This is a genomic window from Phaeobacter sp. SYSU ZJ3003 (assembly GCF_041300735.1).
GTDB lineage: Bacteria > Pseudomonadota > Alphaproteobacteria > Rhodobacterales > Rhodobacteraceae > Phycobacter > Phycobacter gallaeciensis_A.
This window is the reverse complement of record NZ_PXNU01000001.1, coordinates 282,099-322,564: the sequence shown is the minus strand read 5'-3', so window position 1 is coordinate 322,564 and position 40,466 is coordinate 282,099. Positions and strand designations below refer to the sequence as shown.

34 protein-coding genes (1 of these 34 only partly in view) are annotated in these 40,466 nt (G+C 62.2%); 15 read left to right on the top strand and 19 right to left on the bottom strand.

The window, feature by feature from the left end; genetic code table 11:
• Window positions 1–171: 171 nt before the first annotated feature.
• The 4 genes from lpxC to C6W91_RS01485 all read left to right on the top strand — a co-directional run bounded on the left by lpxC (window position 172) and on the right by C6W91_RS01485 (window position 5,701).
• Window positions 172–1,137, top strand: coding sequence for a UDP-3-O-acyl-N-acetylglucosamine deacetylase (gene lpxC / locus C6W91_RS01500; RefSeq protein ID WP_274831779.1), 966 nt, complete (start codon window positions 172–174; stop codon window positions 1,135–1,137).
• 250 nt (window positions 1,138–1,387) lie between these two features.
• A complete protein-coding gene (locus C6W91_RS01495) occupies window positions 1,388–2,236 on the top strand; it encodes an outer membrane protein assembly factor BamD (protein WP_065273058.1) in 849 nt (282 codons plus the stop codon).
• A gap of 24 nt (window positions 2,237–2,260) precedes the next feature.
• Complete coding sequence (gene recN / locus C6W91_RS01490; protein ID WP_274836698.1) at window positions 2,261–3,907, top strand: DNA repair protein RecN; 1,647 nt, start codon at window positions 2,261–2,263, stop codon at window positions 3,905–3,907.
• Between the two features lie 87 nt (window positions 3,908–3,994).
• Window positions 3,995–5,701 (top strand): chloride channel protein, encoded by a 1,707-nt coding sequence (locus tag C6W91_RS01485; RefSeq protein WP_274833481.1) that lies wholly within the window; start codon window positions 3,995–3,997, stop codon window positions 5,699–5,701.
• A gap of 25 nt (window positions 5,702–5,726) precedes the next feature.
• On the opposite strand, the gene C6W91_RS01480 is transcribed toward C6W91_RS01485, so the two are convergent.
• Window positions 5,727–6,638: a LysR family transcriptional regulator gene (locus C6W91_RS01480; RefSeq protein WP_274836699.1), complete on the bottom strand. Its 912-nt coding sequence runs from the start codon at window positions 6,636–6,638 to the stop codon at window positions 5,727–5,729.
• A gap of 91 nt (window positions 6,639–6,729) precedes the next feature.
• Here C6W91_RS01480 and C6W91_RS01475 point away from each other — a divergent pair, with 91 nt between their 5' ends.
• On the top strand, window positions 6,730–6,921 hold the full coding sequence (locus tag C6W91_RS01475; RefSeq protein WP_065273789.1) for a hypothetical protein: 192 nt from the start codon (window positions 6,730–6,732) through the stop codon (window positions 6,919–6,921).
• A gap of 332 nt (window positions 6,922–7,253) precedes the next feature.
• Here C6W91_RS01475 and C6W91_RS01470 read toward each other — a convergent pair whose 3' ends face one another.
• The 7 genes from C6W91_RS01470 to C6W91_RS01440 form a co-directional block, all read right to left on the bottom strand.
• Window positions 7,254–7,595, bottom strand: a complete 342-nt coding sequence (locus tag C6W91_RS01470; protein ID WP_274836700.1) for a DUF427 domain-containing protein — start codon at window positions 7,593–7,595, stop codon at window positions 7,254–7,256.
• Between the two features lie 62 nt (window positions 7,596–7,657).
• The gene (locus tag C6W91_RS01465) at window positions 7,658–9,448 is read right to left on the bottom strand and encodes an aminopeptidase P family protein (protein ID WP_274836701.1); all 1,791 of its coding nucleotides are present in this window, start codon (window positions 9,446–9,448) and stop codon (window positions 7,658–7,660) included.
• Window positions 9,449–9,523: 75 nt separating this feature from the next.
• Window positions 9,524–10,174 carry a 2-hydroxychromene-2-carboxylate isomerase gene (locus tag C6W91_RS01460; protein WP_274833486.1) on the bottom strand — a complete coding sequence of 217 codons (651 nt, stop codon included), beginning with the start codon at window positions 10,172–10,174 and terminating at the stop codon, window positions 9,524–9,526.
• A 12-nt stretch (window positions 10,175–10,186) separates the two neighbouring features.
• Complete coding sequence (gene cobT, locus C6W91_RS01455) at window positions 10,187–12,064, bottom strand: cobaltochelatase subunit CobT (RefSeq protein ID WP_065273065.1); 1,878 nt, start codon at window positions 12,062–12,064, stop codon at window positions 10,187–10,189.
• Window positions 12,061–12,762 carry an aspartate/glutamate racemase family protein gene (locus C6W91_RS01450; protein WP_274833488.1) on the bottom strand — a complete coding sequence of 234 codons (702 nt, stop codon included), beginning with the start codon at window positions 12,760–12,762 and terminating at the stop codon, window positions 12,061–12,063. The genes cobT and C6W91_RS01450 overlap by 4 nt, the downstream gene beginning before the upstream one ends.
• A 19-nt stretch (window positions 12,763–12,781) precedes the next feature.
• The gene (gene cobS / locus C6W91_RS01445) at window positions 12,782–13,762 is read right to left on the bottom strand and encodes a cobaltochelatase subunit CobS (protein WP_065273067.1); all 981 of its coding nucleotides are present in this window, start codon (window positions 13,760–13,762) and stop codon (window positions 12,782–12,784) included.
• A 274-nt stretch (window positions 13,763–14,036) separates the two neighbouring features.
• Window positions 14,037–14,660, bottom strand: coding sequence for a J domain-containing protein (locus C6W91_RS01440; protein ID WP_274868133.1), 624 nt, complete (start codon window positions 14,658–14,660; stop codon window positions 14,037–14,039).
• A 106-nt stretch (window positions 14,661–14,766) separates the two neighbouring features.
• On the opposite strand from C6W91_RS01440, the gene C6W91_RS01435 reads away from it, so the two are divergent.
• Entirely contained in the window at window positions 14,767–15,021 is a 255-nt protein-coding gene (locus tag C6W91_RS01435) for a BolA family transcriptional regulator (protein ID WP_274828888.1), read from the top strand.
• A gap of 36 nt (window positions 15,022–15,057) precedes the next feature.
• Here C6W91_RS01435 and C6W91_RS01430 read toward each other — a convergent pair whose 3' ends face one another.
• Both C6W91_RS01430 and pepT read right to left on the bottom strand, forming a co-directional pair.
• Window positions 15,058–15,561 (bottom strand): DUF4177 domain-containing protein, encoded by a 504-nt coding sequence (locus tag C6W91_RS01430; RefSeq protein ID WP_274868130.1) that lies wholly within the window; start codon window positions 15,559–15,561, stop codon window positions 15,058–15,060.
• 135 nt (window positions 15,562–15,696) lie between these two features.
• Window positions 15,697–16,935, bottom strand: coding sequence for a peptidase T (gene pepT / locus C6W91_RS01425; protein WP_274868128.1), 1,239 nt, complete (start codon window positions 16,933–16,935; stop codon window positions 15,697–15,699).
• 285 nt (window positions 16,936–17,220) lie between these two features.
• Here pepT and C6W91_RS01420 point away from each other — a divergent pair, with 285 nt between their 5' ends.
• Entirely contained in the window at window positions 17,221–17,673 is a 453-nt protein-coding gene (locus tag C6W91_RS01420) for a hypothetical protein (protein ID WP_274868127.1), read from the top strand.
• A 180-nt stretch (window positions 17,674–17,853) separates the two neighbouring features.
• Here the strand turns inward: C6W91_RS01420 and gatB are convergent, their stop codons facing one another.
• Window positions 17,854–19,362 carry an Asp-tRNA(Asn)/Glu-tRNA(Gln) amidotransferase subunit GatB gene (gene gatB / locus C6W91_RS01415; protein WP_274868126.1) on the bottom strand — a complete coding sequence of 503 codons (1,509 nt, stop codon included), beginning with the start codon at window positions 19,360–19,362 and terminating at the stop codon, window positions 17,854–17,856.
• A gap of 365 nt (window positions 19,363–19,727) precedes the next feature.
• Between gatB and C6W91_RS01410 the strand changes: the two genes are divergently transcribed.
• Entirely contained in the window at window positions 19,728–21,482 is a 1,755-nt protein-coding gene (locus C6W91_RS01410) for a calcium-binding protein (RefSeq protein ID WP_274868125.1), read from the top strand.
• Window positions 21,483–21,609: 127 nt separating this feature from the next.
• On the top strand, window positions 21,610–23,976 hold the full coding sequence (locus C6W91_RS01405) for a Tex family protein (RefSeq protein ID WP_274868124.1): 2,367 nt from the start codon (window positions 21,610–21,612) through the stop codon (window positions 23,974–23,976).
• Between the two features lie 90 nt (window positions 23,977–24,066).
• On the opposite strand, the gene C6W91_RS01400 is transcribed toward C6W91_RS01405, so the two are convergent.
• The 3 genes from C6W91_RS01400 to pepN all read right to left on the bottom strand — a co-directional run bounded on the left by C6W91_RS01400 (window position 24,067) and on the right by pepN (window position 28,553).
• Complete coding sequence (locus tag C6W91_RS01400; RefSeq protein ID WP_274868122.1) at window positions 24,067–25,365, bottom strand: hypothetical protein; 1,299 nt, start codon at window positions 25,363–25,365, stop codon at window positions 24,067–24,069.
• 160 nt (window positions 25,366–25,525) lie between these two features.
• Window positions 25,526–25,972 carry a hypothetical protein gene (locus C6W91_RS01395; RefSeq protein WP_370570404.1) on the bottom strand — a complete coding sequence of 149 codons (447 nt, stop codon included), beginning with the start codon at window positions 25,970–25,972 and terminating at the stop codon, window positions 25,526–25,528.
• A gap of 16 nt (window positions 25,973–25,988) precedes the next feature.
• Window positions 25,989–28,553 (bottom strand): aminopeptidase N, encoded by a 2,565-nt coding sequence (pepN, locus tag C6W91_RS01390; RefSeq protein WP_274868119.1) that lies wholly within the window; start codon window positions 28,551–28,553, stop codon window positions 25,989–25,991.
• Between the two features lie 184 nt (window positions 28,554–28,737).
• On the opposite strand from pepN, the gene C6W91_RS01385 reads away from it, so the two are divergent.
• From C6W91_RS01385 to C6W91_RS01365, 5 genes are all read left to right on the top strand, one after another.
• Window positions 28,738–30,246, top strand: a complete 1,509-nt coding sequence (locus C6W91_RS01385; protein ID WP_370570403.1) for an FAD-binding domain-containing protein — start codon at window positions 28,738–28,740, stop codon at window positions 30,244–30,246.
• Complete coding sequence (locus C6W91_RS01380) at window positions 30,246–30,410, top strand: DUF2256 domain-containing protein (RefSeq protein WP_274868117.1); 165 nt, start codon at window positions 30,246–30,248, stop codon at window positions 30,408–30,410. The genes C6W91_RS01385 and C6W91_RS01380 overlap by 1 nt, the downstream gene beginning before the upstream one ends.
• A gap of 117 nt (window positions 30,411–30,527) precedes the next feature.
• Window positions 30,528–32,651, top strand: coding sequence for a malate synthase G (locus C6W91_RS01375; protein WP_370570405.1), 2,124 nt, complete (start codon window positions 30,528–30,530; stop codon window positions 32,649–32,651).
• Window positions 32,652–32,727: 76 nt separating this feature from the next.
• Complete coding sequence (locus C6W91_RS01370; protein WP_065273079.1) at window positions 32,728–33,153, top strand: heme-binding protein; 426 nt, start codon at window positions 32,728–32,730, stop codon at window positions 33,151–33,153.
• 218 nt (window positions 33,154–33,371) lie between these two features.
• Window positions 33,372–34,151, top strand: a complete 780-nt coding sequence (locus C6W91_RS01365; RefSeq protein WP_274868115.1) for a gamma-glutamyl-gamma-aminobutyrate hydrolase family protein — start codon at window positions 33,372–33,374, stop codon at window positions 34,149–34,151.
• A gap of 52 nt (window positions 34,152–34,203) precedes the next feature.
• On the opposite strand, the gene C6W91_RS01360 is transcribed toward C6W91_RS01365, so the two are convergent.
• From C6W91_RS01360 to C6W91_RS01350, 3 genes are all read right to left on the bottom strand, one after another.
• Window positions 34,204–34,656 (bottom strand): GFA family protein, encoded by a 453-nt coding sequence (locus C6W91_RS01360; protein WP_274868113.1) that lies wholly within the window; start codon window positions 34,654–34,656, stop codon window positions 34,204–34,206.
• Window positions 34,657–34,825: 169 nt separating this feature from the next.
• A complete protein-coding gene (locus C6W91_RS01355; protein WP_274868111.1) occupies window positions 34,826–37,066 on the bottom strand; it encodes a xanthine dehydrogenase family protein molybdopterin-binding subunit in 2,241 nt (746 codons plus the stop codon).
• A 3-nt stretch (window positions 37,067–37,069) separates the two neighbouring features.
• Window positions 37,070–37,534, bottom strand: coding sequence for a (2Fe-2S)-binding protein (locus tag C6W91_RS01350; protein WP_274868109.1), 465 nt, complete (start codon window positions 37,532–37,534; stop codon window positions 37,070–37,072).
• A 97-nt stretch (window positions 37,535–37,631) separates the two neighbouring features.
• Between C6W91_RS01350 and C6W91_RS01345 the strand changes: the two genes are divergently transcribed.
• On the top strand, window positions 37,632–38,219 hold the full coding sequence (locus C6W91_RS01345; RefSeq protein ID WP_274868107.1) for a TetR/AcrR family transcriptional regulator: 588 nt from the start codon (window positions 37,632–37,634) through the stop codon (window positions 38,217–38,219).
• 205 nt (window positions 38,220–38,424) lie between these two features.
• Here the strand turns inward: C6W91_RS01345 and kynA are convergent, their stop codons facing one another.
• Together kynA and kynU are read right to left on the bottom strand one after the other, a co-directional pair.
• Window positions 38,425–39,273, bottom strand: a complete 849-nt coding sequence (gene kynA / locus C6W91_RS01340; protein WP_274831800.1) for a tryptophan 2,3-dioxygenase — start codon at window positions 39,271–39,273, stop codon at window positions 38,425–38,427.
• Between the two features lie 148 nt (window positions 39,274–39,421).
• On the bottom strand, window positions 39,422–40,466 hold the 3' portion of the coding sequence (kynU, locus tag C6W91_RS01335) for a kynureninase (protein WP_370570402.1). Its footprint extends 149 nt past the window's final position; 1,045 of the gene's 1,194 nt are visible here — the last part of the coding sequence; its start codon lies off the right edge, out of view; the stop codon is at window positions 39,422–39,424.

Sequence of the window (40,466 nt, the reverse complement as noted above, 5' to 3'; positions counted from 1 at the left end):
GACGAGGAATGCTACAACTTCTTCAAGGCCGCAGGATACAAAACCGATTAAACGCGACACGCTCTAGGCAGTGTTTTGCCTATTCGTTACAGGGATGTTTCAATCCGTTACAAAGATTGAGTTGAGCCCGCGTGCCCGTTTCCTTACCTATCATCGGCAACACGGCCCCAGATGGCCGGACCCAGAAGAAAGAGGCACAAGGTGCAGAATACCCTGAAAGCATCGGTGACATTTGAAGGCGCAGGCCTGCATTCCGGCCAGCCTGCGCGGATGGTTCTGAAACCGGCTGCGGCGGATCATGGCATCCGTTTCAAACGGACCGATATCGCTTTGGGCAATTCTGTCATCCCGGCCCGCTGGGACTATGTGGAGCGCACCGCGCTGTGCACCCGTCTGGTCAACGCCGCCGGTGTGTCGGTATCTACCGTTGAGCACGTGATGGCCGCACTGGCTGGTTGTGGTGTGCACAACGCCCTGATTGAAATCGATGGACCCGAAGTGCCGATCCTTGATGGCTCCTCGGCGCTGTTTGTGCGCGGGATCATGCAGAAAGGCGTGCGTCGCCTGTCTGCTCCGGTGCAGGTTCTGCAGGTTCTGAAGGAGGTCAGCGTCGAAAAAGATGGCGCAAAGGCGACCATTCTGCCCTGCGACCGGCTGATGATCGAATTCCACATTGATTTCGCTGAACAGGCGATTGGACGTCAGAGCAAGACGCTGGACCTGCGCAATGGAGCCTTTGCCCGCGAGCTGTGCGACAGCCGTACATTCTGCCGCCGCGCTGATGTCGAGGCGATGCAGGCCAATGGCCTGGCTCTTGGCGGTGTGCCGGGCGAGAACGCTGTTGTTTTCGATGGTGAAGAGGTTGAAAGCGGCGAAGGTCTGCGCCATTCGGATGAGCCGGTCCGTCACAAGATGCTGGACGCGCTGGGTGACCTGGCGCTGGCCGGTGCGCCGCTGATGGGGCGCTATATCGGCGAGCGTGCTGGTCATGCCTTGACCAACACCCTGCTGCGGGCGCTGTTCGCAACCCCCGGCGCGGTGCGTCTGGTAGAGTGTGATGCGGCTATGGTGGCCCGCCTGCCGGGGCAGGGGCTGGTTTGGGGGGAAATCCCCGCAGCCATCCGCAAGGTCGCCTGATCCCTGCAGGGATCAGCGCAATCATCAGGACACCGATGGAAGACGGACAGGGGCACTTAGGTGCCCTTTTTCATTTGTACCTGTGGTCCGGCACCCACCGCTGGGGCGCCGCAGGCTTGACCCGGGCCGACAATCTCTGCCAAGTGAGGGCGAAGTGGGTTAAAGGCGTTTTGCACGCCAATTGAATGTGCTAGACCGGGCATAACCGGGGTGGACACCCGCGAGTCAAATGCGGTGAGGTAAGGCAAAGATGATCGGCATCAGGGCAGGAGCCAAATGGATCGGTGCGGTTGTTCTGATGGCTGCATTGTCGGGCTGCGGCGGCGACGGTGGCGCGGCCGAAAAGGCAGGCGCGCTGGACGGCTATACCCCCAAACAGATCTTTGAACGCGGCGAGTTCGAACTGGAACGCCGCCGGTCCAAGGACGCGGCCTTTTACTTCTCCGAGATCGAGCGCCTCTATCCCTATTCTGAATGGGCGAAACAAGCGCTGATCATGCAGGCCTTTTCCTATCACCGTGCCAAGGATTACGAAAACAGCCGCGCCGCCGCTCAGCGGTTCATCGATTTCTACCCGACCGACGAAGACGCCGCCTATGCGCAATACCTGCTGGCGCTGAGCTTTTATGACCAGATCGACGAAGTCGGCCGCGATCAGGGGCTGACCTTCCAGGCGCTGCAGGCTTTGCGCACCGTAATCGAGGTTTACCCCGACAGCGAATATGCCAACTCGGCAATCCTGAAATTCGATCTGGCTTTCGACCATCTGGCGGGCAAGGAAATGGAAATCGGGCGCTACTACCTGCGCCACAAACACTACACGTCGGCGATCAACCGCTTCCGTGTGGTGGTGGAGGATTTCCAGACCACCAGTCACACCCCCGAGGCGCTGCACCGTCTGGTCGAGGCCTATCTGTCGCTGGGTCTGGTGGATGAGGCGCAGACCGCCGGCGCGATCCTGGGGCACAACTATCAATCGACAGAGTGGTACCAGGACAGCTATAAACTGCTGACGTCGCAGGGTCTGAAGATGCGTGACCGGGGGAACAACTGGCTGAGCCAGATCTATCGCCAGTCGATCAAGGGCCAGTGGCTGTAACAGCGTTTGCAACGGAGCAAAGTAATGCTGCGCGCGCTTGATATCCGCGATATTCTGATCATCGACCATCTGGAGCTGAACTTTCAGGCCGGCCTCAACGTGCTGACCGGCGAAACCGGCGCTGGTAAATCGATCCTGCTCGATTCCCTTGGCTTTGTACTGGGCTGGCGCGGACGCGCCGAACTGGTGCGGCAGGGCGCCTCGCAGGGCGAGGTGGTCGCGGAATTCGAACTGCCCGAGGGCCATCCGGCCCATGCGGTTCTGGAAGAGGCAGGCCTGCCAGCCGGGCATGAACTGATCCTGCGCCGCGTTAATACCGCTGAGGGCCGCAAGACGGCTTGGGTGAACGATCGGCGCTGCTCGGGTGAGGTGCTGCGCGCGTTGTCGGAAACCTTGGTGGAACTGCACGGCCAACACGATGATCGGGGTCTTTTGAACCCAAAGGGGCACCGCAGCCTGCTGGATGCCTTTGCCGGGGTGCCGGATCTGCTGTCACAGACCCGCGCGGCCTGGACGACGGCCGCCAAGGCCCGCAAGACGGTTGAGGCCACCCGCGCAGCACTGGATGCGGTGCGCGCCGAAGAGGAATTCCTGCGTCACGCGGTTGAGGAACTGGACAAGCTGAGCCCGGAGCCAGGCGAGGACGAGACGCTGGATGCGCGCCGCCGCCAGATGCAGGGGGCAGAGCGGGTCCGGGGCGATATCGCCCGTGCTCATGCGCTGCTGAGCGAGGGGGCCGATCCGTCGCTGGGCGAGGCGCAGCGCTGGCTGGAAGGTGTTGAGGGCGCCGAGGAGATCGGGCTGACAGAGCCGCTGGCGGCGCTCAGCCGGGCGATGATTGAACTGGGCGATGCGCAAGATGGCGTCGAACGAGTTCTGTCTGCTCTCGATTTCAATCCCGGCGATCTGGAAGATTGCGAAGAGCGACTGTTTGCGATCCGTGCCTTGGCGCGCAAGCATGACGTTCTGCCCGATGATCTGGCCGCCTATGCCGATACCCTGCGCGAAAAACTGGCGGCACTGGATGCAGGCGATAAGGATCTGGCCGATCAGGAGGCCGCCCTGCGCGACGCTGAGGCGGCTTATGTAGCGGCTGCAGAGACGCTGAGTGCGGCGCGCCGCGACAGCGCGCTGGCGCTGGACACAGCGGTGATGGCTGAACTGGCGCCCCTCAAGATGGAGCGCGCGGTTTTTGAAACCCGGATCACCGCAGGCGCCCCGGGCCCGGAGGGCCACGACGATGTTGCCTTTACCGTGGCGACCAATCCCGGTGCCCCGGCGGGTCCGCTCAATAAGATCGCTTCGGGCGGGGAACTGAGCCGCTTCCTGCTGGCCCTGAAGGTCTGCTTGCGCGGTGAGGATCGCGACAAGACGCTGATCTTTGACGAGATCGACCGCGGGGTCGGTGGTGCCACCGCTGATGCGGTGGGGCGGCGCCTGAAATCCCTTGCCTCGGGCGGGCAGGTGCTGGTCGTCACCCATTCGCCGCAGGTCGCCGCCCAGGGCGCGCATCACTGGCGGGTGCAGAAACGCGTCACCGATGGCATGACCCTGTCCGAGGTGGTGCCGCTGAGCGAGACGGAACGGGTGGATGAAATCGCCCGGATGGTGTCGGGCGATACCATCACCAAAGAAGCGCGCGCCGCCGCCGGAGCCTTGCTGACCGGCTGACGCACGGGTCACGGTCCTGTGTGCTCAGTGTTGGTGGTTTGGCAATTTTTCTCTGCTTTGAGGGGGGCAGGAAACTGAAGGCGAACAATGAAGCATAATTCCCGGACCGGGGCAAAGGTGCTGGCGATGCAGGGTCTTGCATGGCTGCGCGATGTCTGGCGTATTCTTTTGCATCGCGGGCCAAGCCAGTTTCAATTCTGGATGATCGCCTTGCTGATCGGTATCTCGGCCGGTTTTGCGGCCTTGCTGTTCCGAAAGGGGATTACCGCCCTTCAGGCTTGGATCTATGGCGCCGAGGATATTCATTTTCTGCACAGTTTCGCGCAGGATCTGCCGTGGTACATGCTGCTGGTGATCCCCACCGTGGGTGGGCTGGTCGTCGGAATCATCCTGCACAATTTCACCCCCGATGGGCGGGTGCGTTCGGTTGCCGATGTGATCGAAGGGGCGGCAATGCGCAATGGCCGCGTCGAAATCCGCGCCGGGCTTGGGTCGGCCATGGCGTCCTTCCTGACGCTGTCGACCGGCGGATCGGCGGGGCGCGAAGGGCCAGTGGTGCACCTTGCAGGCGTCATTTCCAGCTGGGTCAGCGACCGGATCAAGGCCGATGGCATCACCGGGCGCGATCTTTTGGGCTGTGCGGTGGCAGCGGCAGTTTCTGCGAGCTTCAACGCGCCTATCGCCGGTGCGCTGTTCGCGCTTGAGGTTGTGTTGCGGCATTTTGCTGTGCATGCCTTTGCGCCCATCGCCATCGCCTCGGTCGCGGGCACGGTGATCAACCGGTTGGAATATGGCGATGTTACGGAATTCACGCTGACCACGCCGGGCGCCTTGCAGTTCTATGTCGAGCTACCTGCCTTTTTGATGCTCGGGTTGATTTGTGGACTGGTCGCCGTGGTGCTCATGCGCTCGATTTTTTGGGCAGATCGAGTGGGAACCGATATCCAGACAGCTCTATCGATCCCGCGCTGGCTGCGCCCGGCGGTCTCTGGCTTTCTTCTGGGGGCGATTGCGATCTGGTTTCCGCATATCATCGGGGTTGGCTATGAGACGACGGTGCTGGCGCTTACTGGTGGGTTGGTGCTGTCGCAGGCCATCCTGTTCACCGTGGTGAAAACCGCTGCCGTGGCCATCACCATGGGCGGGCGCATGGGGGGCGGGGTGTTTTCACCGTCGCTGATGATCGGAGCGATGACCGGCCTGTCCTTTGGGCTGATCGCGACATCGGTCCTGCCGGAAGTGTCAGGGACGCATACGCTTTATGCCTTTGCGGGCATGGGGGCGGTCGCGGCTGCCGTTCTAGGGGCGCCGATCTCGACCACGCTGATCGTATTCGAGCTGACCGGAGACTGGCAAATCGGCCTTGCGGTCATGGTTTCGGTCTCCCTGTCGACGGCGCTGGCCTCGCGGCTGGTGGACCGGTCGTTCTTCCTGACCCAGCTGGAGCGGCGCAATCTGCATTGCGCGGCCGGGCCGCAGGCCTATCTGCTGGCGCTGTTGCAGGTGGGTGGGTTGATGCGGCCGCTGGGGGATCCGCGCTGCGCCACGCCAGAGGACTGCGCTCCGCTGATTGATCAAGGACTGATGCTGCGCCCCGATCAGTCGCTGGAGGCGGTGCTGCCGGTGTTCGACCGGGCGGATGTGCCGTTCTTGCCGGTGGTTGCTCCGGATGACGTGCCCGCGCCGAGCGATGCTGAGCAGCAGGGCCGCCTTCTTGGGGTGCTCTACCACGTGGATGCGCTGAAGGCCTATAACCGCGCCCTAGTGGCAACGGCTGCAGAGGAACACAGCTAAGACCCGGGGGCGGTTCTGGTGTGCCTCAGCTGGCGGGCTGTTTCAGGGTTTCGGTGAGAATCTCACGTAGCCATGCCAATCTGGATGATCCATCGAACCGGCGATGCCAGACCAGATCAAATTCTGCATCCGGAACGCTCAGCGGTAGCGGAGAACTGCTGAACCCCCGGAACGCAGAATTTATTAGCATGGCCGGCAGGGTGGCAACCGTGTCGGTGCCACGGATCACCTCGGCCAGCAGCCAGACATTCGGCACGCTGACGGCAATGTCGCGTGACAGGTTGAGAGCCTCCAGCGCGCTCTGCACGGTGCTTTTGTAGGGGCCGCCGAAATCCAGCGTGGCATGGCTGGCGCCAGAGTAGTCGTAGACGTCCTTTATCGGTCCGCGCACCTCAGGATCGTAAAAGACCCGGAAGCCCTCGGAGAAAAGATGCGCATGGCACAGGGTCGCGGGATAGACTTCGGGGCGGGGGGCAATGGCAAAATCGGCAATCCCACGCTCCAGCAGGTTTTCGGCATTCGCGCTGGGGCCAAGCTCGCGGAACACCATGCGTTTTCTGGGAACTTCCTGCCAGATGCGCGTACAGGTTCGGTTGACCTCGGGGACAAGAACGCCGCCGTTTGTGGCGATCACAAACGGATCGGGGTCATTGGCGGGGACGTATTCCCCATGGTCCACCAGCGCATCCATCTGGGCCAACAGGCGTCGAACCTTGGGCACCAGGCGTTCCGCGCGTGGGCTGGGAACGATGCCGCGCCCGGCCTGCACGAACAACTTGTCGCCTATGATGCAGCGCAGTTTTTCCAGGTTATGACTGACGGTGGATTGGCTGATGTTCAGCTGCTCAGCCGCCTTGCTGACGGACATTTCATCGTAAACTGTTAAAAAGACCCGAAGCAGGCGACCACTCAACTGAGATGTATCTACGTCACGCATTTATTAATTTTTTCTTTCGCTGGATTGGATGAACCGCTTTTTTAAGTAAAGTTAACGGCAACGGGCGTAAATGGGGTGCGGAAGGGAAAATATGCGTACTTATAAATTCGACCCGAAAGAGGTCGAAGTACAAAACAAAACGAGCGAGCAGGACAAAGAACAGGCGGCCCTCGAAGCGTTGGTCAACTACGCAATCGAATGCGCCAGAGACGCAAATGTCTTTGGGTCGGGGGAAGCTCTGGAACAGGCAAAACGGCATTTGGTCCGTTCTGTACTGTTGTAGGGCTGATCTGCTTTCAGGCGGATGGGCCACTTTGAAATCCTGATATCGGGGCGGTCCTGATGGGCCGCTTTGACCGGCCGCGGGCGCCGGAATAGGTGCCGACCGTGATCTAGCTTCGAGCCCCTCATTGGCAAGGGCACGGAAGTATAGGCGGTCCAAAATTTTGTATAATTGTTAATGATACGCGCAGGTCGCGCGGTACCGCTGTCGGTCAGTTTAAATTTAATGATTGCTATCGGTTCTTAGTGGCTTTGAAAACGGCACAGCGCCGGTAAAACGCTGTGCCGCCTAGAAGCTGTGCCGTAAAAGGCGGCCCTGCTGACCCGGCAGATTCAAATCTGTTCGATCTTCACCGAGTCACTGGGATAAAACGCCAAATAGCCTTTTATTTCGCCCACGTCACTGATTGGGTCCTCATAGCTCCAGACAGCGTCTTCGGTCACCGAGGATTTGTTTACGATGGAAAAATAGGAGGCATCGCCCTTGTGCGGGCAATGCGTCGTCTTGCTGCTCGGATCGAGAAAGGCCATGGCGATGTCTTCGCGTGGGAAATAGATGACCGGCGCATGACCCTCTTCGCTCAGCTCTAGTGCGCGGCTGGTTTCGCCCAGAACGGCCCCGCCCGAGCGCACCACCCAGGTGCCATCTGCCTTGCGAATTCGGATCTTGCTCATGTTATTTTCCCCATCTCGTCATTGGTATGCATGTCTTGCCCCGGCAATGTAACAGCCGGGTATCAGATCGCCGCAGTCGCCACGTCCAGCCAGGCCTGTGCGGCAGGGCTGATCATTGGGCGGATTTTCTGGGCGACCTGCGCATGATAAGCATTCAGCCAGTCGCGTTCTTCCCTTGATAGCATATCTGCGTCAATCAGCCGCCGGTCGATCGGGACAAAGGTCAGGGTGCGCCAGTCCAGCATGTCCCGCTCTGCGTCGCCGCCGGGCAGGGCAGGGGCCTTTTGCGCGACGATCAGGTTCTCGATCCGGATGCCAAAGGCACCTTCGCGGTAATACCCCGGTTCATTGGACAGGATCATACCTGGCTGCAGCGGTACCGCAGAGGCACGGCTGAGGCGCTGCGGGCCTTCGTGTACGCTGAGGTAGGCGCCGACGCCATGGCCCAGACCATGATTGAAATCCTGCCCGGCCAGCCACAGCGGCATCCGCCCGATGGCCTCGATGTCGCGCCCGGCCAGTCCCTGTGGCCAGCGCAGGCGCGAGATTGCGATCATGCCCTGCAGCACGCGGGTAAAGGCGGCGCGTTCCTCGGCTCCCGGGGCGCCAATAGCAATGGTGCGTGTGATGTCGGTGGTACCATCCAGATACTGCCCGCCGCTGTCCAGAACCAGCAGATCGCCGTCCTGCAGTACCGTGTCGGTCTCGACCGTGACTCGGTAGTGGATCACGGCGCCATTGGCCCCGGTGCCCGAAATGGTGTCAAAACTGATATCGCGGAGCTTGTCGTCGCGGCGGCGCAGCGTTTCCAGCTGCTTGACCACGTCGATTTCTGTGATGCTACCCGGCGGCTGGTCGTCGAGCCAGGCCAGCAGTTCCACCACGGCGGCGCCATCGCGCAGGTGGGCGGCGGCGCTGCCTTCGATCTCTGCCGCGTTCTTGCAGGCCTTGGGCAGGGCGCAGGGGTCGCCTGTCGGCTGAAGACGGGCGCCCAGAGTCTCGGCAACGATCTGCGGCAGGCTGTCCCGGTCCACCGCCACGGCGCCATTGAGCGCGCCCACGGCATTCAGGAAACCGGCAGGTGGATGCACGGTTACGCCTGCGCCCAGGTGATCCGCCAGCCCCTCCAGTTTCGACGGCTCCATGAACAGGTCCACACGCGCATCACTGTGCAGGATGGCAAAGCCATGGGCGACCGGATTGCGTGGAATGTCCGATCCGCGGATGTTCAGCAGCCACATGATGCTGTCGGGTAGGGTGATCAGGGCGGCCTCTTGTCCGGCCTCGCGCAGGTCCTTGGCCAGCCGTCCGCATTTGTCGGCGGCGCTTTCCCCGGCGTACGCCTCGGGGTGGGCGATGACGGGCTCTGCGGGCGGTGCAGGCTGGTCCTCCCAGATGCGGTCCACCAGGTTTTCACAATCGACAAGCATGATGCCGCTGCCGTCCAGCTGTCTGCGTAGGTCGGCGATCTGGCCGGTGGCGTGCAGCCATGGATCAAACCCGACGCGACCGCCATCCGGCAGCTGTTTCTTCAGCCAGTCGTGCAGCTGGACCTCGGGCCAGGGCACTGGGGTATAGACATCAGCGACCTGCTGTTTCACCTGCGTGCGGTAGCGTCCGTCGATGAAGACACCCGCGACATGGGCCATGGCCGCGCAAAACCCTGCAGAGCCGGTAAAGCCGGTCAGCCAGGCAAGCCGGTCGTCCCGCGGGGCGACGTATTCACCCTGATGCGCATCGGCGCGGGGGACAAGGAAGCCATCCAGCGCCTCCCGATCCAGCTCTGCGCGCAGTGCCTGCAGCCGGGGCGGCCCCTGATCCGGGCGGGCGGTGACGTCGAATGACTGAAACATGGGGAGCCTCCTGCGTTGGCGGGTGTCAACCGCGCCAGAGAACAGCGAAGCGGGGCCGGGTGCAACCCGGGAAATTCAGGCCGCGCCGACAGGTGGGTTCTGAAAGGTGGTGTCGGGGAAGGGCTGGCGCAGGCCGAATTCCAGCAGTTCCAGATGGTCCTGTCCGTAATAGGGATCCCCATCCAGCACATAGGTCGGTGAGCCGAACAGATGCATCCGCAGGGCCGCATCGGTATTTGCCTGTAGAACCGCCTGCACATCGGGCGCCATCGCACCTGCAAGCAGCGGTTCGGGGTCAAGCCCGGCGTTTCGTGCAGCCTGTGACAGCTGCTCGGGGTTCATCAGGTCGATGTCATCGCGCCAATGCGCCTCAAGCAACGCATGGGCAAGGGCATCAACGTCCTGCCCCAGACGTTCGGCCATGATCACCATGCCGCTGGAAAGGGTCAGGGCGTTGTCATGGTAGGTCGGACGGTAGGTAATGATCGGAACACCGCGATAGGCGGCCCAGCGTTCGATCTCGCGTCCGAAGAAGTAATCGACATGCGCCTGACTGCGCCCGGCAAAGGGACGCCCGCCTGCCTGCTCCACCACTGGCGACAACAAAAAGGGGCGGTGGATCAGTTGGCAGTCATGGGCCGCGCAGATTTCTGCCAGCCGCCTGGAGCCAAGATAGGCATAGGCGGAATGGGTGGAGTAGAAATATTCGATCTTGCGCTGCGCCATGCCGGGGCTCTCTTAACTGGCCTTCTTGATGCCCATGACACGGGCGCGGGCGCGCGGGTCGCTGTCAAACAGCGCCGCCAGCTGTTCGGTCATGGCTCCGGCGAGTTGTTCGACATCGGTAATGGTCACCGCGCGGTCGTAGTAGCGCGTGACGTCATGGCCGATGCCGATGGCCAGAAGCTCCACCTGCTTTTTCTTCTCCACCATGGCGATCACATCGCGCAGGTGTTTTTCCAGGAAGTTCGCCGGGTTCACCGACAGGGTAGAATCATCTACCGGCGCGCCGTCGGAAATCACCATCAGGATCTTGCGCGCCTCGGGACGGCCGACCATCCGGCGGTGCGCCCATTCCAGCGCCTCACCGTCGATGTTCTCTTTCAACAGGCCCTCTTTCATCATCAGGCCAAGGTTCGGATGCGCCCGGCGCCAGGGCACATCGGCGCCCTTGTAGATGATGTGGCGGAGATCGTTCAGGCGCCCGGGCTGTTGCGGGCGGCCTTCGTTCAGCCAGGCCTCGCGCGCCATGCCGCCCTTCCAGGCGCGGGTGGTAAAGCCGAGGATCTCGACCTTCACGTTGCAGCGTTCAAGGGTGCGGGCGAGAACGTCGGCGCAGATCGCCGCGATCGAGATCGGACGCCCCCGCATCGAGCCGGAGTTGTCGAGAAGCAGCGTCACCACGGTGTCGCGGAACTCGGTATCCTTTTCGCGCTTGAACGACAGCGGGGTGGTCGGGTTGGCGACAACGCGCGCGAGACGGCCTGCGTCCAGAATGCCCTCTTCCAGGTCGAACTCCCAGGAGCGGTTCTGCTGCGCCTGAAGACGGCGCTGCAGCTTGTTGGCAAGGCGGGAAACCGCGCCTTTCAACGGTTCCAGCTGCTGATCGAGATAGGCGCGCAGGCGCTCCAGCTCGGCTGGTTCGGCCAGATCTTCTGCGGCGATTTCCTCGTCGTGGGTGTCCAAGAACACCTTGTAGTCGGGATCCGCTTCTGAGGCAGGCGGCGGCGGGGGCGGGTCCAGCGGCGCCTCGCCATCGGGCATTTCGGTTTCTTCCGACAGCTCGTCCTCAGCCATCTCGTCCATCGAGACCTGGGCCTGGCTTTCGTCTTGCTGCTGCTCCTGCGCCTGTTCGGCATCCGCATCGGCCTGTTCGTCGTCGGAATCATCTTCGCCGGAACTGTCGGGATCCTGCTGCTCTTCGGCGTCCTCTTCGGCCTGGTCTTCCTGATCCTCATCCGGCTGATCGGGGTCATCGCCCAGCTGGTCGCCATAGCCGAGATCGGTGATAATCTGGCGGGCAAAGCGGGCGAATTCCGCCTGATCGGCAATTTTCTCTTCGAGGTCGCCGAGCGTTTCACCGGCTTCGGCCTCGATATAACCGCGCCACAGTTCGGCCACGTTGGCGGCACCTTCGGGCAGCGGGCGGCCCGTGGCCATCTGCCTTACCAGATAGCCCGCAGCAGCAGCCAGCGGCGCCTCGGTCGAGGATTTCATCTGATCATAGCCGCGCCGGATCGCCTCGTTGCGGATCTTGACGTCGATGTTGGAGGCGGTGCCCGGCATGTGGCGCGCGCCCATCGCCTCGCAGCGGGCGGTTTCCATCGCCTCGTACAGATCACGGGCCATCTCGCCTTGCGGTGCGTATTTCGCGTGGACGGCATCGTCGTGGAACTTGTGGCGCAAAGCGAGCGCATCCGCAGTGCCGCGGGCCAACAGCACTTCCTCGCGCGTCATCCGGCGGGAGACCTGCGGCAGGCGCATGGAATCGCCCGAAAGCCCGGCCGGGTCGACCGTGTAGCTGACCGACAGTTCGGAATCGTCGGCCATCACCTTGGTCGCTTCGGCCAGCGCCTTTTTGAACGGATCTGCCGGGTTGTCGGTCGGTTTGCTCATATTTTCGCTCTCACTTCATCGAGGTCGGCTTCATCGGCCGCCAGCCGCGCCAGCAGGTCCACATGCACATCCAGCGCATCTACCACCCTATAGCCCGGATCCTGCCCGTCAAACGCCAGGTTGAGATCGGTGCCCGCCAGCACGATGGCATCGGCGCCTAGACCATCGACCATCCGCTGTCCTGCATCTAGGAACAGCGCCCGCTTTTGCGGCGTGCATACCCCGGCGACGGCCATGTCCTGATAGCTTTGGCCCAGGTCCTCGATCTCATCCTCCAGCGCCACGGCGCGGGTTTTCTTCAATTGCCCATAAAGGCCCGTCTTCATCACCACGCGGGTGCCCAGCAGACCGACGGTGTTCAGCCCCTGTGCCGCAAAATAATCGTCCAGCGGCGTGACGGCCGAGACCAGCGGCAGGGACGACAGCGCCACCGTTTCGTCGAAACAGAAATGCCCACCCAAAGAGGTGATGGCAACGCAATCGGCCCCGGCGCCGCGCAGACGGTCGATCAATCCTGCATAGATTTCGGCCTGGGCCGCGCGGTTGTCCGACAGGTTGTTGCGGATCAGCTCCTGCACATCGGCGTGGACGATGGTCAGCTCCAGCGGCAGGCCCCGTGCGGCCATCGCCGCCGTCAGCCGCTGGTAATAAACCACCGTGGCCGCAACGCCGATTCCACCGATCAGGCCGATATGCATGGGAGTGTCCTTACCGGGTTCAGGCGACGTTTGCCGCGCTTTCGGGCAGTTCCTCGTCAAAGCAACGCTGATAGAACTCGGCCACGGTCTGACGTTCCAGCTCGTCGCATTTGTTCAGGAACGACAGCCGGAAGGCATAGCCCACGTCGCGGAAAATCTCGGCGTTCTGCGACCAGTTGATCACGGTCCGCGGCGACATCACGGTGGACAGGTCGCCGTTCATGAAGGCGGTCCGGGTCAGATCCGCAACGGTGACCATCTGGCTGACGATCTTGCGGCCCTTCTCGGTGTTGTAATGCGGTGCCTTGGACAGGACGATGGCGGTTTCGGCATCGTGGCTGAGGTAGTTCAGCGTGGAGACCAGCGACCAGCGGTCCATCTGGGCCTGGTTGATCTGCTGGGTACCGTGGTAAAGGCCCGTGGTATCGCCCAGACCGACGGTGTTCGCGGTGGCAAACAGGCGGAAGAAGGGGTTCGGGGTGATGATCTCGTTCTGATCGAGCAGGGTCAGCTTGCCGTCATGCTCCAGAACCCGCTGGATCACGAACATCACGTCGGCACGGCCCGCATCGTATTCGTCGAATACGATGGCAACCGGATTGCGCAGCGCCCAAGGCAAGATGCCTTCGTGGAATTCGGTGACCTGCTTGCCGTCGCGCAGTTTGATCGCATCCTTACCGATCAGGTCGATCCGGGAGATGTGGCTGTCGAGGTTGACGCGCACCGAGGGCCAGTTGAGGCGGGAAGCGACCTGTTCGATGTGGGTCGATTTACCCGTGCCGTGATAGCCCTGGATCATCACGCGGCGGTTGTGGCTAAAGCCCGCAAGGATGGCCAGCGTGGTGTCGGGGTCGAACTTGTAGGTCGGATCCAGCGCCGGCACCCGGTCAGAGCCTTCGGCAAAGCCCTTGACGGTCATGTCGGTGTCAATCCCGAACACATCACGGACCGAAATGGTCTCGGTCGGTTTCGCATTCATATCCAGCATGCCGTCGCTCATAGCAGTCGATCCTTATCTCTGTGCCCCGGCGGTCTGGGGGCGTAATTCGGGGGATTGGTGCCCGATCTGACGGAGAAGGGCAAGCGAAAGGTATGTGAGCGGTACAATTGCGCGACGTCTCACCGCGGTGGATGCATGTTTGGCGGGCTGTGGCAGAGGCTATGAGCGTATACGGGGAGCGCTGAAACGGGCTTAGAGCGAAGAATGTACGACGGCCAGATCCTGCACGAAAAAGGGCCCCGGTGGGGCCCTGATCTCAAAATGCGCAGATCGGTTATTTGAAGCTGCGGCTCTCTTTCAGCTGGTCCCAGGCCCAGACAACCTCTTGCAGCTGTTCTTCCTGACTGCGGTCGCCGCCGTTCATATCCGGGTGCAGAACCTTGATCAGTTTCTTGTAGGCCTTGCGGATCTCGGCCTTGGACCAGTCGTCACGGGCTTCCAGGATTTCCAGTGCGCGGCGCTCGGTGGCGGGCAGGCGGCGGCCGGATTTCGCGTTCTTGCCGGGGTTGCGGGTGGCATTGGCCCCCAGCACCTGATGCGGGTCCTCAATGCCCAGGCGCGCCCAGGCGCGGGCCTCGGGGTCGCCCATCGGGCGGGTCTGACGTTCCCAGACCTTGTCTTTGGAGGCCTGTGCGTTCAATTCAGCCTCGGTCGTGCCCTGGAAGAAGTTCCATTTCTGATTGTATTCCCGGATATGTTCCTGACAGAACCAGACGTATTCATCCAGCACATCGGGGGCTTTGGGGGCGCGGAACTTGCCGGCTTCCTCGCAGCCTTCCTTGGCGCAGGTTCGCACCGATGTTTCTGAGGCTCCGGATACGGCACGTCGCCCGCGTGGGTTTTTCTTTTTCGCGGAGCGGACGGACATATCGAAACCAAAGGGATCTGATTTGCTCATGGGGCGCACCTTCTAGACGGATCTGCTCGACTCGGAGCAAGCAGTTTAGTCTAAGGGGCAGAAGATAGAAGGGGGGAGGGGAAATTTTTATGAGAGTGAGCGGAAAATGAGCGTGAAGAGCGAAATGGAAATGCGCCTGCAAGAGGCGTTCCAACCCAGCCATCTGGAGGTCGTGGACGACAGCGACAGCCATATCGGACATGCCGGTCATGACGGCGCAGGCGAGAGTCACTTTAATGTGAAAATCCGCGCTGCGGCCTTCGCCGGGATGAACCGGGTTCAACAGCACCGCGCGGTGCACAAGGCATTGGGCGATATCGTGCCGCGTATTCACGCGCTGGCGCTGGATATCGGTAGTTAAGCACGGCTTATTGCGCCCCAGGCGGGCGCGGTATCCTCAGCGGGTTCCGGAGTCGTCTTCGGAATCGCCTGCCGGTTTTTCAGGCAGATCGCGCGTCGCTGACAGGCTGGCCCGGGTTTTGAGCGCGGTCGTCACGCCCGAAACCGGACTGAGTTCTTCGACACCATCGTCGCCCTGCATCTGCGCCGCGCCGGGACCAGGAACCGGGGTTGCGCCTGTGGGGGCTTCGGGATCGCCAGCGGTGGCCGTCAGCGGCGGGGCGGCCGCGCCTGTGTCCTCCGCCGGGGCCTGCTGCACGGGGGCAGGGGCCAGCGCACGGCGGAAGATCAGCACATTGCGCCAGTTGGTTGTCGATCCGGTCAGCCCGGAACGTTCGTCCGAGGGCAGCAATTCTGCGCGCTGGTATTCCCAGCCTTCGGCGGCCATCTGGTTGAGCGTGATCTCGACCGAGTTGGCAAAGCGATCCTCGGGGGTTTTCACGCCCTTGGCCTTGGTGCCCTTATGCGGGGCGGGAACCACTTTGTATTCATAAGGCTGCATGCCGGTCTCCTGACGACTGGACCGCAGGTTTAACGCATGCTGGCGAGGGGTCAAGCTGCGCCCCCGGGCCGGGGCGCAGGTCGTGACATTCTCTCTACATCTGCGACGGCGACAGGGCGCCGCGCGGAGGGGCGGTTACGTCTTGGCGGCCAGCTGCGCCAGGGTCAGGCAGACGTTGGTCGCTGCTGCCATATCCTGTACCGAAACCCATTCCAGCGGGCCGTGCACGCATTGCATGCCGCAGAAGATATTCGGCGTCGGCACGCCAAGCTCGGTCAGGCGCGAGCCATCGGTGCCGCCGCGGATCGGGATCGAGATCGGCTCGATCCCATTCGCCTTGCAGGCCTCTAGCGCCAGATCCACCGGGGTCATGTCTTCCTCCAGCCAGTAACGCATGTTGCGATACTGCGGGTAGATCTCGCAGGTGATCTCCGCGCGCGGCTCGCTTGCCTGCACGGCGTCGCAGACCTTGCGCAATAGATCGCCCTTGGCGGCCAGCCCGTCCCGCTCGAAATCGCGCAGGATCAGCTTGATCTCCATCTCGGAGGAACCACCGTTCATGTCGGTCACATGCAGGAAACCCTCGCGCTCATCGGTCGTTTCCGGCGTCATCGTGGCCTGGGGCAGGGTCTGGATGATCTTGGAGGCCAGATGCGCTGCGTTGACCATCTTCTCCTTGGCCCAGCCGGGGTGGATCGACACGCCCTTGATCGCCACCACGGCGCGGTCAGCCGAGAAGCTTTCATAAATGATCTCACCCACATCGCTGCCATCCAGCGTATAGGCGAAATCGACGCCAAGTTCCTTGGGCAGTTGCGGATCGACGCCGCGGCCGATCTCTTCGTCCGGGGTAAAGGCGATGCGGATGGGGCCATGGGGGATGTCTGGATTGTCGATCAGGTGCTGCGCCAGCGTCATCACCACGGCAACGCCCGCCTTGTCATCGGCGCCGAGCAGGGTGGTGCCCGAGGCGGTGATCAGGTCATGCCCTTCCTTGCCCGCCAGATAGGGGTGGTCCTTGGGCGAGAGCACCAGATCGGGATTGTCGGGATATGTGATGTCGCCGCCATTATAACCCTTGATCACGCGTGGCTTGACCCCTGTGGCGTTGAACTGCGGCGCGGTGTCCACATGGGCGAGGAACCCCACGGTCGGCCCCTCTGCCGTGCCGGGCACGGTGGCGAGTACCGTGCCGTATTCGGTCAGCTCCACATCCTGCGCGCCGATCTCTTTCAACTCCTCGACCATCAGGTTCAGCATATCGAATTGGATCGCGGTGCTGGGGGAGGAGGGCGAGGTCTCATCGCTTTGACTGTCGATGGCGGCATAGCGCACCAAGCGGTCCTGAAGGGCCTGATCGAATTGGGTTTTCATGGGGTGCTCCGTAGAGAGGTGTTCGTTGGGCGGCAGGCTGGGCCAGAGCGCGGCGAGGGTCAAGGGTAGGCTTGCAACCGCAGGGGGCTGCGGGCAGGGTGGAGGTATTGCAGGGCAGGGATTGGCAAGGGGCAGCGCATTTGGACGTCAGCGAGATTGTAGACCGGCAGAGTTTTAGGGATTGGCTGGAGGAACCGCCGGAGGGACGATGTCGCTGCCTTGTGGTGGCTTTGGCAACGAGAGCGGCTCTCAGAATGCTTCCAAAATGGGTCGGAACTACTCGCGATGATTAACTTGATAAAACAGACTGTAATTCCCTTGAGTTTGATAGCGTCTGGAGCATCGGCTCAAACAAACCCACCTCAAAATATCTTCTTTGGCTTTGACTTCTTCTTGAAGCCGATCGCGATCAAGTGGGCGTGCGGAGGGCAGCGAGATCACGACTTAGCGGCTATCGAAGCGCTCATTGCAGCCTTTCCCAAGGACGCGGAGCGTGCTGGCGTGCAGGCTCACATTGATGCAATGACTGAGGTGTCAGAGGGGAAGGCGGGCTTGTCTGAAGTTCTAGGAGCCGAACTCGCCAGTGATCAAGCAGAACGTCTGTGTAGCTCGGCGAAAACCCTCAGCATCGCCTGGGCAACGCCAGAGCAAATTGCCAATGATGATGAAGAAGGCATTCCTCCTGAACAGCGAGCCGCATGGCAAGAGTTTTGGAGAGTCGTTGAAGGCCTTCAATGATCGAAGGGGGGGCGTAATTCGACAGGGGCATGCGCGAAAATAACTTTCGCTGATAAGCAGCCGATTGTGAGGGTAGGGTCGAACTTGTATCCGACCTAGGTGGGGCGCTGCCCTTGTGGGGTAAACGCGACGAAAAAAGGCGCCCCCAGTTGGAGCGCCTTTTGATAGGGTTTGATTGGCTCAGCCCAGTTTCTTGGCGACCAGCTCGTTCACCGCCTTCGGATTGGCCTTGCCGCCGGTGGCCTTCATCACCTGACCGACGAACCAGCCCGCCAGTTTCGGGTTCACCTTGGCCTTTTCCACCTGCGCGGGGTTGGCGGCGATGATCTCGTCCAGTGCGGTTTCAATCGCGCCGGTGTCGGTCACCTGCTTCATGCCGCGCTCTTCGACGATCTGTTCCGGATCACCACCTTCGGTATAGACGATCTCGAACAGGTCCTTGGCGATCTTGCCCGAAATGGCATCCGAGGAAATCAGATCGATGATCCCGCCCAGCTGCGCCGGGGTGACCGGGCTGTCGGTGATGTCGTGGTCTTCTTTCTTCAGGCGGCCGAACAGCTCGTTGATCACCCAGTTGGCGGCCAGCTTGCCGTTGCGGCCCTTGGCGACCTCGTCGAAATAGGCAGCCGATTCCACGTCTGCGGTCAGAACCGAGGCGTCATAGTCGGTGAGGCCGAAATCCGCGATGAAGCGGGCCTTTTTCTCATCCGGCAGCTCGGGCAGGTTGGCGGCAATGTCATCCACCCAGTCCTGTTCGATCTCCAGCGGCAGCAGGTCGGGATCGGGGAAATAGCGGTAATCATGCGCCTCTTCCTTGGAGCGCATCGAGCGGGTCTCACCCTTGTCCGGGTCGTAAAGACGGGTTTCCTGCTCGACCTCTCCGCCAGCTTCGACGATGGCGATCTGGCGGCGGGCCTCGACCTCGATTGCTTGCTGGATGAAGCGCATGGAGTTCATGTTCTTGATCTCGCAGCGGGTGCCGAGATGCGAGAAATCCTGGGTTTCCTGGTATTTCTCATAGGCGCCCGGCAGGCAGATCGACACGTTGACGTCGGCGCGCAGGTTGCCGTTCTGCATGTTGCCGTCACAGGTGCCCAGGTAACGCATGATCTGGCGCAGCTTGGCGATATAGGCGGCGGCCTCTTCGGGGCCACGGATGTCGGGGCGCGAGACGATCTCCATCAGGCAGACGCCGGTGCGGTTGAGGTCGACAAAGGACATGTTGGGGTCCATGTCGTGGATCGATTTGCCCGCGTCCTGCTCCATGTGGATACGCTCGACCCGCACATTGCGCGCGGTGCCGTCGCCCAGTTCAACCAGCACTTCGCCTTCGCCGACGATGGGGTGGTAGAGCTGCGAAATCTGATAGCCCTGCGGCAGGTCGGGGTAGAAGTAGTTCTTGCGGTCGAATGCGGACCAGAGGTTGATATCGGCCTTGAGGCCCAGCCCGGTGCGCACCGCCTGTTCGACGCAATATTCGTTGATCACCGGCAGCATGCCGGGCATCGCCGCATCCACGAAAGAGACGTTCGAGTTCGGCTCGGCCCCGAATTGGGTCGAGGCGCCGGAGAACAGCTTGGCATTGGAGCTGACCTGGGCATGCACCTCCATGCCGATGACCAGTTCCCAGTCATGCTTGGCGCCCGAGATCACCTTGGGCTTGGGGAGTTCATATGTCAGGTCGAGCATGAGTGCCGGCTCCTAATATCTGGTTTGCCCAGCGTTCTAGGGCTGCCGGGCGCGAGGAGCAAGAGGCAATGGCGGCAGCGCCCCTGTGGCCTGCAGTTTAGTTCAAAGTGTCTCTTTTAAATGTCCGGCCCGGATGGACGCGGATCGTGCCCATCGCTTCGGGCCGTGGCTTTCCCGCCGGGATAACAAAATCAGGGCTATTCGACGCCGGGAAGGAGCCTCTGCCCAGATGACCACCTCGCCCTAAGCGAAAAATTGGAAACATCAAAGACTCGATAAGGTTGTTTTGACGAGTGCAAATGCATCCTGTGCGAGTTTTTGCTGACGCATGGCAAATACCATATTCAACAGAGGACACCGGCGATATGGCGAATATTAAAACTGGAACAGACGCAGACGATATCCTTTTCGGAACCGCTTACGATGATGTGATCGATGGCGGTCTTGGCAACGACACCCTCTACGCGGGAAGTGGCTCTGACAGGCTGACTGGCGGTGCTGGTGCTAACCATTTTGCCTTCCGCTCCGGCGATGGGATGGACACCATCACCGATTTTGTCGACGGACAGGATACGCTGGAAATTCGCGGTGCGGCCTGGTCTGACGTCACGATTGCCTCGGTCGAGGGCGGTACCCTTGTGACCTATGGCGAAGGTGACAGTGTCTTCCTGCAAAACGTCGATGCCGCCAATATCGACCAATCGGACTTTACCCTGGTGGATCCCGATAGCGCTGATGTGATCGAATACAACACGCTTTACGGGCCTCTGAACACCGTCGTGATCGGCAGTGCCGGGATCGACACGCTGAGGTTCGCTGGCCCCTACAGTGCCTCCATCGGTGCGAATGCGCAGCTGATCGACATCGAGCAGATCCAGCTGGGCGATGCAGAGACCCCAGGCCATTTGCGGCTTGAGTCCGGAGGCTCCTACAATTTCAGCGCAATTACATTCCTCGACAGCACCGGCGATATCTTTGTCGATGGCACGTTGGCGACCAAGGTCACCGGCAGTGCCCAGGACGATAGTATCATCAGCAGCTACGGTGACGACACATTGGATGGCGGCCTTGGCGATGACTACATCTGGGGTGATGCTGGCGATGATCGCATCTTTGGACGCGATGGCGATGATCACCTGGTTGGCAGCTCTGGCGACGACCTTCTCTCCGGCAGCAATGGTAGCGACACTCTGGATGGTGGTGAGGGCCGCGATTCCCTGTACGGCGGCGGCGGCGATGATCTCATCCTGCACGAGACGGCGGACGGGCGCCTGGATGGCGTCGTGAGCGGTGGCTCCGGGATCGACACGCTGAAATTCACCGGCAGCGACAACAACCGCATCAGCGCGGATGCAGAGCTGCGCGGTATCGAGCAGATCCAGCTGGGGGTTGCCGGGCAAGACGAAGGCCTGCACCTGGAGGCCGGCGGCAGCTATGACTTCAGCGGGATGACCTTCCTCTACAGCAACCGCTTCATCACCATCGACGGTATCGAGGCGAGCAGCCTTATCGGCAGCGCCCAGGATGACATCATCTCCAGCAACTATGGCGCTGACACGCTGGATGGCGGACTTGGCAATGACTACATCTGGGCCGATGGCGGCGACGATGTTGTTTATGGCGGATCGGGGAGTGACGAGCTGCTGGGCAACTTTGGCGAGGATGCGCTGTTTGGTGGCGCGGGTCATGACAGCCTTGACGGGGGTGTTGGACACGACACGCTGGATGGCGGGGCAGGCGATGACAATCTGCTTGGCGGGGATGGTAACGACGTTCTCACGGGTGGTGATGGCTTTGACTACCTGATTGGCGGTGACGGCGACGATGTGATCAGCGGCGGTGCCGACTTTGACTATTTGGCTGGCGGTAATGGCAATGACATCCTGAGCGGCGGCGTCGGTTTCGATGTCTTCGCCTTTGAGCAAGGCGGCAACGCTGACCTCATCACCGATTTCGAAGTGGGTGTCGACTTGCTGGAAATGCAGGTTGTGACCCAGGGGGACGTCACCATCACCTCGGTGGTCGATGGCACGCTGGTTGGCTATGGCGCGGGCGATACGGTGCTGCTTGAAAATGTCAGTGCCTCTGAGCTCAGCTGGGATGACTTCATCTACTTCTGAGCGCCCTGACGGCTGAAAAATGGCGGATGCGCGCAGGTGCATTCGTCACCCCCTTGGCGGCTCCTGTCGCCAAGGCTAAGAAGGGTCTCCCCGCGCCATGACCGCGCCAAGGAAGAGGACCCCGCCCGTGGATACATCGCCCGAGATCAGCGCCCGCATCGCCCAGACCATCGCAACCGAAATCGGCGCTGCCGCCAAACAGGTCAGCGCCGCCGTGCAGTTGTTGGATGAGGGTGCGACGGTGCCCTTTGTCGCCCGCTACCGCAAAGAGGTGACTGGTGGGCTGGACGATACCCAGCTGCGGACCCTGGACGAGCGCCTATCCTACCTGCGGGAGCTGGAATCGCGCCGGGGAACCATTCTCGAATCGATCCGCAGTCAGGACAAGTTGACCGACGATCTGGCAGCCAAGATTGCCAAGGCCGAGACCAAGGCGCAGCTTGAAGATATCTATCTGCCCTACAAACCCAAGCGTCGTACCAAGGCGATGATCGCGCGGGAAAACGGGCTGGAACCATTGGCGGAGGCGATCCTTGCCGACCGCAACGCTGAGCCCGAGGCGTTGGCCGAAGGCTATATCACCGAGGCGGTGGCGACGGTGAAGGATGCCCTGAACGGTGCGCGCGATATCCTGACCGAGCGCCTGACCGAGAACGCCGACCTTCTGGGGCGTCTGCGGGAGTTCCTGCAACGCGACGCCCTGCTGACCGCACGGGTGGTCGAAGGCAAGGAGCAGGAAGGCGCCAAATTCTCTGATTACTTCGATCATCGCGAACGCTGGGCCGATGTGCCCTCGCACCGGGCGCTGGCGATGCTGCGCGGCTCGAACGAAGGCGTGCTGACGCTGGATATCGGCCCCGACCCGGAAGAGGGCGTGGCAAGGGCCGAGGCCATGGTGGCCGCGGTTCTGGGGGCTGGCGGCGATGGGCCCGGCGACAAATGGCTGCGCAAGGTCGCAGGCTGGACCTGGAGGGTGAAACTGTCGCTGTCGATGATGCTGGAACTGATGGGCGATCTGCGCGCCCGGGCGCAGGAGGATGCGATCCAGGTCTTTGCCCGCAACCTCAAGGATCTCCTCTTCGCAGCGCCAGCCGGTGCGCGGCCGACCCTCGGGCTGGACCCGGGCATTCGCACCGGCGTCAAGGCGGCAGTGGTTGATGCGACCGGGAAGTTGGTGGCCACAGAGACGCTGTATCCGTTTCAGCCCAAGAACGATTTGCGCGGGGCGCAGGTATCCATCCTGAAGCTGATCGCGGAGCACGGCGTCGAGCTGATCGCCATCGGCAATGGTACCGCCTCTCGCGAGACCGAGCGGATGGTGGCCGAGGTGCTGAAGAACCTGCCGGCCAAGATCAAGGCGCCGACCAAGGTGGTGGTCTCCGAAGCGGGCGCCTCGGTCTATTCCGCCTCCGAACTGGCGGCGCGGGAATTTCCCGATCTCGATGTTTCCTTGCGCGGCGCGGTTTCCATTGCCCGCCGTCTGCAGGACCCGTTGGCCGAATTGGTGAAGATCGAGCCCAAGAGCATCGGCGTTGGCCAGTACCAGCACGATGTCGATCAGCACAAACTGTCGAAATCTCTGGAGGCGGTGATCGAGGATGTGGTGAACGCCGTCGGCGTTGACCTCAACATGGCTTCGGCGCCGCTTCTGGCGCATGTCTCGGGGCTTGGCCCCGGGCTGGCCGAGGCGATCGTGGCGCATCGGGATGCCGCCGGGGCGTTCCAGTCCCGAAAGGAGCTGCTGAAGGTTGCGCGGCTTGGCCCCAAGGCTTTTGAACAATGCGCGGGCTTCCTGCGTATCCGGGACGGCAAGGAGCCGCTGGATGCATCCTCTGTGCACCCCGAGGCTTACGGCGTTGCGCGCAAGATTGTGACGGCCTGCGGGCGGGATATCCGTCAGATCATGGGGGACAATACCGCCCTGCGCGGCATCCGCGCCGAAGACTTCGTCGATGAGAGCTTTGGCCTGCCTACGGTGCGCGACATCCTGAGCGAGTTGGAAAAACCCGGCCGCGATCCGCGCCCCAGCTTTGTCACTGCTTCCTTTACCGACGGGGTTGAGGAGATCACCGATCTGAAACCCGGCATGGTGCTGGAAGGTACGGTGACCAATGTCGCGGCCTTTGGCGCCTTCGTGGACATTGGCGTGCATCAGGACGGCCTGGTGCATGTCAGCCAACTGGCCGACCGGTTCGTGAAGGACCCGCACGAGGTGGTGAAAGCCGGGCAGGTGGTGAAGGTCACCGTGACCGAGGTGGACGTGCCGCGCAAACGGATCGCCCTGACGATGAAAAAGGACGGCGGCGCGTCGGCCCGGGAAAACCGCAAGGAACGCGGCGCTGGTCCGGGGCAGGGGTCGGGCAACCGTCGCGGTGGCAAACCGCCTGCGCGGGGGAAGATGACGGCTGGCCCCAAGGGGAAACCGGCGCAGGATAAAGGTGGCGCTACCGGCGCGCTGGGCGCAGCACTGATGGATGCCTTCAAGAAAACCTGAACGCCGGATGAAGCCGCAACGCAAAAGGCCGGGCATGTCCCGGCCTTTTCTGTGTCTGTTGACAGTGCTGCGTTGCCCGAGGGCGCGCGCCTAGCCGGTGGTCACATGCAGCCCGTCCGGTGTGATGGCGATCTTCTGGCCATGGGCGATCTCATCTCGGAAAATCTGCGCGATAAAGCTCATAGCCTGTGCCTGCCCGCGGGCCGAGAAGCGGCGCAGCGAGGTAACTCGGGCGCTGTTGTCAAACCCGTTCGCCGCATGGGCCCAGATCAGGGGATGTACTTCGCGCAGGTGGTCGCGGATCAGCCAGATGGCGGCGCTTGCGATTTCCTGCCGGGGCGTCTGCGGCGTCGTGCCATCCATCTGCGCGCCGCCCAGTGCCACCGCGCAATAGGCGCTGAGAAGGTTCGCCATATCCTGCGAGGGATGGGCGGCCAGGATGTCCTTCAACCCGTCGATGAAAAACTGCGGATCGACCAGGGCCCCGGCTGCCGAGTCGGTGGCAAGGGCGTCGAAATAGACCCAAGTGTAGCCACCGGAGCCCCAGATATCCTGCGTGCGCGAAGCGGTGCGGCGGGCCTCCAGCTCCAGCGCCGGATAGGAACCGGAGCAGCGTGGCAGCATCTGAAGCCCAAGGGCGCGCATGGGGCGGTGGTTCTGCGGTGCCAGATCGATCAGCCGGGCATAGGCATCGGCCACATGCAGCGTTTCGGCGCGGCGGGCGGCAAAGAGCGCGCAGTCCGCCGCTGCAAGGAAGGCGCTGCCGGGCAGACCGGGCGCGATGCCCGATAGCAGCGTGGCAGCGCGTTCAAAATGGGCGGCGCAGCGCCGCAGGTGTACCTTGGAGACGGTTTCCTCAAGTCCCGGACCTCGCCAGACCCAGCCGATATCGATATGGGCCAGCGCGATCAGCGCGGTCAGATAGGGATCTTTGCGGTGATCCTTGCGGATGGCCTCTAGTGCCATCACCCCGTCGATAAGCTGCCGTTGATCGCGGGGCTGCCCATCGTTCAGGGCATGTTCCACCGCGTTGACCACATCGGCGCGTGCGCCATAGGCCAGAAGCTCGGCCTCGGGCATGCCGCCGGGAGTGGTGAACCGTGCCTGATCGGCCTCTGCGAGCCTGTCTGACAGCTCCTGCCAGCGCTCTTGCCGGGCAAGGAACTGCCCCTCCTTCTGCAAGGCACAGCAGGCGGTATCCTCGTCGCTCTCGGTACAGATCGAGATCGACAGGCTATCCTCCGGACGCGCATAGTGAGCCGCTGGCTCAGCGCGCACTGAGGCCGGTGCCGCAACGGCGGTCGTGGCGTCGCGTCGTTTCAGCCGGTCAGGCAGGGAAACGGGGAGGCGGGACAGGATATCCAAAAGTTGAAAGGGGGATCTTGGCATTCTCGTTTCCGGCGAATTGGTACTGCTTCGTCCCTCGCAAACTGATGGCGCATTGCGGCGCAAAAATGGCAGCTCTGGGGAACTGAAGGAGCCGATCCGGAAAAACGGGAGAGGTCCTTTCGAAAAGGTATAATGAACAGGGTAAACCTGTAAAATAATACTAAAAAAGTGAGAAATGATGCCGCTCATGGGCGATGCCGCGCTGATCCAGCGCGTGGGTCAGCTCGGCCACAGGCGGCACGACGGGCTGCGGCAGTCGCAGCTTGTTGCCCGTTGTCAGGATCAGAGTTGCGCGGATCGAAAGATCCAGCCGGGTATCAAGCCGCAGCCGCGCGATGCGTGACAGCGGCAGGTCCGTCTGCTCGCCGCCGGTGAACCAGACGATCTGCTCCGCCGTCACATCAAGGCCGGAGCCCGGGTTCTTTACCAGATCGAACAGGCCGGGAATGACCGGCAGGAACAACAACGCAATCAGCCATGGCGTTGCCTGCGCATAGAAATACAGCCCGGCCAGCGCCGCAAGCCAGGCTGTCAGCGCCAGAACCAGTGCGGGAGACCGCCCCTTCCGACGGAAGTGATAGTCTTCCACAGGGGCGGTTTCTGGCATGAGAGGAGTGTTCCCCTTAGGCATCCAGGATCCGGGTCACCATTTCGGTGGTGTCACGGCTCAGCCCCTCGGTGCCCGCGATCCGCTCCAGCTCCGTCCGGATCAGCGCCTGACGGTCTGCGTCGTAGCGTTTCCAGGTCTGGAAGGCGGCGCACATCCGGGCGGTGGTCTGCGGGTTCAGCTTATCAAGGGCGATCAGGTTCTCGGCCAGCAACCGATAGCCCGCGCCCGAGGCATGGTGGAACCCGGCGTGATGGCCTGCCAGTGCCCCCATCACCGCGCGGAACCGGTTGGGGTTCTTCAGGGTGAACAATTCATGCTGGGTGAGATCGCGCGCAACGGACGCAGCGGTTTCCGGCGCTGCAGAGGCGATCTGCAAGGCAAACCATTTGTCCATCACCAGCCGGTCGCCTTTCCATTGGTCAAAGAAGGCCTTCGATTGGGCATCACCTTTTTCAGCCTTCAGCAGGCAGGCCAGGGCGGCGTATTGCTGGGTCATGTTGTCAGCATCTGCAAACTGGCGCGCTGCCTGCTGACCGCCGTCAAGCCGGGTCAGAAGCGACAGGATGCGCCCGTTGAGATCACGCTTGCCGCTGCTTATCGCATCCGGGGAATAGGCGCCTGAAACGGTGGTGTCCGCATAAAGCCTGGGCAGGCTGTCGGCGAGTTGCTGTGCCAAGGTCTGAGCAAAGGTTTCCGCCGCATCAAAGATCTTTTGCGGATCCGGCACATGGCCGCGCTCAAACAGGGTCTGGGCGATGTCGGACTGGCTGGGCGGCGACAGTACCAGCGCGCGAAATGCCGGATCCTGACTGTCGTCGCGAAGCAGTTTCTGTAGCGCATCCAGGTAATCGGCATCCGGCGCGGCGCCTTCGAGCACCATGGAAACCCGCGCTTCGCGGGCAAGCGCATTGCCGGCCTCCCAGCGGTTGAAGGGATCGGTGTCATGGGCCAGCAAAAAGGCGCGCTCGGCGTTGGATGTCTCGCGCTCCAGGATCACCGGCGCCGAGAATTCGCGCAGGATCGAAGGAACCGGCTTTGCGGCCAACCCGTCGAAGGTAAAGCTTTGCTTTGTCTCGGTCATTTCCAACACCCGGGTGGCGCAGACTTCATCGCCGTTCGGACCGAGCAGGCCGACCGCAATGGGGATCACGCGGGGATCCTTGTCCGGCTGGCCGGGGGTGGGGGGCGTGCTTTGCTCAAACGTCAGCGTGTAGGTGCCATCGGCATAGTCTTCCGACACTTTCAGATGCGGCGTGCCTGCCTGGCTGTACCAGCGTTTGAATTGCGACAGATCGCGTCCGGTGGCGTCCTCAAAAACTTTCAGCCAGTCTTCGATAGTGCAGGCCTGCCCGTCGTGGCGGTCAAAATACAGCGTTACCGCCTTGGCGTAATCTTCATCGCCCACCAGACGTTTCAGCATGCCGATCACCTCGGCGCCTTTTTCATAGATGGTGGCGGTGTAGAAGTTGTTGATTTCCTGGAACTGTTCGGGGCGCACCGGGTGGGCGAGCGGACCGCCGTCCTCGGGGAACTGGCGGGCGCGCAGGTCGATCACGTCCGAAATCCGCTTGACCGGGGCCGAGCGCATATCGGCGGTGAACTGGGCGTCGCGGAAGACGGTCAGACCTTCTTTCAGGCAGAGCTGGAACCAGTCGCGGCAGGTGATGCGGTTGCCGGTCCAGTTGTGGAAATACTCATGCGCGATGATCGCCTCGATGCGTTCGAAATTGGCATCGGTCGAGGTCTCGGGCGAGGCCAGCACACAGGAGGAGTTGAAGATATTGAGGCCCTTGTTCTCCATCGCGCCCATGTTGAAGTCATCCACGGCCACGATGTTGAAGATATCTAGGTCATATTCGCGGCCATAGACATCCTCGTCCCATTTCATGGACTTCTTCAGCGCCTCCATGCCAAAGGCGCATTTGCCTTCATCCCCCGGGCGCACCCAGATGTTGAGTTCGACCTCCTTGCCGGACATGGTGGTGAAACTGTCGGGATGGTTGACCAGATCGCCCGCCACCAGAGCAAAGAGATAGGCAGGTTTGGGCCAGGGGTCGTGCCATTCGGCCCAGCCCGCACCGTTGGCGGTCGGGTTGCCGTTGGAAAGTTTTACCGGCTCATCCCCTTCGATGCGGACCTTGAAGGTGGACATCACATCCGGGCGGTCGGGGTAATAGGTGATCTTGCGAAATCCCTCGGCCTCGCATTGGGTGCAATACATGCCGTTCGACATATAAAGCCCTTCGAGTGCGGTGTTGCCCTGAGGATCGATCTCGACCTCGGCCTCCCAGACAAAGGGCTGGTCTGGCACATCGCAGGTCAGACCTCCCTCGGTAAGCGTCGGGGTCACGGGGGCGCCGTCCACCGCTGCGCTGATCAGGCTCAGCTGTTCGCCGTGCAGGAAGAATTCGGGGTTTGCCGCGCCGGGCTTCGGGGCAAAGTGGATGCGGCTCAGAACCCGTGTCGCCCCGGGCGCCAGCCGGAAGGTCAGCTCGACGCTCTGCACCTCGAACCCGAAGGGCGTGTAGTCCTTCAGATAGAATGTCTCGGGCGCGGTTTCGGGTGCGGCATCTTTCATGGCGGGCTCCTGTGGATCTGTGGCGCGGCGCGTTTCCTGCCTGGATTGTTTTGAACCGGCAGGCAGGGGCGCGCGTATCTTGAGCATAGTGGTATGCAATGCAGCCCGGAGCAGCAAGCGCAGAGCGCGCAAATCGCGCCCGGCCCTTGGCGCGGGGCAGCAGACAAGGAGGCGCCGCGCCGCAATGACAACAATCCTGTGGTTCAAACGCGATCTGCGCATTGAGGATAATCCGGCGCTGGCGCGTGCGGTCGCTTTGGGCGGGCCGGTTCTGTGCCTATATGTTGTCGAACCGGAATTGTGGCGGCAGCAGGATGCCTCTGCCCGACAGTATGATTTCCTGCGGCAAAGCCTGCCCGGCCTGCGTGAGGCGCTGCGCCGCCGGGGCGCGGATCTGGTTCTTCGTTTGGGAGATGCGGTTGAGGTGCTGGAAGGGCTGGCGGGGCAGTACGCTGTCGACCATCTGGTCAGCCATGAGGAAACCGGAAACGGTTGGACCTATTCGCGTGATAAGCGTGTCGCGGGGTGGGCGCGGGCGCGCGGCATCCGCTGGACCGAGTTGCGGCAATGCGGAGTGGTGCGCGGTCTGACGGCGCGGGACGGCTGGCAGCGGGCGCGGAACGGTTTCATGGGGCAGGCGCCGGTCAGTGCGCCCGATCACGTCGAAGGGATACGCTGCGACAGCGATCCGATGCCTGCGGCCGCAGACCTTGGTCTGATGCCTGACGGGATTGTCGATGCGCAGCCGGGCGGACGCCGGGCGGGGTTGCGCTGCCTTGACAGTTTTTTGGACCATCGCGGCCAGCACTATCGCCGCGCCATGTCATCGCCTCTGGAGGGGGCGACCGCCTGTTCCCGCCTGTCGCCGCATTTCGCCTTTGGCACGCTCTCCGTGCGAGAGGTGGTGCAGGCCACGAAAGCCCGGCAAGAGGTGGGGCGCAAGGCCGGTTGGTCCGGGTCGTTGAAATCCTTTCAGGCGCGTCTGGCCTGGCGCGATCACTTCATGCAGAAGCTGGAGGACCAGCCTGATATCGAACACCGCTGCCTGCATCCGGCGTTTGAAGGGCTCAGGCCCATGGAGCCGGATGCTGCTCGACTGGCGGCCTGGCAGAGGGGCGAAACGGGGCTGCCCTTTGTTGATGCCTGCATGCGGAGCCTGACCGCCACCGGATGGCTCAATTTCCGTATGCGGGCGATGGTGATGTCGGTAGCCTCTTATCATCTGTGGCTCGATTGGCGGGCAACCGGCCGACATCTGGCGCGCATGTTCACCGATTACGAGCCGGGCATCCACTGGAGCCAGGTGCAAATGCAGTCAGGCACTACGGGTATGAACACCCTGCGGATCTACAACCCGGTGAAACAGGGGCTGGATCAGGACCCCACAGGCGCCTTTACCCGGGCATGGTTGCCGGAACTGGCCGAGGTGCCGGACCGGTTCCTGCAGGAGCCGTGGAAGTGGCAGGGTGCTGGGCGGCTGCTGGGGCAGGCATATCCGGCCCCTATCGTCGATGTGCAGACGGCGGCGCGGGCGGCGCGCGATGCGGTCTGGGCTGTGCGGCAGCAGGACGGATTTCGCCCCGTCGCCCGCCGCATCGTCAAGAAACACGCCAGCCGTAAATCCCCGCCCGCCCGGGGCAGGCAGGTAAAGCAGCCTGCGAAGGGCGCTGATCAGCTGAGTTTTGATTTCTGATGGCGCGTATGAGAAAGAAAGCAGAGCTGCCGACGAAGACCTGCCCGGTTTGCGAGCGACCCTTTGCCTGGCGGCGCAAATGGGCGCGGGACTGGGAGCAGGTCATCTACTGCTCGGCCCGTTGTCGCGGCATGGCAAAGGGCGCATCTGCAAAGAAGATTTGAAACAGCTGCGCTTAAATTGGTAAAAAAGGTTTACCACCCTTGTTGCCGATAGGAAACTTTTCCTGTATCGGGGAAACTGACCAACGTTTACCTGCGAGGAGAGAGCCGATGGCAGACATGAAAGACATTCACGGGATGCAGGTCGCATCCGAGCTGGCTGACTTTATCGAAGCCAAGGCTTTGCCGGGTACCGGTGTCAGTGCCGAGGCTTTCTGGGCGGGGCTGTCCGGCCTTGTGAATGGCATGGGCGATGAAAACCGCGCCCTGCTGGCCAAACGCGAAGACATCCAGGGCCGCATCGATGCCTGGCACGTTGAGCGCCGGGGCCAGCCGCATGACGCTGTGGCCTATACCGCCTTCCTGCGCGAGCTGGGCTATCTTGTGCCCGAAGGCGATGATTTCGAGATCGAAACCGAGAACGTCGACCCCGAGATCGCCCATACCCCGGGCCCGCAGTTGGTGGTGCCGATCACCAATGCGCGCTTTGCGCTCAATGCGGCGAACGCCCGCTGGGGTTCGCTTTACGATGCGCTTTACGGCACCGATGCCATGGGCGATCTGCCCGCAGGTGGCGGTTATGATGCGGCGCGCGGCGACCGGGTGATTGCCTGGGGAAGGGCGTTCCTGGATGAAACCTTCCCGCTGGCCGCGGGCTCCTGGTCCGATATCGACGCCCTGTCGGTTGCAGATGGCGCGCTGGTTCCGGCGCTGAAGGATGCCGCGCAATTCGCGGGCCACGTCGGCGAGGCTTCGGCCCCGTCGCGGATTTTCCTGAAAAACAACGGGTTGCACGCGATTATCGAGATCGACGCCACCGGCAATATCGGCAAGGGCGATAGCGCAGGTATCAACGACATCACTCTGGAATCGGCGCTTTCCACCATCATGGATTGTGAAGATTCCGTCGCCTGCGTCGATGCAGCGGACAAGGTACAGGCCTATTCCAACTGGTTGGGCCTGATGAAACGCGATCTGGCCGAAGAGGTCAGCAAGGGCGGCAAATCCTTCACCCGCGTGCTGAACGATGACATCTCCTACACGACGCCCGCGGGCGAGGCGGCTGTGCTGAAAGGCCGCTCGCTGCTGCTGATCCGCAACGTGGGCCACCTGATGACCAACCCGGCGGTTCTGGACAGCGCAGGCCGCGAGGCAGGCGAGGGCTTCCTGGACGCCATGATCACCGTGCTGATCGCCATGCATGACCTGAAGTCCGAAGGCGGCAACTCGCTGCACGGCTCGGTCTACGTGGTGAAGCCGAAGATGCACGGCCCCGAAGAGGTCGCCTTTGCGGTGAAGATCTTCGACCATGTCGAGGACGCGCTGGGCCTGCCGCGCAACACGGTCAAGATCGGCATCATGGACGAGGAACGTCGCACCTCTGTGAACCTCAAGGAATGCATCCGCGCCGCCAAATCCCGTGTCGCCTTTATCAATACAGGCTTTCTTGACCGGACCGGCGACGAGATCCACACCTCGATGGAAGCAGGCGCCATGCTGCGCAAGGGGGAGATGAAATCGACCCCTTGGATCGCCTCCTATGAGGATCGCAACGTCGATATCGGTCTGGCCTGCGGTCTGAAGGGCCGCGCGCAGATCGGCAAAGGCATGTGGGCCATGCCCGACCGCATGGGCGAAATGCTGGAGGCCAAGATCGGCCATCCGCAATCCGGCGCCACCTGCGCCTGGGTCCCGTCTCCCACTGCTGCGACCCTGCACGCCACGCACTATCACAAGGTCGACGTGTTGGCGCGTCAGGACGAACTAAAGGCAGGCGGTGCCCGTGGCAGCCTTGCGGACCTGCTGACCATCCCGGTGATGGAAGGGCAGAACCTGTCGGATGATGAGATCGCCAAGGAAATCGAGAACAACGCCCAGGGCATCCTGGGCTATGTGGTGCGCTGGGTCGATCAGGGCGTTGGCTGCTCCAAGGTGCCGGACATCAACAACGTCGGTCTGATGGAAGACCGCGCGACATGCCGGATTTCCTCTCAGGCGCTGGCCAACTGGCTGCACCACGGCATCGTGGATGAGCCGCAGGTGATGGCGGCGATGCAGAAGATGGCTGCCGTGGTCGATGGGCAGAACGCCGGTGATCCGGCCTATCGTCCGATGGCGCCTGGATTTGACGGCATCGCCTTCCAGGCGGCCTGCGATCTGGTCTTCAAGGGCCGCATCCAGCCCTCTGGCTATACCGAGCCGGTGCTGCACGCCCGTCGGCTTGAGCTGAAGGCGGCTGGCTGACCCACACGGATTGATCGGACCGGGGCCTGTCCCCGGTTCTTTTCTTTGAAACACACTCATCAGAAGGAAACCGCAGATGACGATTTCACTCAGACGCGCACGTACCATCATCCGCAAGGCGCTGGAAAAGGGCCGCGAGCTGAACCTCAAACCGCTGTCGGTGGTGGTGCTGGATGCGGGCGGGCACGTCCAAGCCTTTGAACGCGAAGACGGTGCCGCACCGGGCCGTTTTGCAATCGCTCACGGCAAGGCCTATGGCGCCGTCATGCTGGGCATGTCCGGTTCGGCGCAGATGGCCCGGGCTGAACAGCAGGCCTATTTCATGGCGGCCGTGAACGGTGTTTACGGCGGTCAGGTCGTGCCTGTTCCCGGCGGCGTTCTGCTGCGCGACAAGAAGGGCGCCGTGCTGGGCGCCGTGGGCGTCACCGGCGATACCTCGGACAACGATGCCGCAGCGGCGCTGGCCGGGATCGAGGCCGTGGGGCTGGTCGGCGAGGCTTGATCTGCCGCCTTTGTGCAATGGCGAACAATGAACCGGCCTGTACCCGTTCCGGGGTGCGGGCCGTTTCGTTTTGACGCGGCGTTACCGCAGGATTGCGTTAAAAATCACCGCTTTGTCCCCTGTGCGCACCTGAACAAGCGCCTGCGCCACCCTGACGAGTTGAATGCCCGGCGCTGCCCCGCTAGGGTCACCAAAAGGCAACAACTCGCGAGTGGATCATGGCGCGGCCCAAAGTTGGCATTATCGGCAATTCCTATCTGATGAACGATCAGTACCCCACCCACGCCGGTGGTACTATGAACTCCGAAGCGGTGGCCGACGTGTCCGGCTGCATGCCGCTGCTGATCCCCTCGGATCCGCGTTTCCTGTCGGTGGAAGAACTGCTTGAGACCTTTGACGGTTTCCTGCTGACTGGTGGGCGTCCGAACGTGCATCCCAACGAATACGGCGAGGAAGAGACCGAAGCCCACGGCGCCTTTGACCGCGCCCGCGATGCCATCGTCCTACCGCTGGTGCGCGCCTGCGTCGAGCGGGGCCAGCCCTTCTTGGGCATCTGCCGCGGCTTTCAGGAGGTGAACGTCGCCATGGGTGGTACGCTATACCCCGAGATCCGCGATCTGCCGGGCCGGATGAACCACCGCATGCCCCCCGATGGCACCCTGGAAGAGAAATTCGCCCTGCGCCATTCGGTCAAGCTGACCACGGGCGGCGTGTTCCACCGCCTGTTCGGCGCTGAAGAGGTGATGACCAACACGCTGCACGGGCAGGGCATCAAACAGCCGGGCACCCGCATCGTGATCGACGGCTACGCCCCTGATGGCACGCCCGAGGCCATCTATGTCGAGGATGCGCCCGGATTTACCCTCGCGGTGCAATGGCACCCGGAATGGGACGCAGCGAACGACCCAGTGTCGCGCCCTCTGTTCCAGGCCTTTGGCGAAGCGGCAAGCGACTGGGCAGGAGGCGCCCGCCCAAAGCCGCTGCAGCGGAGTGCCTGACGGAGGCTGCCGTTCTTAGGCTGGATGGCCATGGCCAATGTGATGTTTGGCCTTATAATTCAGCGTAGCCATCGAAAAGCTTTTGAAGTTCTTCGAGGGTGGCGGGGAACCGAGAAAAGCTATGTGTCGCGGGCACATATGCCCACGGTATTTTTTCATCGGTCATCAATTCGACAAACGGCTCGAACAGCGCGGCATCATCCAGAATCGATGTCCGCAGATTTATCCTTTGGTGGGTGCCATCGATTTCAGAGCAGATGAAGTTCAGGCATGACTTGCAGAAATAGTGCCGCCGCCCGCGAGAGCCGCGTCCCCCATTGAACACCTCACCAGTGAGCGAAAAACTGTCCTTTGGAAACATCGTGGTGAGGGTATACGCGCTTGCAGAGAGCTTTTGACAATCGCGACAGTGGCAAGCCAGGGTAAGGAGCGGGCGTGCTGAAACGCTGACTTGCACGGCGCCACAAAGGCAGCTGCCTGAATATGGATGTGTAGGAAGTGCCATTGGCATACTCCGTTTTTGAGAATGCCCAACCCTACCGGACGAACTGTTGCCTTCAAGTGCGCCCAACCTTTTGCAGTATAGGCCTATGAAGGAAGGTCGTACGATTAAATAAAGAAAGCCCGCCGCTGGTCCGGCGGGCTTTCTTTGTTCATGGGATTGCACTTGGAAATCAGACCAACAGATCGAACTCGTGCATCAAGGGCAGGCGGCGGGCGCGTTTGCCGGTGAGGTCGAATAGCGCATTCGCCAGCGCCGGGGCCGCCGGGGGCGTGCCGGGCTCGCCCGCGCCGCCCATGTGGGTCTGGTTTTGCAGAACCGCGACCTCGACCGCTGGCATGCTGTGCATGCGCATGGCGTCGAAATCGGGGAAGTTCTGCTGCTCTACCGCGCCATCCGCAAAGGTGATCTCGCCAAAACAGGCGGCTGACAGACCGTAGGCGAGGCCGCTGAACATCTGCGCCTCCACGTTGCGCGAGTCGATGGCGCGGCCGATGTCGGCGGCGATCCAGGCCTTGTTGATACGGATCTGGCCGTCTTCATCGACCACCTCGATCACCTCTGCCACGGGGGTGCCGAAACTATAGGCCAGCGCCACACCGCGTCCGAGGCCCTCGGGTGTTTCGCCGGTCCATCCGGACATCTCGCGCACCTTTTCCAGGACCTTGGCCGCTGGTTCCCATTCTGCGCGGGCCAGCTCCAGACGGAACTCCAGCGGATCGCGGCCTGCGGCATGGGCCATCTCATCCAGAATGGTGTCCGAAAAGAAGCCGTTGAACGACGCCGCAACCGAGCGCCAGAACCCGACCGGGATCATTGGTTTCACCAGATAGCCTTCGACGCGGAAATTCGGGATCGCCAGCGGTTGGTTAAAGGCGGCATCGACGTGGCCCTTGTCCGGTCCACCCATCGGCAGACCAAGCATGCGGCCTGCGCCCTCCACCGTGGTGGACTGGGCGGCGATCTTGCCATGCACCATCAATGCCTTGCCATCCTTCACCGCCGCGCGATAGCGCGCCACGGCGCCGGGGCGGTAGAAGTCGTGGGTCATGTCTTCTTCGCGGCTCCAGGTCAGTTGCACCGGGGTGCCGCGCATCTGCATCGCGATCTCTACCGCGCGGTTGGTGTAATCCACCTCGATCCGACGTCCGAAACCACCACCCAGATAGGTGGTGTGGACCTGCACGGCTTCTTTCGGCAGGCCAGCGAGGTCGGCTGCGGATTTCTGCACCACTGTCGGACCCTGATTGGGGGCCCAGATTTGCAAGGCGTCACCGGTATAAAGCGCGGTAGCATTCATCGGCTCCATGGTAGCATGGGCCAGATAGGGCAGGCGGTATTCGGCCTCGATCACCTGCGCCCCCTCGGGGAGGCTGTCGACATCGCCATCGTCGCGCAGGACGGAGTTTGAGCTGTCCTCGAATGCGCGGTCGATTTCGGCAAAGATCGCATCAGTGGTTTCAGGGTAGGGGGCGGGCTCCCATGTCACGTCGATCGCATCCACGGCCTGTTGCGCCAGCCAGGTGTTGCTCGCCACCACGGCAACTGCATCGCCCAGATCCAGAACCTTTTCCACGCCGGGCATGGTTTCTGCGGCGCTGGCATCAAAGGCGGTCTTTCCGGCGCCAAAATGCGGGCTTTGCCGGATGGCGGCGAACTTCATGCCTTCAAGGCGCACATCGACGCCAAAGCCCGCGGTGCCGGTCACCTTGGGAACCATATCAAGGCGCGGCATGTCCTTGCCGACGTACTTCCACTGCGCCGCCGGACGCAGCTCGGCCTCTTGCGGGTCGATCCCGGCGGCTTCCACCGCCAGATCGGTATAGGGGATTCGGCTGCCGTCCGGGGCGATCACATGGCCGTCTTCGGTATCCAAAAGCGCGCGCGAGGTGCCAAGGCGCTGGGCCGCAGCCTCTTTTAGGGTTTCACGCGCGGTGGCCCCGGCCATCCGCATGCGGTCGAACCCGTCTTTCATGGATGAGGAGCCGCCGGTGACCTGCAGGTCGAGGAATTTCGACATATGGCCGACGATCTGCCCCAGCGAGTGCTGGAAGTTGCTGGCGTCATAGCCGCGCCCGGGCAGGGCCTCGGCCATCATGGCGCTGTTGTAATAAGCCTTGGCGGCGGGGCCGTGGATGACCTGCACCGCTTCGGGGCGCACATCCAGTTCCTCGGCGATCAGCGCTACCCAGGAGGTGCGCACCCCCTGACCCATTTCGGCGCGGGGGGCGACCAGGGTCACGCCGGACTGATCCACCATCACAAACGGGTTGAGTGCGGCCTGACCTTCTTTCGGCGACAGGGGATTGGGCGCGGGCTTATGGTACTTGTAGGTGCCAAAGGCCACACCACCAAAGATGGCGGCCGAGCCGATTAGGAAACTGCGGCGGGCGATTTTCTTGAAGCTGGCCATGGATCACGCCTCCTGCAGCATTTTGGCGGCGGTATGGATGGCAGCGCGGATGCGGGGGTAGGTGCCGCAGCGGCACAGGTTCCCCTGCATGGCGTCGTCGATATCGCTGTCGCTAGGCGCCGGGTTCTCGGCCAGCAGGCTTGCGGCCTGCATGATCTGCCCGGACTGGCAATAGCCACATTGTGCCACCTGATGATCGACCCAGGCTTGCTGGATTGCAGCCATGGCTTCGGGTGTGCCGACGCCTTCGATGGTGGTGACCTCACCCCAGACATCGCCAAGCGCCACCTGGCAGGAGCGCGTCGCCACCCCGTCGATATGCACGGTGCAGGCACCGCAGGCCGCAATGCCGCAGCCGAACTTGGTGCCCGTAAGGCCGATTTCATCACGCAGGACCCAGAGCAGGGGTACATCCTGCGGCAGATCCACCTCGTGGTCGCTTCCGTTGATCCTGAGCGTGGTTGGCATTGGGCTGACCTCTGTTTGTGGATGTTGTGACAAAATGCGTCAATTGTGTCAGTGTGTCAATTGACAAAATCAGGCAATAGTGTCAGTAGCCTTGGGTATGAACCGTCTTACCGCTGATCCCATGTTGTCCGACCCAAAGGCCCAGACCATACTCGAGTCTGCCTGGCAGGCTTTTTCGGCCTATGGGTTCCGCAAAACCTCGATGGACGACATAGCGCGTGGGGCAGGGATGTCCCGTCCGGCGGTCTATCTTCACTTTCGCAACAAGGAAGCGATCTTCACGGCTCTGGTCGAAGCCTATTACCGGCAGGCGCGCGAAGACATCCGCGCGGCGCTAGAGGGAGAGGGCACTCTGGCCGACCGCGTTGCGCATGCCTTTGCCGCCCATGGCGGCGCGACGATGGAGGCGATGATGTCCTCGGCGCATGGCTTGGAGCTGTTCGAGGCTGGTGTGAGCGTCGCGCCAGAGGCCATCGAGGCGGGCGAGGCGGCGCTGGCTGGGGCCTATGCCGAATGGCTGCAGAAAAGAGATCTGCCTGAAGCCGTCGGAACGGCCGCAGAGGTGGCGCAGGTGTTTTGCGCCGCTCTCAAAGGGATCAAGCATACGGCGCCCGATTACCCAACTTATCGCGTGCGTGTTTCGCAGCTTGCCGCGCTGATGGCACGGGCGCTCGAAGGCCTTTAATAACAGATGAGCAATCGCGGGGTGTGCTGCAGAAGGAGCAGGAGGCTCCCGCGGCTGACGCAGACCCTGCCTCTGGCAGAGCCCGCTTACAGTCTTGGGCCCGGCGCCGCGCCTATGGCGCGGCGCCGGGCCCAACTGGTCGAGGGTTTCGCATGAAATCCGAGGCCGGGCGGGAGAGCTCCCTGACCTGCGGTGGGGACCGGGCTTACAGCTCGGTGCGCAGGTGCCAGAGTTCGGGGAAGAGCTCCACTTCCAGCATGCGTTTCAGATAGCTGACGCCGCCGGTGCCGCCGGTACCGCGTTTGAAGCCGATCACTCGTTCCACGGTGGTCACATGGTTGAACCGCCAGCGGCGGAAGTAATCCTCGAAATCGACTAGTTTTTCGGCCAGCTCATACAGCTCCCAATGGGTCTCGGGGGCCTGATAGACAGTGGTCCAAGCCTGCATAACCGCGTCGCTGGCTTGGTAGGGCAAGGAGACATCCCGGCTCAGTACCTGGGCGGGCAGCGGCAGGCTGTTCGACAGAAGCCGCAGTGCCACATCGTAAAGCGAGGGCTGCGACAGTTCATTCTCCAATAGGGCTGTCACATCCGCATCATGGGCGTGGGGGCGCAGCATGGCTTTGTTCCGGTTGCCCAGCATGAACTCAATCAACCGGTACTGATAGGATTGAAAGCCCGAACTCTGCCCCAGTGAATCCCGGAAATGAGTGTAGTCCGAGGGCGTCATCGTGCGCAGCACATCCCAGGCCGAATTCAGCTGCTCAAAGATCCGGGCCACCCGGGCCAGCATCTTGAACGCCTGCCGGGAATCACCGGCCAGCAGGCAATCGCGGGCGGCGTTCAACTCGTGCACCGCAAGGCGCATCCACAATTCGCTGGTCTGATGCTGGATGATGAACAGCATCTCGTCATGGGCGTCGCTCAGCGGCTTTTGCGCTGTCAGGATCGCGTCCAGCGACAGGTAGTCGCCATAGGACATGCGCCCGTCAAAGGACATTTCGGCGCCGTCCTCGGCCGGGTCAAAGGGAGAGTTAAGAGGGCATTTGCTCATTGGATCTTTCCTGTTCCTTGGTCTTTTATACATCAGGGAAAGGAAAGCGTCCTCCGGTTTAGCCGGCAGCACTGAGCCAGGCGGCGCCAGAGCGCCACCCAGCCCGCAGGCCTGCACAAAGGAAGGATATGCGTCGCCCCACTCACGATCAGGTCACGGCGGCGCGCTGTTTGTAGGCTTCATTGTCCCACAAATCGTTGGTCATCACGTCTTTCACTATCGCCACGGCGGCGCGCACGTCATCGGCGTCGATGTAAAGCGGGGTAAAGCCAAAGCGCATGATGTCCGGGGCACGGAAATCACCGATCACGCCGCGTTCGATCAGAGCCTGCATCGCGGCATAGCCTTCGCGGAAGCGGAAGGAGACCTGGCTGCCACGCTGGTTGCCATCGCGGGGCGAAGCAAGCTCCAGCTCGGGGCAGGCGGCTTCGATCTCGGCGATGAACAGATCGCAAAGCTCGATGGATTTTGCCCGCAGATCCTGCATGTCGACCTGGTCCCAGATGTCCATGGCTGCTTCCAGCGAGGTCAGCTGGATCACCGGCGGGGTGCCGACCCGCATGCGTTCGATGCCGCGGCCTGGGCGGTAATCAAGATCAAAGGCAAAGGGTGCCTCGTGTCCCAGCCAGCCAGAGAGCGCCGGACGGGCGACCTCGGCGTGGCGCGGTGCCACATAGATGAAGGCAGGGCCGCCGGGGCCGCTGTTGAGGTATTTGTAGGTGCAGCCGACCGCGAAATCAGCCTTGCAGCCTGCCAGATCCACCGGCAGGGCACCTGCGGAATGCGCCAGATCCCAGACGGTCAGGGCGCCTGCCTCATGGGCCTTGGCGGTGAGGGTCTTCATGTCGTGCTTGCGTCCGGTGCGGTAATCCACCTCGGTCAGCATCAGCACAGCGACATCATCGGTGATGTTCTCGGCCACCGCCTCGGGGTCGACGACGCGCAGTTCATACTCGGCGCCAAGCGATTTGAGCAGCCCTTGCACGATGTAGAGGTCTGACGGGAAGTTGCCGTTGTCCGACAGAACCACCTTGCGGCTCGGGTTCATCTCCAGCGCCGAGGCGACGGCCTGATAGACCTTGATCGACAGGGTATCTCCCATGATTACGTGATTTTCTTCGGCGCCGATCAGTCGGGCAATGCGGTTGCCGACAGCCGTGGATTTCTGCATCCATCCGGCATTGTTCCAGCCG

Coding starts and splice junctions, on each gene's coding strand:
- lpxC (WP_274831779.1), top strand. CDS start 172: ATGGCCGGACCCAGAAGAAAGAGGCACAAGGTGCAGAATACCCTGAAA.
- C6W91_RS01495 (WP_065273058.1), top strand. CDS start 1,388: ATGATCGGCATCAGGGCAGGAGCCAAATGGATCGGTGCGGTTGTTCTG.
- recN (WP_274836698.1), top strand. CDS start 2,261: ATGCTGCGCGCGCTTGATATCCGCGATATTCTGATCATCGACCATCTG.
- C6W91_RS01485 (WP_274833481.1), top strand. CDS start 3,995: ATGAAGCATAATTCCCGGACCGGGGCAAAGGTGCTGGCGATGCAGGGT.
- C6W91_RS01480 (WP_274836699.1), bottom strand. CDS start 6,638: ATGCGTGACGTAGATACATCTCAGTTGAGTGGTCGCCTGCTTCGGGTC.
- C6W91_RS01475 (WP_065273789.1), top strand. CDS start 6,730: ATGCGTACTTATAAATTCGACCCGAAAGAGGTCGAAGTACAAAACAAA.
- C6W91_RS01470 (WP_274836700.1), bottom strand. CDS start 7,595: ATGAGCAAGATCCGAATTCGCAAGGCAGATGGCACCTGGGTGGTGCGC.
- C6W91_RS01465 (WP_274836701.1), bottom strand. CDS start 9,448: ATGTTTCAGTCATTCGACGTCACCGCCCGCCCGGATCAGGGGCCGCCC.
- C6W91_RS01460 (WP_274833486.1), bottom strand. CDS start 10,174: ATGGCGCAGCGCAAGATCGAATATTTCTACTCCACCCATTCCGCCTAT.
- cobT (WP_065273065.1), bottom strand. CDS start 12,064: ATGAGCAAACCGACCGACAACCCGGCAGATCCGTTCAAAAAGGCGCTG.
- C6W91_RS01450 (WP_274833488.1), bottom strand. CDS start 12,762: ATGCATATCGGCCTGATCGGTGGAATCGGCGTTGCGGCCACGGTGGTT.
- cobS (WP_065273067.1), bottom strand. CDS start 13,762: ATGAGCGACGGCATGCTGGATATGAATGCGAAACCGACCGAGACCATT.
- C6W91_RS01440 (WP_274868133.1), bottom strand. CDS start 14,660: ATGAGCAAATCAGATCCCTTTGGTTTCGATATGTCCGTCCGCTCCGCG.
- C6W91_RS01435 (WP_274828888.1), top strand. CDS start 14,767: ATGAGCGTGAAGAGCGAAATGGAAATGCGCCTGCAAGAGGCGTTCCAA.
- C6W91_RS01430 (WP_274868130.1), bottom strand. CDS start 15,561: ATGCAGCCTTATGAATACAAAGTGGTTCCCGCCCCGCATAAGGGCACC.
- pepT (WP_274868128.1), bottom strand. CDS start 16,935: ATGAAAACCCAATTCGATCAGGCCCTTCAGGACCGCTTGGTGCGCTAT.
- C6W91_RS01420 (WP_274868127.1), top strand. CDS start 17,221: ATGATTAACTTGATAAAACAGACTGTAATTCCCTTGAGTTTGATAGCG.
- gatB (WP_274868126.1), bottom strand. CDS start 19,362: ATGCTCGACCTGACATATGAACTCCCCAAGCCCAAGGTGATCTCGGGC.
- C6W91_RS01410 (WP_274868125.1), top strand. CDS start 19,728: ATGGCGAATATTAAAACTGGAACAGACGCAGACGATATCCTTTTCGGA.
- C6W91_RS01400 (WP_274868122.1), bottom strand. CDS start 25,365: ATGCCAAGATCCCCCTTTCAACTTTTGGATATCCTGTCCCGCCTCCCC.
- C6W91_RS01395 (WP_370570404.1), bottom strand. CDS start 25,972: ATGCCAGAAACCGCCCCTGTGGAAGACTATCACTTCCGTCGGAAGGGG.
- pepN (WP_274868119.1), bottom strand. CDS start 28,553: ATGAAAGATGCCGCACCCGAAACCGCGCCCGAGACATTCTATCTGAAG.
- C6W91_RS01385 (WP_370570403.1), top strand. CDS start 28,738: ATGACAACAATCCTGTGGTTCAAACGCGATCTGCGCATTGAGGATAAT.
- C6W91_RS01380 (WP_274868117.1), top strand. CDS start 30,246: ATGGCGCGTATGAGAAAGAAAGCAGAGCTGCCGACGAAGACCTGCCCG.
- C6W91_RS01375 (WP_370570405.1), top strand. CDS start 30,528: ATGAAAGACATTCACGGGATGCAGGTCGCATCCGAGCTGGCTGACTTT.
- C6W91_RS01370 (WP_065273079.1), top strand. CDS start 32,728: ATGACGATTTCACTCAGACGCGCACGTACCATCATCCGCAAGGCGCTG.
- C6W91_RS01365 (WP_274868115.1), top strand. CDS start 33,372: ATGGCGCGGCCCAAAGTTGGCATTATCGGCAATTCCTATCTGATGAAC.
- C6W91_RS01360 (WP_274868113.1), bottom strand. CDS start 34,656: ATGGCACTTCCTACACATCCATATTCAGGCAGCTGCCTTTGTGGCGCC.
- C6W91_RS01355 (WP_274868111.1), bottom strand. CDS start 37,066: ATGGCCAGCTTCAAGAAAATCGCCCGCCGCAGTTTCCTAATCGGCTCG.
- C6W91_RS01350 (WP_274868109.1), bottom strand. CDS start 37,534: ATGCCAACCACGCTCAGGATCAACGGAAGCGACCACGAGGTGGATCTG.
- C6W91_RS01345 (WP_274868107.1), top strand. CDS start 37,632: ATGAACCGTCTTACCGCTGATCCCATGTTGTCCGACCCAAAGGCCCAG.
- kynA (WP_274831800.1), bottom strand. CDS start 39,273: ATGAGCAAATGCCCTCTTAACTCTCCCTTTGACCCGGCCGAGGACGGC.